At 60.5% G+C, this 52,428-nt stretch carries 47 protein-coding genes, 2 tRNA genes and 1 pseudogene; 26 read left to right on the top strand and 24 right to left on the bottom strand.

Annotation, left to right across the window (positions count from 1 at the left end):
- From ACSSNI_RS18140 to nadA, 4 genes are all read left to right on the top strand, one after another.
- A partial coding sequence (locus ACSSNI_RS18140) for a 7-cyano-7-deazaguanine synthase (protein ID WP_448259878.1) occupies positions 1 to 491 on the top strand: 491 nt, incomplete at its 5' end.
- Between the two features lie 52 nt (positions 492 to 543).
- Positions 544 to 619, top strand: a tRNA-Lys gene (locus ACSSNI_RS18135).
- Positions 620 to 815: 196 nt separating this feature from the next.
- Positions 816 to 2,312, top strand: a complete 1,497-nt coding sequence (locus ACSSNI_RS18130; protein ID WP_102834757.1) for an acetyl-CoA hydrolase/transferase family protein — start codon at positions 816 to 818, stop codon at positions 2,310 to 2,312.
- Positions 2,313 to 2,550: 238 nt separating this feature from the next.
- Positions 2,551 to 3,609 (top strand): quinolinate synthase NadA, encoded by a 1,059-nt coding sequence (nadA, locus tag ACSSNI_RS18125; protein WP_102834756.1) that lies wholly within the window; start codon positions 2,551 to 2,553, stop codon positions 3,607 to 3,609.
- Between the two features lie 61 nt (positions 3,610 to 3,670).
- On the opposite strand, the gene ACSSNI_RS18120 is transcribed toward nadA, so the two are convergent.
- Positions 3,671 to 5,101, bottom strand: a complete 1,431-nt coding sequence (locus tag ACSSNI_RS18120) for a M48 family metalloprotease (RefSeq protein ID WP_102834755.1) — start codon at positions 5,099 to 5,101, stop codon at positions 3,671 to 3,673.
- A 106-nt stretch (positions 5,102 to 5,207) separates the two neighbouring features.
- Between ACSSNI_RS18120 and ACSSNI_RS18115 the strand changes: the two genes are divergently transcribed.
- On the top strand, positions 5,208 to 5,459 hold the full coding sequence (locus tag ACSSNI_RS18115) for a sulfurtransferase TusA family protein (protein ID WP_200637797.1): 252 nt from the start codon (positions 5,208 to 5,210) through the stop codon (positions 5,457 to 5,459).
- 19 nt (positions 5,460 to 5,478) lie between these two features.
- Positions 5,479 to 6,558, top strand: a complete 1,080-nt coding sequence (locus ACSSNI_RS18110; protein WP_200637800.1) for an AI-2E family transporter — start codon at positions 5,479 to 5,481, stop codon at positions 6,556 to 6,558.
- Positions 6,559 to 6,647: 89 nt separating this feature from the next.
- Here ACSSNI_RS18110 and ACSSNI_RS18105 read toward each other — a convergent pair whose 3' ends face one another.
- Both ACSSNI_RS18105 and ACSSNI_RS18100 read right to left on the bottom strand, forming a co-directional pair.
- Positions 6,648 to 7,121 carry a peroxiredoxin gene (locus tag ACSSNI_RS18105; RefSeq protein WP_200637802.1) on the bottom strand — a complete coding sequence of 158 codons (474 nt, stop codon included), beginning with the start codon at positions 7,119 to 7,121 and terminating at the stop codon, positions 6,648 to 6,650.
- Between the two features lie 14 nt (positions 7,122 to 7,135).
- Positions 7,136 to 7,696 (bottom strand): glycine cleavage system transcriptional repressor, encoded by a 561-nt coding sequence (locus ACSSNI_RS18100; RefSeq protein WP_148924725.1) that lies wholly within the window; start codon positions 7,694 to 7,696, stop codon positions 7,136 to 7,138.
- A gap of 217 nt (positions 7,697 to 7,913) precedes the next feature.
- Between ACSSNI_RS18100 and dapA the strand changes: the two genes are divergently transcribed.
- The 4 genes from dapA to ACSSNI_RS18080 all read left to right on the top strand — a co-directional run bounded on the left by dapA (position 7,914) and on the right by ACSSNI_RS18080 (position 11,148).
- On the top strand, positions 7,914 to 8,792 hold the full coding sequence (gene dapA, locus ACSSNI_RS18095; protein WP_102834750.1) for a 4-hydroxy-tetrahydrodipicolinate synthase: 879 nt from the start codon (positions 7,914 to 7,916) through the stop codon (positions 8,790 to 8,792).
- A 38-nt stretch (positions 8,793 to 8,830) separates the two neighbouring features.
- Positions 8,831 to 9,931: an outer membrane protein assembly factor BamC gene (bamC, locus tag ACSSNI_RS18090; RefSeq protein WP_200637807.1), complete on the top strand. Its 1,101-nt coding sequence runs from the start codon at positions 8,831 to 8,833 to the stop codon at positions 9,929 to 9,931.
- A gap of 135 nt (positions 9,932 to 10,066) precedes the next feature.
- On the top strand, positions 10,067 to 10,936 hold the full coding sequence (locus ACSSNI_RS18085) for a phosphoribosylaminoimidazolesuccinocarboxamide synthase (RefSeq protein ID WP_200637809.1): 870 nt from the start codon (positions 10,067 to 10,069) through the stop codon (positions 10,934 to 10,936).
- A gap of 122 nt (positions 10,937 to 11,058) precedes the next feature.
- Positions 11,059 to 11,148 (top strand) — tRNA-Ser (locus ACSSNI_RS18080).
- Positions 11,149 to 11,340: 192 nt separating this feature from the next.
- Here the strand turns inward: ACSSNI_RS18080 and ACSSNI_RS18075 are convergent.
- From ACSSNI_RS18075 to ACSSNI_RS18020, 12 genes are all read right to left on the bottom strand, one after another.
- On the bottom strand, positions 11,341 to 12,069 hold the full coding sequence (locus ACSSNI_RS18075; protein WP_200637811.1) for a phage protease: 729 nt from the start codon (positions 12,067 to 12,069) through the stop codon (positions 11,341 to 11,343).
- A gap of 14 nt (positions 12,070 to 12,083) precedes the next feature.
- A complete protein-coding gene (locus ACSSNI_RS18070; protein WP_200637813.1) occupies positions 12,084 to 12,992 on the bottom strand; it encodes a Mu-like prophage major head subunit gpT family protein in 909 nt (302 codons plus the stop codon).
- Positions 12,993 to 13,032: 40 nt separating this feature from the next.
- The gene (locus ACSSNI_RS18065; protein ID WP_448259874.1) at positions 13,033 to 14,907 is read right to left on the bottom strand and encodes a phage tail tape measure protein; all 1,875 of its coding nucleotides are present in this window, start codon (positions 14,905 to 14,907) and stop codon (positions 13,033 to 13,035) included.
- Positions 14,908 to 15,003: 96 nt separating this feature from the next.
- Positions 15,004 to 15,339 carry a phage tail assembly protein gene (locus ACSSNI_RS18060; protein ID WP_200637817.1) on the bottom strand — a complete coding sequence of 112 codons (336 nt, stop codon included), beginning with the start codon at positions 15,337 to 15,339 and terminating at the stop codon, positions 15,004 to 15,006.
- A gap of 9 nt (positions 15,340 to 15,348) precedes the next feature.
- A complete protein-coding gene (locus ACSSNI_RS18055) occupies positions 15,349 to 15,561 on the bottom strand; it encodes a hypothetical protein (protein ID WP_200637819.1) in 213 nt (70 codons plus the stop codon).
- On the bottom strand, positions 15,548 to 16,078 hold the full coding sequence (locus ACSSNI_RS18050; protein WP_200637821.1) for a Mor transcription activator family protein: 531 nt from the start codon (positions 16,076 to 16,078) through the stop codon (positions 15,548 to 15,550). The genes ACSSNI_RS18055 and ACSSNI_RS18050 overlap by 14 nt, the downstream gene beginning before the upstream one ends.
- 304 nt (positions 16,079 to 16,382) lie before the next feature.
- Positions 16,383 to 17,630: a hypothetical protein gene (locus ACSSNI_RS18045; protein ID WP_200637823.1), complete on the bottom strand. Its 1,248-nt coding sequence runs from the start codon at positions 17,628 to 17,630 to the stop codon at positions 16,383 to 16,385.
- 86 nt (positions 17,631 to 17,716) lie between these two features.
- Positions 17,717 to 18,178, bottom strand: coding sequence for a hypothetical protein (locus ACSSNI_RS18040; protein WP_200637825.1), 462 nt, complete (start codon positions 18,176 to 18,178; stop codon positions 17,717 to 17,719).
- Positions 18,179 to 18,324: 146 nt separating this feature from the next.
- Complete coding sequence (locus tag ACSSNI_RS18035) at positions 18,325 to 19,047, bottom strand: AAA family ATPase (protein WP_200637827.1); 723 nt, start codon at positions 19,045 to 19,047, stop codon at positions 18,325 to 18,327.
- Between the two features lie 49 nt (positions 19,048 to 19,096).
- Positions 19,097 to 21,118: a Mu transposase C-terminal domain-containing protein gene (locus ACSSNI_RS18030; RefSeq protein ID WP_200637829.1), complete on the bottom strand. Its 2,022-nt coding sequence runs from the start codon at positions 21,116 to 21,118 to the stop codon at positions 19,097 to 19,099.
- 74 nt (positions 21,119 to 21,192) lie between these two features.
- A complete protein-coding gene (locus ACSSNI_RS18025; protein ID WP_200637831.1) occupies positions 21,193 to 21,453 on the bottom strand; it encodes a hypothetical protein in 261 nt (86 codons plus the stop codon).
- Positions 21,446 to 21,631 (bottom strand): hypothetical protein, encoded by a 186-nt coding sequence (locus ACSSNI_RS18020; protein ID WP_200638208.1) that lies wholly within the window; start codon positions 21,629 to 21,631, stop codon positions 21,446 to 21,448. Before ACSSNI_RS18020 ends, ACSSNI_RS18025 begins: the two co-directional genes overlap by 8 nt.
- Positions 21,632 to 22,889: 1,258 nt before the next feature.
- Between ACSSNI_RS18020 and ACSSNI_RS18015 the strand changes: the two are divergent.
- Positions 22,890 to 23,319, top strand: a pseudogene (locus ACSSNI_RS18015) (OsmC family protein).
- 244 nt (positions 23,320 to 23,563) lie between these two features.
- Positions 23,564 to 24,109: a Tll0287-like domain-containing protein gene (locus ACSSNI_RS18010; protein ID WP_200637833.1), complete on the top strand. Its 546-nt coding sequence runs from the start codon at positions 23,564 to 23,566 to the stop codon at positions 24,107 to 24,109.
- A gap of 194 nt (positions 24,110 to 24,303) precedes the next feature.
- On the opposite strand, the gene ACSSNI_RS18005 is transcribed toward ACSSNI_RS18010, so the two are convergent.
- Positions 24,304 to 24,564: a hypothetical protein gene (locus ACSSNI_RS18005; RefSeq protein WP_200637834.1), complete on the bottom strand. Its 261-nt coding sequence runs from the start codon at positions 24,562 to 24,564 to the stop codon at positions 24,304 to 24,306.
- Between the two features lie 170 nt (positions 24,565 to 24,734).
- Here ACSSNI_RS18005 and ACSSNI_RS18000 point away from each other — a divergent pair, with 170 nt between their 5' ends.
- The 4 genes from ACSSNI_RS18000 to ACSSNI_RS17985 all read left to right on the top strand — a co-directional run bounded on the left by ACSSNI_RS18000 (position 24,735) and on the right by ACSSNI_RS17985 (position 28,581).
- Positions 24,735 to 25,382, top strand: coding sequence for a hypothetical protein (locus ACSSNI_RS18000; protein WP_159968650.1), 648 nt, complete (start codon positions 24,735 to 24,737; stop codon positions 25,380 to 25,382).
- A 197-nt stretch (positions 25,383 to 25,579) separates the two neighbouring features.
- Positions 25,580 to 27,031, top strand: coding sequence for a GMC oxidoreductase (locus ACSSNI_RS17995; protein ID WP_200637835.1), 1,452 nt, complete (start codon positions 25,580 to 25,582; stop codon positions 27,029 to 27,031).
- 9 nt (positions 27,032 to 27,040) lie between these two features.
- A complete protein-coding gene (locus tag ACSSNI_RS17990; protein WP_159968648.1) occupies positions 27,041 to 27,460 on the top strand; it encodes a hypothetical protein in 420 nt (139 codons plus the stop codon).
- Positions 27,461 to 27,579: 119 nt separating this feature from the next.
- On the top strand, positions 27,580 to 28,581 hold the full coding sequence (locus ACSSNI_RS17985) for a 2-hydroxyacid dehydrogenase (RefSeq protein ID WP_200637836.1): 1,002 nt from the start codon (positions 27,580 to 27,582) through the stop codon (positions 28,579 to 28,581).
- A gap of 53 nt (positions 28,582 to 28,634) precedes the next feature.
- Here ACSSNI_RS17985 and ACSSNI_RS17980 read toward each other — a convergent pair whose 3' ends face one another.
- Positions 28,635 to 28,802, bottom strand: a complete 168-nt coding sequence (locus ACSSNI_RS17980) for a hypothetical protein (RefSeq protein WP_200637837.1) — start codon at positions 28,800 to 28,802, stop codon at positions 28,635 to 28,637.
- A gap of 207 nt (positions 28,803 to 29,009) precedes the next feature.
- Here ACSSNI_RS17980 and ACSSNI_RS17975 point away from each other — a divergent pair, with 207 nt between their 5' ends.
- Positions 29,010 to 29,177, top strand: coding sequence for a DUF2973 domain-containing protein (locus ACSSNI_RS17975; RefSeq protein ID WP_146030685.1), 168 nt, complete (start codon positions 29,010 to 29,012; stop codon positions 29,175 to 29,177).
- Between the two features lie 39 nt (positions 29,178 to 29,216).
- Here ACSSNI_RS17975 and ACSSNI_RS17970 read toward each other — a convergent pair whose 3' ends face one another.
- Positions 29,217 to 30,242, bottom strand: a complete 1,026-nt coding sequence (locus ACSSNI_RS17970) for an AraC family transcriptional regulator (protein WP_200637838.1) — start codon at positions 30,240 to 30,242, stop codon at positions 29,217 to 29,219.
- A 9-nt stretch (positions 30,243 to 30,251) separates the two neighbouring features.
- Positions 30,252 to 31,166, bottom strand: a complete 915-nt coding sequence (locus tag ACSSNI_RS17965; protein WP_200637843.1) for a GGDEF domain-containing protein — start codon at positions 31,164 to 31,166, stop codon at positions 30,252 to 30,254.
- A gap of 934 nt (positions 31,167 to 32,100) precedes the next feature.
- On the opposite strand from ACSSNI_RS17965, the gene ACSSNI_RS17960 reads away from it, so the two are divergent.
- The 7 genes from ACSSNI_RS17960 to ACSSNI_RS17930 all read left to right on the top strand — a co-directional run bounded on the left by ACSSNI_RS17960 (position 32,101) and on the right by ACSSNI_RS17930 (position 41,825).
- Positions 32,101 to 34,581, top strand: a complete 2,481-nt coding sequence (locus ACSSNI_RS17960; protein ID WP_200637844.1) for a TonB-dependent receptor — start codon at positions 32,101 to 32,103, stop codon at positions 34,579 to 34,581.
- Between the two features lie 95 nt (positions 34,582 to 34,676).
- On the top strand, positions 34,677 to 36,605 hold the full coding sequence (locus ACSSNI_RS17955; protein ID WP_200637845.1) for a phytase: 1,929 nt from the start codon (positions 34,677 to 34,679) through the stop codon (positions 36,603 to 36,605).
- 99 nt (positions 36,606 to 36,704) lie between these two features.
- A complete protein-coding gene (gene tolQ / locus ACSSNI_RS17950; protein ID WP_200637846.1) occupies positions 36,705 to 37,412 on the top strand; it encodes a protein TolQ in 708 nt (235 codons plus the stop codon).
- 13 nt (positions 37,413 to 37,425) lie between these two features.
- Positions 37,426 to 37,887: a protein TolR gene (gene tolR, locus ACSSNI_RS17945; RefSeq protein ID WP_200637847.1), complete on the top strand. Its 462-nt coding sequence runs from the start codon at positions 37,426 to 37,428 to the stop codon at positions 37,885 to 37,887.
- Complete coding sequence (locus ACSSNI_RS17940) at positions 37,884 to 38,711, top strand: energy transducer TonB (protein WP_448259868.1); 828 nt, start codon at positions 37,884 to 37,886, stop codon at positions 38,709 to 38,711. The genes tolR and ACSSNI_RS17940 overlap by 4 nt, the downstream gene beginning before the upstream one ends.
- A gap of 35 nt (positions 38,712 to 38,746) precedes the next feature.
- Positions 38,747 to 40,708 (top strand): PhoX family protein, encoded by a 1,962-nt coding sequence (locus ACSSNI_RS17935; protein WP_448259866.1) that lies wholly within the window; start codon positions 38,747 to 38,749, stop codon positions 40,706 to 40,708.
- 133 nt (positions 40,709 to 40,841) lie between these two features.
- A complete protein-coding gene (locus ACSSNI_RS17930) occupies positions 40,842 to 41,825 on the top strand; it encodes a lipid A deacylase LpxR family protein (RefSeq protein ID WP_448259864.1) in 984 nt (327 codons plus the stop codon).
- A gap of 45 nt (positions 41,826 to 41,870) precedes the next feature.
- Here ACSSNI_RS17930 and ACSSNI_RS17925 read toward each other — a convergent pair whose 3' ends face one another.
- The 3 genes from ACSSNI_RS17925 to ACSSNI_RS17915 are packed head-to-tail and all read right to left on the bottom strand — an operon-like array spanning position 41,871 to position 45,014.
- The gene (locus ACSSNI_RS17925) at positions 41,871 to 42,215 is read right to left on the bottom strand and encodes a YdbL family probable chaperone protein (RefSeq protein WP_102834726.1); all 345 of its coding nucleotides are present in this window, start codon (positions 42,213 to 42,215) and stop codon (positions 41,871 to 41,873) included.
- 8 nt (positions 42,216 to 42,223) lie between these two features.
- Positions 42,224 to 42,415 carry a YnbE family lipoprotein gene (locus tag ACSSNI_RS17920; protein WP_448259861.1) on the bottom strand — a complete coding sequence of 64 codons (192 nt, stop codon included), beginning with the start codon at positions 42,413 to 42,415 and terminating at the stop codon, positions 42,224 to 42,226.
- Positions 42,416 to 42,452: 37 nt separating this feature from the next.
- Positions 42,453 to 45,014 carry an intermembrane phospholipid transport YdbH family protein gene (locus tag ACSSNI_RS17915; RefSeq protein WP_448259859.1) on the bottom strand — a complete coding sequence of 854 codons (2,562 nt, stop codon included), beginning with the start codon at positions 45,012 to 45,014 and terminating at the stop codon, positions 42,453 to 42,455.
- Positions 45,015 to 45,572: 558 nt separating this feature from the next.
- Between ACSSNI_RS17915 and ACSSNI_RS17910 the strand changes: the two genes are divergently transcribed.
- Both ACSSNI_RS17910 and ACSSNI_RS17905 read left to right on the top strand, forming a co-directional pair.
- Positions 45,573 to 45,926 carry a tetratricopeptide repeat protein gene (locus ACSSNI_RS17910; protein ID WP_234484500.1) on the top strand — a complete coding sequence of 118 codons (354 nt, stop codon included), beginning with the start codon at positions 45,573 to 45,575 and terminating at the stop codon, positions 45,924 to 45,926.
- Positions 45,927 to 46,005: 79 nt separating this feature from the next.
- The gene (locus ACSSNI_RS17905; RefSeq protein ID WP_448259857.1) at positions 46,006 to 47,478 is read left to right on the top strand and encodes a DNA recombination protein RmuC; all 1,473 of its coding nucleotides are present in this window, start codon (positions 46,006 to 46,008) and stop codon (positions 47,476 to 47,478) included.
- Positions 47,479 to 47,490: 12 nt separating this feature from the next.
- On the opposite strand, the gene ACSSNI_RS17900 is transcribed toward ACSSNI_RS17905, so the two are convergent.
- Positions 47,491 to 48,735, bottom strand: coding sequence for an MgtC/SapB family protein (locus tag ACSSNI_RS17900; protein ID WP_159968634.1), 1,245 nt, complete (start codon positions 48,733 to 48,735; stop codon positions 47,491 to 47,493).
- Between the two features lie 82 nt (positions 48,736 to 48,817).
- Entirely contained in the window at positions 48,818 to 52,288 is a 3,471-nt protein-coding gene (locus tag ACSSNI_RS17895; protein ID WP_448259855.1) for a hybrid sensor histidine kinase/response regulator, read from the bottom strand.
- Between the last annotated feature and the right edge of the window lie 140 nt (positions 52,289 to 52,428).

Raw genomic sequence — 52,428 nt, 5'->3', positions numbered from 1 at the left:
AGCGGCTCATACAGTCAGGTTCCAGGAGCGATGCGCAATTCTACCGGCGAGGGGAAAAGTCCGACAGGCTGCTAGGAGAAGGAATACCAGTCACCTACGTACCGGCACGCAACACCCTGTTTCTTTCGCTGGCCTTGGGTTGGGCTGAAGTGCTGGGTGCCCGGGATATTTTCATTGGTGTGAATGCAGTCGACTATTCAGGCTATCCGGATTGTCGTCCGGAGTTTGTCGAGGCCTTTGAGCGGCTCGCAAATCTGGCCACCAAGGCGGGCGTAGAAGGGCGCGGGTTTTCCATTAATGCCCCGCTGCAGGACCTGAGCAAAAGCGAGATTATCCAAGCTGGTGAGCGTTTAGGCGTCGACTACAGTATGACCGTTTCCTGCTATCAGGCTGACGAAGATGGGCGCGCATGCGGCAAGTGCGACAGCTGCCGATTACGTGCAGCCGGCTTCGACGAAGCTGGTGTCGCTGACCCTACGCGCTACAAGTGATTCAAAAAAAACTTGATTTACTCAATCAAATCAGTATCATGCGCTCCGCATCGGGTCGTTAGCTCAGTTGGTAGAGCAGTTGGCTTTTAACCAATTGGTCGTAGGTTCGAATCCCACACGACCCACCAAATTCCCTTAGGGAACGAAAAAGCCGGAGGCCGAAAGGTCATCCGGCTTTTTTATATCCGCAGTTTATAAATTTATAAGAACGAGCGTGCGACACGGTTATTAAGGTCAATTCCTCTACGACCTTGGTATGTGACCCGGCCGTCTTTAAACGTACTAGACTGCGACCTTCCGATTTCACAGTGGTTCGAGGCTCAAATGTATTCTGATCGCATCCGCTTGTCCTCCCTGCATAGCAAGGTCATGAGCGCCGACGAGGCCGCTACCCATGTTCTCGACGGCATGACTGTCGGCATGAGCGGTTTTACCCGTGCCGGTGAGGCTAAGGCCGTTCCCATGGCGCTGATCAAGCGCGCCAAGGAAAACCCGCTGAAAATCAGCCTGATCACAGGCGCCAGCCTTGGCAACGATCTGGACGGGCTGATGGCTGAGGCTGGCCTGCTGGCCCGCCGTATGCCGTTCCAGGCAGACGCAGCGCTGCGCAAGGCGATAAACGCGGGTGAGGTCATGTTCATCGACCAGCATCTGTCGCATACCGTCGAACAGATGCGTAACCATCAGATCAAGAAACCTGATCTCGCCATTATCGAGGCTGTTGCGATCACAGAAGATGGTCACATCGTGCCGACCACGTCGGTGGGTAACTCCGCCAACCTGGCTCTGTTTGCCGACAAGGTGATCATCGAGCTGAACATGGCGCACAACCCCAATCTGGAAGGTCTGCACGACATCTACATCCCGGGTGAGCGGCCGAATCGCCAGCCGATTCCACTGCTGAAAGTCGATGACCGCATCGGCACAGGCGCCATCCCGATCGATCCAGCCAAGATCGCTGCTATCGTCGTTACTGACCAGCCTGACTCCTATTCCACAGTCACGCCGCCGGACGATGAGACCCAGGCTATCGCCAACCACCTGATCCACTTCTTCAAGAAGGAAGTCGATGCAGGTCGTCTGAGCAACAGTCTCGGCCCGCTGCAGGCTGGTATCGGCAACATTGCCAACGCGGTGATGTGCGGTCTGATCGATTCGCCATTTGAAAATCTGGTGATGTACTCCGAGGTGCTGCAGGACTCCACCTTCGATCTGATCGATGCGGGCAAGATGGTTTTTGCTTCCGGCTGCTCCATCACCCTGTCCGAGCGCTGCAACAACCGCGTGTTCGGCAACCTGGAAAAGTACAAGGACAAGCTGGTACTGCGTCCGCAGGAAATTTCCAACCATCCGGAGCTGGTGCGCCGTATCGGTATCATCGGCATCAACACCGCACTCGAATTCGACATCTACGGCAACGTCAACTCGACCCACGTTGGCGGCACCAAGATGATGAATGGCATCGGCGGTTCGGGTGACTTTGCTCGTAACGCGCATATGGCCATTTTTGTCACCAAGTCGATCGCCAAGGGTGGCAACATCTCCAGCGTCGTCCCGATGGTCGCTCATGTCGACCACACCGAGCACGACGTCAGCATCCTGGTGACCGAGCAGGGGCTGGCTGACCTTCGTGGTCTGGCGCCGCGTGAGCGTGCGCGTGCGATCATCGATAATTGCGTGCACCCGTCCTACCGTGATGCGTTGAACGCCTACTTCGACGCGGCTTGCAAGAAGGGTGGGCAGACGCCACACCTGCTGCACGAGGCAATGGATTGGCACACCAATCTCGAAGAGCGCGGACACATGCTCAAAGGTAAGTGATGCAGAGCCCGCCGACGTAAGTCGGCGGGCTTTTCAGTTCAGGCCAGTATTTGTTGTTCCCCCATCCGCTTTCACTTTTCTGAAAGCTTCGGCTAGTATTCCGCCCCCTTGGTAACGGCAGGGGTGAAATGCTCGGTCTTTCCTCGCTTCACCTTTCCTTTCGCTACGTCCGTATTCTCGGCCTCGATGGCTATAATCGGCGGCTCGTACACCGCCGTGCTTGCAGGAACCAGCGAACATGACGCAAATACCCGAACGTATTCTTGTGCAGGCTCATCTGGCGGCCAAGCAGCCCAAGCCGCTGACGTCCGAGCAGGAGGCGCAGTTGCGCAGCGATATCGCCGCCGAGTTGAAGCGGCAGAATGCGGTGCTGGTTGCCCACTATTACACCGACCCGGTGATCCAGGCGTTAGCCGAAGAAACCGGCGGCTGCGTTTCGGATTCGCTGGAGATGGCAAGATTCGGCAATGAACATAGCGCGCAGACCGTGGTTGTCGCCGGCGTCAAGTTCATGGGCGAAACTGCAAAAATTCTGAATCCCGAGAAGCGCGTCCTGATGCCGACGCTGGAGGCCACCTGTTCTTTGGATCTGGGTTGCCCGGTTGAGGAGTTCTCGGCATTTTGCGACCAGCATCCAGAGCGTACCGTAGTTGTTTACGCCAACACGTCGGCCGCGGTGAAGGCGCGTGCCGATTGGGTCGTCACCTCCAGTTGCGCCCTTGAAATCGTCGAGAGCCTGATGGATAACGGTGAAAAGATCATTTGGGCCCCCGACAAGCACCTCGGAAACTATGTGCAGCGTGAAACTGGCGCCGACATGCTGTTATGGGACGGTGCGTGCATTGTCCACGAGGAGTTCAAGTCGAAGCAGCTGGAGGACATGAAAGCGCTGTACCCCGATGCGGCTGTACTGGTTCATCCCGAGTCGCCCGAATCGGTGATTGCGCTTGCTGACGCTGTAGGCTCGACGAGTCAGCTGATTAAGGCTGCGCAGACCCTGTCCAATCCGATGTTCATCGTCGCTACGGACCGGGGGATCTTTTACAAGATGCAGCAGCTTTGCCCTGACAAGCAGTTCATCGAGGCGCCGACGGCTGGCAGTGGGGCGACCTGCCGGAGTTGCGCTCATTGCCCGTGGATGGCAATGAATACCCTTGAGCGCACGCTGGATTGCCTGCGCACTGGCCGTGACGAGATAACGGTTGATCCGGCATTGATTCCGCGAGCGATCAAGCCGCTCAAACGCATGCTGGAATTCACTCAGGCTGCGCGCATCCGGCAGGCTGGCAACGCCTGACGCAGCTCGCGGGGTCGGCTGTCGGTCTGAGTCGTGCCGCAGCGTTCAGCCGCTGCACGACTCAGCGCAACATGTCCTCCACCATTCGCTTTTCTTCGATCAGCTGCTTTTGCCGGGCATCGATTCGTGCCGCGCTCTGGAAGTTGTCCGAACGACGTTTGGCGAAGTCCAACTGTTCAATCGCCTGATCGTAGTCTCCGACGAGCGCAAAGTATTCCGCGCGAGCTTGATGCAGGCCGATTATGTTGCCGGTGAGCCCGCGGATTTCTGCAACCTGATACCAGATATCCGGGTCCTGCGGCCGGGCGTCCACAAGTGCGTTGAGTTGTTGCTCAGCATCCTGCAGTTTGGTTTCCTTGATCAGCAGATCGATGTTCGCCTGTCGTACCGGGTAATTTCCCGGGTAAAGGCCAAGCAAGGTCTGCATGCGCGCACGCGCAGCGGCAAGTCGGTTAGCGGTGATGTCCAGCTCGATCTGAGCCAGGTTGTAAGTGGCGTCGTCTGGCTCCTTTGCCAGCAGTGGCTCGAGATTCGTCGCGGCTTCCTGCAGCTGGCCACTTTTCATTTGCGCCAGCGCCAAGCCATAGCGCGCCGCGTCGAGGGTCGGGTCGTCGGCCAGCATCGCCCGGAAGCGCTTGGCGCTGACTCCTGGTGTGCTTTCGAACTTCAGCTCCACGCGCGCGCGCAGAAGCTGATAGCGCAGGCTGTCTTCAACTCCGGTGTCGGGGTATTGCTCAGCCCGGTTTTTGGTGTCGGCAATACGTGATTCGGTGACCGGGTGAGTAAGCAGGAACTCAGGCGGCTTCTGGTCGTAACGATACTGGCGCATCAGACGACCAAACATCTCAGGCATGGCGCGGGGGTCGTAACCAGCTCTTTCGAGGTTGATGATGCCTATCCGGTCGGCTTCCTGCTCGTTCTGTCTGGAGAAACGACGCTGAGACTGAATTGCTGCCGCTTGGGTCGAGATGATGGCGGCGATGCCAGCATCGCCCGCGCCAGCTGCAGCAGCAACGACACCAGCAAGCATGGCGGCCATTAGCGGCAGCTGCATACGTTTCTGCGCTTCCAATCCGCGAGCGAAGTGGCGTTGGGACAGGTGGGCCAGTTCGTGCGCGAGTACCGAGGCGTATTCGGCTTCAGTCTGGGCGTGGAGAAACAGTCCGCCATTGACGCCTATGATCCCACCCGGTGCGGCAAAGGCGTTTAGTTGCGGGCTGTCGAGCAGCACGAATTCCAGGCGACGGTCCTGTAGCTGACTGGTCTCGGCCAGGCGGTAGACGCTGCGTTCCAGATAATCCTTGAGCAGTGGATCGGAAAGCTGTGGGACCTGCCCGCGTAACAGGCTGAGCCAGGCTCTGCCCAGCTGGTGCTCCTGCTCTGGCGAGACAATGCCGGAGCTGGAGTCACCGAGCGAGGGTAGGTCATTTGCTATCACCGGCTGGCCGATCAGGCAGGCGAGTGTGAGCAGGGTGGGGCGCAGCAATTTCATCCAGACTGGCTCTTCAAGGCGGGAGCGCTACTGTAGCCTTGTGCTCGGGTCGCTGGCCAGAGCCGGGCGCAGCTCGGTATCCTGCAGCCCTTTCGAGGAGATGAACATGACTCAACAGGGTGCCCCCGGCATGGCCTGTGATGCCGAGGTGGATGCGGTCGGGCTGGACTGCCCGATGCCGTTGCTCAAGGCGAAACTGGAGCTCAATCGGTTGTCCAGCGGGCAAGTATTGAAAGTCACGGCAACAGACCCCGGGTCGCAACGCGATTTTCGTAGTTTCGCCAAGTTGGCTGGTCACACGCTGCTTCACGAAGAGGCGCAACAAGGGCTCTATCGCTACTGGCTGCGTAAGGCCTGACGGTCGCTAAGGAAGGTATATGCTAAACGTGTTGCGGAGCTGGATTCATCGCTATTTCTCGGACGAGGAAGCGGTGGTCCTTGGGGTGTTGCTGGTGGTTGCGTTTGCGACAGTGCTGACCCTTGGCCACATGCTGGCCCCGGTGATCGCTGGGCTGGTGCTGGCGTACCTGATGCAAGGGTTGGTCGGCGCGCTGGAGCGAATCAAGCTGCCGCATCTGGTAGCGGTATGGCTGGTTTTTCTGATGTTCATCGGCCTGCTGACCGTCTGCATTCTATTCCTGGCGCCGCTGATGTGGCAGCAGGTGTTGACGCTGTTCAACGAGTTGCCGCGGATGCTGGTCGAGTGGCAATCGCTGCTGCTTCTTTTGCCCGAGCGCTACCCTCAGTTGCTCACCGAAGTGCAGGTGCTGCGCGCTATCGATTTCATTCGAGGCGAGGTCGGTCGCTACGGCCAGATCATGCTCACCTCTTCGTTGTCGAGCCTGCCTCTGCTGTTGAGCCTGATGATCTACCTGATCCTGGTGCCCATTCTGGTGTTCTTTTTTCTCAAGGATCGCCAGCAGATCAACGATTGGCTCGGTGGTTACCTGCCACACGAGCGTGGGCTGATCACCCAGGTGGCGCAGGAAATGAACGTACAGATTGCCAACTACATCCGCGGCAAGGCGATCGAGATCCTGATTTGCGGGGTAGTGTCGTACGCGGTTTTTGCCGCTCTGGAGCTAAATTACGCGGCGTTACTGGCGATGCTCGTCGGAATCTCGGTCGTCGTGCCTTATATCGGTGCGACGGTCGTGACCATTCCCATCGCCTTGATCGGCTTGTTCCAGTGGGGGCTGGGCGACCAGTTCATCTATTTGATGGTGGCCTACGCCATCATCCAGGCACTGGATGGCAACGTTCTGGTACCGCTGTTGTTTTCCGAGGCGGTGAACCTACACCCTGTAGCGATCATTTGCGCTGTGTTGCTGTTCGGCGGCCTGTGGGGCTTCTGGGGCGTGTTTTTCGCGATCCCGCTAGCAACCCTGTTCAAGGCAGTGCTGTACGCGTGGCCGCGTCGGTCGGCTACGGTGCCTGTGGTGGATCACGTCGGGTAGCTGCTGGGCCGTCCGCGCCGGCGGCATTAAGCTGGCAAGTGAAGGCGGGCTCGCGTGTTGTCTAGCGTTGCTGCCCGCTACGCAGTTTTTTAGCGCTGCTGCAATGCCTGTGCGGCCTGCAGCACAGCTTCGACATGCCCTGGCACCTTCACCCCGCGCCATTCCTGCCGCAGCACGCCGTCAGCGTCGATGAGGAAGGTGCTCCGGTCTATGCCCAGATACTCCTTGCCGTAAAGCTTTTTCAGTTTGATCACGTCGAATAGCTGACAAAGCTGCTCGTCTTTGTCGCAGATCAGCTCGAAGGGAAAGCCCTGCTTGGCCTTGAAGTTTTCGTGGGTTTTGAGACTGTCCCGCGATACGCCGAATACGACCGTGTTGGCGGCGACGAAGGCGTCGTGCTGGTCGCGAAAGCCCTGGCCCTGGGTGGTGCAGCCCGGAGTATTGTCCTTCGGGTAGAAGTACAGGACCACCTGCTTGCCCTTCAACGCCTCGAGTCTGACCTGTGTATCGCTGGTGGCTTGTGCCTGGAAGGTTGGCACCGGTTGGTCAATGGCAACAGACATAGTGGTTTTCCTTCTCAAGGATTCTGAGGGCGCCAGGGCTCTATCAATGCGTCCAGGTTCAAGGCATCGGCGAAATCGAGAAACTGGTCCCTCAGCCAACTGATCTGCGTGCCGGCCGGCAGCGTCACGGTCATTGTCGCGTTGAGCATGGTGCCGCCCGTTTGCGGCGCCTCATAGGTGTCGCATGTGAGGGCTTCGAGCTCGACACGGTGATCAATGAAGAACTGGCACAACTCGTTGAGGATGTCAGGTCTATAGGCCGAGCTGACATACGCCACATAAGGCAGTGCTTGCGGTCGGGTTTCCAGCGCTTCACTGCGCACTACATTGGTGGTGAACTCGTGCTTTTTGGCCAGGCCGGGCAGCGCCGTCTCCATTCGAGCAAGCGCGTCCCAGGTTCCGGTGATTTCCAGGACCAGGGCACAGCATTCGCCGTGTCGGGTCAGGCGCGTGCTGACCACGGCGCAGCGATTCTCGTTGCTGGCTCGGCAAAGCACGTTGGTGAGCGCCATCGGGCTACGGCCCATGGCGCTGATGACGAGAAATTGTTCTCGGGGTACTGGGGGGGTGGACATGCAGATTCCTGGCGGTGATGAATCGGTCGGCCAGCCAAGCCGAAAACAGCTAAGGGTAGCGAAAAGCGTCGTCAGTGGGAATGCGTGAACTGGGGGCGACAATCGCCTGCCACTTCGGCGCTCAGTCGTTCCGGCGGGCGATACCTCAAGCGTGCTCGCAAAGCGCTCGGGAGCCTTGTACCATTACGCCTCTCTTTTTCCGGCAGGAGTGGGTTGCATGATTGCGGGCAGTATGGTGGCGTTGGTCACTCCCATGGACGCGCAAGGTGGCCTTGATTGGGATAGCCTGAGCAAGCTTGTCGACTTCCATCTTCAGGAAGGCACCAATGCAATCGTTGCAGTCGGTACCACTGGTGAGGCGTCTACGCTCGAAGTATCCGAGCACATTGAAGTCATCCGTCGCGTTGTTGATCAGGTCAACGGCCGCATTCCGGTAATCGCAGGCACAGGGGCCAACTCCACCCGCGAGGCCGTCGAACTCACTGAAAACGCCAAGCAGGCCGGCGCCGACGCCTGTCTTCTGGTGACGCCGTATTACAACAAGCCGACGCAGGAAGGGATGTATCTTCACTTCCGTCACATCGCCGAAGCTGTAGCGATTCCGCAGATCCTCTACAACGTCCCTGGACGTACCGCCTGTGACATGCTCCCTGAAACCATCGAGCGCTTGGCGAAAGTGCCAAACATCGTAGGCGTCAAGGAAGCGACCGGTGACCTCAAGCGCGGTCAGGAGGTGCTTGATCGTGTGGCTAATGACTTCCTTGTCTACTCCGGCGACGACGCTACTGCCGTTGAGCTGATGTTGATGGGCGGCAAGGGCAACATCTCCGTTACCGCGAACGTTGCTCCGCGTGCGATGAGCGAGCTGTGTGCCGCTGCCATTGCTGGCGATGCAGAAAAGGCGCGCGCCATTAATGCGCTGTTGATGCCGCTGCACCAGACGCTGTTCCTCGAGGCCAATCCGATTCCGGTGAAGTGGGCACTGCATGAGATGGGCCTGATACCGGAGGGCATTCGCCTGCCGCTTACCTGGCTGAGCCAGCGTTGCCACGAGCCGCTTCGCGCTGCGATGCGTCAGTCAGGTGTGCTGGCCTGATAGTTCAGGTGTACTGGTTTATTAATGAAGGAACATGCATGAAGCGATTGGCCGGCCTCTCGACCCTAGCCTTGATTATCTCTGGAACCAGCGGTTGTGGCTGGTTATGGGGTGAAGACGGATATTTCCGCGACCGTGGCAGCGACTACCTGCAGGCACAGCAGGTGCCGCCAATGCAGGTGCCTAGCGATGTCGAGCTGCGCCCGATCGAGCCGCTGCTGCCGATCCCCCAGCAGGTAGCCGACAGCCGCGCGACAGGCGAGTACGAAGTGCCCCGTCCGCAACGTCTGGTCGCCGCCGAAGAGGTGAGCGAGTACAGCCTGCAGACTTCCGAAGATGCGCGTTGGCTTGTTGCAATGCGAGCGCCTTCGCAGGTATGGGCATCAGCCCGTCAGTTCTTTACCGACAATGGCTTTCAGATTGCCGAAGAGCGACCGCAGACTGGTGAGTTCGTCACAGCCTGGCAGACCCGTGATCAGCTCGCGCCGGCGCTGGTACGCAATCTTGGACTGGGTGAAGGCGAGACCCGCGTCCGGGTTCGCGTCGAGCCAGGTGTGCAGCGTGATACCAGTGAGATCTTCCTGGTCAGCGTTCAACGTCCTGCAGGCAGCAGTGCCGATGTTGCCTGGCCGGACGCGCCGGTGAATGCTGAGCGCGATCGAGTACTGCTCGATGAGCTGCAGGCAGGGCTGAACAGCAGCACTGTCGAAGGTGGCTCAGCCTCGCTGCTGGCTGAGCGCGAGTATGACGCGCCAAGCCGTGTGACGCTGAGTGAGGCCGGTAGCGGCGAGCCGGTGCTGCAGCTCGATACGGACTTCAACCGTGGTTGGTCGAGTGTCGGTCGCGCGCTGGCGGCGAGCGATATTCTCGTCGAGGACCTTGATCGAAGCCTCGGCGTCTACTACATCAACCTGTCGGAAGGTGCGGCGAATCCTGATGAGAAACCTGGTTTCTTCTCCCTGATCTTCGGCGGAGCGCCTGACCGCGAAGAGATCGAGGCCCGCGCCGAACGCTATCAGTTACGCGTAACTGATGTGGGCGGCAAGGTTCAGGTCACCCTCGACAAGGACCTCGATACCGTTGCTCCGGCTGATGTGTCCCGACGCGTGCTGAGCATGCTCAAGGACAGCCTGGACTGATTCTACGAGACAGTCCGCCCCAATCCATTCAGGCGAAACCTCTCGGTTTCGCCTGTTTCGTTTGATGATTGATCCAGTCGTTGTGTCTGCGCTGTTGCGCAAGCCAGCACAGGTTCGGCAACCGCGAGAAAAGCCATGACCGCTCCCAGCTCCCTGAGCCTGAAAAAAATCTATTCTGGCAAGGTGCGTGATCTGTACGAAATCGACGACAAGCGCATGCTTATGGTCGCTACCGACCGGCTCTCCGCGTTTGACGTGATCCTTGCCGAGCCGATCCCCGAGAAGGGCAAGATCCTTACCGCAATTTCCAACTTCTGGTTCGACAAGCTCGCGCAGCTCGTCCCTAACCATTTCACTGGTGACAAGGTAGAGGACGTTGTGCCAGCCGAGGAGCTGCCCCTGGTTGAGGGGCGGGCGGTGGTGGCCAAGCGACTGAAGCCGGTTGCAGTGGAGGCCATCGTGCGTGGCTATATCGTTGGCTCAGGCTGGAAGGAGTATCAGCGGAGTGGAACCGTGTGCGGGATCCAGCTGCCAGCTGGCCTGAAAGAAGCGGCCAAGCTGCCGCAACCGATCTTCACGCCGTCTACCAAAGCGGCCGTGGGTGATCACGACGAGAACATCTCCTTCGAGCAGTGCGAAGCCATCATCGGTAAAGAGCTGGCGGCGAAGGTGCGCGACACCTCGATCGCGCTGTACAGCGCAGCTGTGGCATACGCTGCGACGCGAGGCATCATCATCGCTGATACCAAGTTCGAGTTCGGCCTCAATGAAAACGGCGAGTTGACGCTGATGGATGAAGTGCTCACGCCTGACTCCAGCCGTTTCTGGCCCGCAGACAGTTACGCTGAAGGCAGCAACCCGCCAAGCTTCGACAAGCAATTTGTCCGCGACTGGCTCGAGTCCACCGGCTGGAACAAGGAGCCGCCAGCCCCGCCAGTGCCGGCTGATGTCGCTCAGAAGACCGCCGATAAATACCGTGAAGCGCTGACGCGCTTGACCAGCTGATCGGCTGGCGACCGGCGGGGAGTTTGATGCGCTCAGCATCGCTGTTCTGCTACGGCATCGCTAAAAAATCTGCGCAGTTGGGGTTAGACAAAACACACTGAACTGCTATGATGCGCGCCGCTGGAGAGATGCCGGAGTGGCCGAACGGGACGGATTCGAAATCCGTTGAACTGGCAACAGTTCCTAGGGTTCAAATCCCTATCTCTCCGCCACTATACCTAAAGCCCTTGTAAATCAAGTATTTACAGGGGCTTTTTCTTTTGCGTTGTTGTAAGCGAGCGGCGGATTTGGCATAACCTTGCGCGGTCTTTGGCATAGCTAAGGACCGGCCGAATTGCAATATTTCGCGCGGTCTTTGGCACCACTAATAGCGGAACAGCGGGACTCTGTAACGTCGCATAGCTTTAGTGCAATTCACTCATTGCCGCCAGGTAATCCTCAGGCGAGACGTTCATCGCATGACAGACCGCCAGAGCAGTTTCATCCAGCAATTCAACTGCCGGAATCTTGCGTTGGGCTTGCCTGCTTTTCAAGGCTGCGATGTCTCTCCTAATGTCATCGACTAACTGGGTCGCATTGCGCTGTGCCTTCGGAGTAGGCGACAGACTGAAGCGAGCCGCAGCCAAGGCCGGCAAAGAGCTCATGCCGTCTAGGGCTGGGAAATTGGTTAGCCCAACATGGTGCAGTTCAAGCACCTCGCCCGTTTGCTTTTCATAGCTGAAAACCGGGCTGAGGTAGCGGTACTCCTTGCCCGCAATCATGGCTACGGCATTCTTTGTCCAGTCGACCTGCGTGGCGAACAGGCCAAGGCCTTCGCGCCACTCCAGGGCCTTGCCCTTGAACCACGCAGCGGCCGGGGCGGGCCGGCCATTCTCGGCACTGTTGAGGGTCTGGTGTTCGTAGTCAATCACCAGATCGGTGGCGAGGGCGGCAGCCTTGGCAATTAGTCTAGTGGCCACTTGGCCGTCGATATACCAGTGGCCGGCGTGGACATCCTTGGGACGACCATCACGGGCCTTGAAGGCGCCAGCCGGGAACAGCTGAATGGCGGTATCCTTTGCCCTGATCTCGAAGGTGCAGGCGGCAACGGCAGACTGACTGCCTGCCACCGCCTTGCCGCTCGTGCCTGCCATGGATACCTCCCGCATTAAGCACCAGTACCGGTGGAACCGTAGGCCAGCTGCCAGAAGCCATAACCCGATGCAACACGAGCTTCGGAGCCGAACTTGTACTTCTTCAGGTTGAACACCGAGTCAGACTCAGGGCTGACCTGCGCCACGAACTCTGGCGCCTTGCGCTCCTGGTAATTGAAGGGGCGGATCGGCTTGGAGGTGTCCAGCAGGAACCATGCGGTGTCCGATTCAATGCGCCCGTCCACTACTAGCTCAGCGGCGCCACGGTAAGGGTTCGGGGCGCCATCGGCCAGTTCTTCGTTGGTCAGAAGCATGCGAGCGGTATCTTCGAGCGCACCACCGACCAGGAGCACAGTGGGCACCACGTTGAGTGAGCGACCTTCCTCGTCCTTCATTGCACGCAACCCTGCCTTGGCCGCGCCGAAGCTGGCCTGGGCCGCAGCCAGGGTGGCGTTGGAAAGCGGCGCAGTGCTCTTGTTGCTGACGGAGTTTCCACCGACCGGGTGATCGGTATCGAAGAAGTACTGACCATCGTAACAGGGCGCTGTGAAGCTCTTGTTCACTGCCTCGAACACGATCTCGTCAGCCAGCTGAGCGGCGGAATGGCCGGCCATTTGAGCAGGCGGCATGTAGATTCCAATCTGATTATCTTCGATGTGCTTGCGCTCAACCTCGATGGTGGCCTCGAAGGAGGTGTTGGGTATCTCATAATGCGAGGCGGCAAGGTTCTTGATTTGCTTGGCGCCAACCCAGCGCTGCATGCGAGGGAATGCGCTGAGCCAGTGATAAACATTACTGGCACCCGTAGACGGGACCTTCATGGCGATCTTGTCCCAACTGGTTGGGGCCGCCCCGAACCCTCGGGTGAATTCGGCGCGAAGATCGGTGTAGAGCGTTTGAAGCGTGTCTTTGTTTATAACCATCGTGGTGTAACTCCTTTTGCTGTTTTGTAGGTGCGGGTCTTCATCTACCTGCAGTCATGTGGCCGGTATAAACTCCAAGCTCGATGTCGCTTTTGGTTTCCATCCGGGTGACCTTCGGTTTGCCTTCGCTGCTGATGTGAATCTCGATCTTGCCGCTCACATCGGCGGGCTGGCTTGGGCCCTTCGTGGGCGAACTGGTGACGGCCTCGGCAATCATTTCGCCGAGCGAGCCGCCGCCCCAGTACCCCAAGGCACCGCCGATCAACCCACCGATGGCGGTGCCTAGGACGGGCACCACGGAGCCCAGCGCAGCGCCAGCAGCAGCGCCCGCCAGACCGCCTGCAGCGCCTCCAGCTGCCCCCGAGTACCCCACTGTCTTTTCCTGTGAGCTCAGCCGGTCGTCAGTGGCGATGTTGTAGGCATCCAGGCCGCTCGCGGCCAGCATGAGCGGAATGCCGGCACGCCCCAACCACTTGCCGGCGCCCTTGAACTTGCCACCGGGCACTCGGTCACTTACGACGTCGGTTAGCCTCTCAGCAGTGCTGCCTGGGCCGAAGGAACTCGGCATGTTGACGACATAGACGGAGGGCACGCCGGCCGCCTCTTCCAGCGCCTTGCCGGTGGCCACGCCTGCAGCGGTGCCGCCGAGCTTGCCGGCGAGCCCGGAGATGGCCTTGCCGCCGTAGCGACCGGCACCGAACAGCCCGGCCGCCCCGAGGGCGCCGCCGATCAGCATGTCTTTACCGTCCAGACCCAGGCCGCCGTTCTTCTTGCTGTCCATGCCCCACTTAATGAGGCCGCTCAGGGTATCGTTGACCGGCTTTGCGAAGTCGTCAGCAGCTTCGCGTAGTGCGCCTTTGAGGCGATTGGTCTGGTCGACGGCGTTGCTGATCGCGTCCGGCAGGTCGCGGGCAATGGTGCCGCTGGCCTCCTCGACGCCCTTGAACTTCGCTGCCAGCTCGGTCATGGCGCCGTCGCTGAGGAGGTTACGAACGCCCTTGATGGTGTCCTGGTCAGCGGTGCCAAAGGCGGCCGCCAAGAAATTGTTCTTCTGTAGGTCTGTGGTCAGCTTGTCGTACTTGGACTTGATGTCCTCAATCACCTTGAATGGATCGCGCTGGGACTGGTCAGCGTTGAAGAACTTAACGCCGGCCGCTTTCTCAGCGGCCTTGCGGTAGTTGTCGTTAGTGAATACCCGCAGCGTGCTTTCGGTCAGGGTGCCCAGCCGATCAGCATTGGGCTCAAAAGCAGATAGCGTTTCGGTCAGTGCCAAGGACTGGCTCAGGTCCAAGCCAGCGGCCTTAGCGCTAGCACCAATTTTAGGAAAGATGCTTGACAGGTTATTCAGTTCGGCACTGCCCAAACGTCCAGCCACGACGAACCGGTCCAGCAGAAGGGCAGCTTCATGCTGGCTGCTCAGGTCGATATCGAACTGCTTGGCGGCTACGCCCATAGCATTCGCCAGGTCGGTCGCACTGGCTTCTGCAACCGCCAGGGTTGCCGCCATCGGCAACACCGCCGCTCGCGCGTCTTGGATGCTCAGGCCTGCGGCTATTAGCGCATCAGAGCCGGCCCTCAATTCGTCCACGCCTTGGCCGGTTGCAATCTGTGCCTCGAACCAGCTCTGGCGCAGCAGGTCTGCCTCGCGTGCAGTGGCTCCGGCAGTGAGCTGCAGCTGCTTGAGGTCCTTGTCCAGCTGGGCCGACTGCATGCCAACCGCGATGGCGGAGACGCCCAAGCCCAACTGGGCGAGCTTGCCTTCGACCGACCCGGCGAAGCGCCCGAGAGCGGCCAGCTCGCCCTTGGCGGCGGAGCCGAACTTGCGCAGGCCGGCCTCGCCTTTGCTCAGCCCACCCTGCAGGCGGGAGACATCGGCAGTCAGTCGTAATGCGAGTTCAAGGTCGTTGCTTGCCATCGTTGCTCAACCGGGTGAAGTAATGCTGAAGCTCTGCGGGCGGTAGACGCAGAATCTCCGCACGAGACCAGCCCGTGCGAAGGGCTAGGAGAAGGATCAGGTCCCAGGTGTCTCGTTGCTGGACTGTTCGCCGTTTCCCATCTGATCCAGGAGCAGCTGTGCATCACGCAAGGCGAGAAAGTCGGCTCGTGTCTTGATCATCTTGCGTACGAATGGGCCGGCGAAACGCTGGCCATCGGCGCTGGTCGCCTCGGTGAGTTGGCGCACGGCCTGTTCGGCATAGAAGGCCAGACCGTTCTCGGTACCGCCTGCATCGGCTGCGGCGTCGATCAGGTCCTCCAGGAACGCCTCGCGCATGGTGAACTGGGTGTAAGTGGTGCCAGCGATCTCGATACCGCGTGGGAATGTGCCGGTGGTAGTGAAAGTCTGCATGTAAGCTCCTTATTGCGCGTCGGCTGCATAGCCGTGAAGTAGGTTGGAAAGCTCTCTCTCGGAGCGGGTCTGCTTCGAGAGCTGTTGTTCAAAGGGCGAACTGGACTCGCTCGCGTGCAGGCGTGTCTCCACGCCATTGCATCCTTCGATGGCCAGCCGTTCGGCTGCGCCCAAGGCTGTAAGTGCGATATCGCTCGTCTTGGATGTCTCAGTGGATTGCATGGCTTACCTCGATTGATTGGCCGGGGATACTGGGCTGGAGCAACTCAGCGGGATTAAGCGTCTTCAGGATTTCCCAGATGCGGCGGTCGCTCAGTCCGAACTTGATTGCAAGCTCCGAAACCATGCTGTTCATGGATCGGCCTTGATCCAGGCCAGTCTCAGTGAACTTATGAATCGCGATATCGCGAAGCGTCCGCATGGCGGTAGCGCAACTCGGTATGTAAAGCATCGACCCGCCGTAATACTTACGAAGGAGTGCGCCAAGGGTTTCGCTGCCGAGCGCTTCGTCCAACTTACGTCGGGCTTCCACGCTTAAGTCCCCGTGATTGGCGGCGGGCATCGGCACCAGGAAGGATGTTCCGCCAACTTTCGAAACAACCTGCATGGCGCTCTGGTAGCCCATCCTCGACACCATGTCCTTTACTGCCTTGGGGAGTAGCGGCTCGACCATGGAGATATCGGCGCCGATGCGCGCCAACTCGCTGGCCAGGTACCTGGATACAATGACACTCGACACTTCTAACCCCTTTCCGCTGCTTGCCGGCTATGGGGTGAATTAGATTCAGTAGGAAGCGTCGGTAATAGCTGGAAGGGGTTCAGTAGTTTGAAGAGCTTCGGTGAGGCGCTGGTTCGACTGAATTAATAGGCATCGTGCAGATTAGGACTGCGGAGCGGTAGCGCGTGCCCACCAAGCACGTTAGACCCACGTTAGAAATCGATATCGATGCCAGTGCCAGCCATGGGTGGCGGTTTGCCTTGAAAATCCAACACAAAGCCTCTCCGACGGTTTGAGTGCTCGGTGGCTTCAAATTCAGATCTGCTTAGCCAGTGAGTTGACTGAGAGCAGCGACATACTGCGAGAACGGCATCGCCAGACGTTTCGGGGCTGGGTAGTAGTGGCTCTTGTTGTGCCAAGCCTTCCAGAGATCTTGCTCGGGGTGGTCATTGGTGATGTCCATGCACCACTTGTACCCCACCAGCGCATCGCACCAGCCGGCAAGATAGATTGCCAGGAAGATGTGCATCAGATGCTTGGGCACGTCATTAACCGTTGCGGGACGATCCAGTGATACGGTCAGGCATCGCCTGGCATTCATGCTCTCCCAGTCAGGCCCGATTATGTTCCCTAGATTCTCAACCATAATGGTTGATTGCTCGCTTTTAGCATTGGGCAATTGCAGAACCACGTCTTTCGGCGATAAGCCTAATAGTCCTCGTACCGTTTCGATCCGGCCCTTGATGTGCTTTAGCTGATCGTCTGGTGCGAAAACCACGAACTGGTGGCGAGGCTCCTTTCGCAGCAGGTCTGGCGGCAGTTGAATATAAAGCGGGTAGAGCAGCGGGTTCAGGTAGATAAACGTCTTGCGCTGTCCGAGCGGGTCCGAGTGTGTTGTATCAGTAAGAGCCCGCCGCGCCCACTCAGCTGTAATCTCTTCAAGCGTCAGGTCGGTTATGTCGATGGATATCAATGGATACCCTGAACACTTACCGGCGATTGCCTTGCGACCATCAAACGCATGCCCGTACTCAATTTCGATTCCGGCTAGGATCGTCGGATTCTTGAGTACCGCTTTTCCAAGGACGGCTACGTCAAGTCGGTAATAACTGGACAAGGGTGGAGGCGTAGTGATTTTGTGCTCAGTGACGATGGACTCGGCACCAAGCAGCAGATTTCCGGCCAAGTGGAAGTCCGTAACTGACTTGTCTTTGTAAGTCCAGTGAAGAGACAGTCCGGCATCGAGCCGACGCCGTAGTTCTGCCGCGATTAGCTCTTTAGCACGCTTGTGCTCAGGGCTCTCGCTAAATTGTTGATGTCGCTCTTTTTCATCGGTATCAAAGATTGCTTTAGCGTTCACGCCTCGCCGGCCTGCGTAGTGCCGGAAGTGTGAATGGCGCGTACATTTATCGCCTGCAAATACAGGACTGACCCAGCTCACGAGCCTAGGAGGGTCATCTGGCGTAACCAGCGGCCAAAGACTGCGATAGTGCTCTCGGCTAGTAATGTCGAAGCAGCTGATAGCTTCCTGCATTTGGCCTTTTCGACTGAAGAATATGCGCGCCTTATCCATTTAGATGCTCTGTAGCCTCTTTGTCGACTGGGCAACGGTATCAAGCCTTCGACTGACTACAAAGCCGAAGTGGCACTGAGCCACAACTACTCGATTCGATCTGGCCCGAGAACGAATACCACTTTGCCCAGGTTGGGATCGTACATCCGGCCTCCGCGCTGGATCATCGGGGCCCGTGGCCCGGTATGACCATGAGCCAACAGTCGATATCGGGCGTTGCGGTCGCCGTTGCCCTGGCTCAGCAGCTCGACATAGCCGGCGCGAGCCAGCCACTTCAGATAGCTGCGGGCGGTCCACAGCGACACATTGGAGCCGGCCGAGGCGTGCTCGGCTAATTGTCGGGCTGTCAGCTCACCGAGGATGCGAAGGGTTCGCCACATCGCCTCGTTACCTTGGCCCGCGCTGCTGGCACCACCTGAACGGGTAACGGCAGGGGCCTCAGCGCCCAGATCTTTGACTAAACGCAGGGTTTGTTCCAGGAAGTGATCGGCGCCGGCAACACGCTCTATATAGCCGGCTTTTTCCAGCGACTGAATATAGCTGCGCACGGCAGTGTCGTGAACTACAGCGCGACGGGCGATTTGGTAGCCCGTAAACGACTCGGAGGCGGAACGCATAGCTTCCCATATACGTTGCCGATTACTTTTCCCATCAATCATTTCAACGTGTACAGGCTTGCGTCCTTTCGTCGCCATCAGCGACCCCGCCCTGTAGGTGCTTCTCCGGTAAACCAGCCCCGCTTACCCCATCTGGCTAGGTCGATTGCGTCTACACACATCGCTTGGGCTTCAGAGTGGACTCTGTAGAGATTCACCGAGATCCGACGAAGGCAGCCATGAACTGAGCGTCGTAGATCTTCTAACAGATCGTCTTCTATTTGGAGGGAGGGGTAGCTGGCCGTAACCAGAGTTCGCAGATCCTCCAATGTTGCGGCCTGTGCTGGCACCCATTCCAACACTCGGTTATGCAAGCGCTCTAGTTTCGCCAGGCTTGCTGGTACACGCTCCTCCCCGATGAGCACAATCGTGCCGTGGCTGGCGTTGTATAGATCCGTAAGGATGTTTGCGACGGCCTTATCCAGGAGATATTGCACATCATCAATGATCAACGGTCGGGCGCTTCGTGATAGCTGGTCCGCTGCGGCGTCTACCATTTCGGACAATGTCCGTCCAGGCGCTATGCCCATCTCTTTTAGAATGGCGAGGAGGAACGTTTTCTTCGTCCAGGTGTAGCGACATTCGACGTAATAGCCACGGTACATGTTCGCCGCAAACGTGGCGCCTATGGTCTTGCCCAACCCACTCGCACCGTACATGACGACGAGTCCCGGCAAGTTAGAAGGTCTGGTCTGGGCTCGCTCCATTGCACTTGCCAGAAGACCGACGTTGGTTAATGGGACGACTTTTACTCCGTTCATGGTGTTCACACCTCTCGGGCATCTTGCCCTTGGCTTGTGGTAGGAAGGGCTACGCGGTGTAGTCGAATACTCGCTGCACTGCTGAAAAATCGGGGTGATGCTGGTATCTGGAGTGCCATCGTGCTTCTGGCTCGCTCAACTGGTCACCAGCGGCAATGCGGCGTTCTAACTGCTTCCACAGGCGATATCGGGCCATTGCGTCTGCTGGCACATCGAACTCTGCAACTGGCTTAAGCAGGTCGCTGGCAAACTGGCGAGCAACGTTCATCTCTTCGGATGTGAGTTGGGCGGATGGCGCCGAGGTCGGCGCAATCATTTCCACCCGCTTGCCGGTCAGCGTTTCGAGCTTGTCCAGGGCGCGTTTCATCTGGCCCTGCTCACGCTTCTCATAGGCCTGCTCGATCAGCGGCTTGGGCATGTAGTCGCTCGCGTTGCCGTCAAGCAGCGCTTCGCCGAGCAGTTCGCCTTCCAACGTCCGCACCCAGACCCGAGAGGCGTCGCGTACGTCGTAGGCGACGCGGATCTCTTCGCCGTGCAGATCGCGCAGGGCATCCAGGAAGTAGCGCTGGTTAGCCCAGGTCACTTCACCGCGACGAGTCGGACGGATAACTTGCGGGCGCATCAGGTCGTGGACCAGCTCGGCCGGGGCCAGCATCGGCTCCCAGCCCTCGGCGCGGGCCTCTTCCCAGGCTTCGTTCGGGCTCATGTGTCGCAACTTGCCAGTCTCGGGGTCACGGATCTTTTCCAGGCCCCGATGAGGGCGGTCGTTGTAGGCCTCGATCTCGAACTCAACGCCCGACATGAACTCGCTGAACGTGGGCAGCAAACGGGTGGTACCGGTCTCGCGCAGCTGCTTACGGCTGACGCGGTGCACCCTGGTACCGGCGTGCTTGTCCATGTCGGCGCCGATGTAGCTGGTTAGCTTCTTGGCTGCGTTGACCCATATGGTCTGGTGAACGCGCTCGATCAGCCCTCGCGCCTGGCTGTTGTATGGCAGGGCATGGGTCATTGTGCCGCCGAGGCGATCGACCACTTCACGCACCGCGCTGTTGGCGAAGCCGGATCCGTTGTCGACGTAAAAGATGGCGAACATGCCGCCGCGTGTGATGGCGTCGCGCAGGGCGTCCATCACGCCGATGGTTGACTCCGCCTCGCCGATTGAGATGCCGAGGATCCGCCGCGTGGCCACGTCGATGACGGTGGTGGTTTCCGGGCGGTATGGCTTGCCGGTGCGTGGGTTGAGGACCTCGGCGTCGAACTTGTGGCCGTCGGCCGTAAAGACGTCGCACGGGAACATGTTCTTAGTGGTGCGGCGGCGGAATGGCTGTAGCGCCTTAAGTTCCTGCGGCGTTCGACGACCGGCTTCGCGTGCCTCCGGGCTCAGCTTGTTGAGGAAGCGACGCACCTGGTAGATGCTCGGCCGCTCGCCCTGGCACTTGGCCACAAACTCGGCGTAGCTGGCTTCGACGCTGGGCTTTGTTGGCCGCTGAAAGCAGCGCAGGAAGTCTTTTGCCCAGTCGGGCACACCCATGTCCTTGCCGCCACGTGCGGGTGCCAGACCGGTCTCGCCCTGCTTGCGGTAGTCACCCAGCCAACGCTTGAGCGTCCGCTCGGAAAGGCTGCGGTCTTCTGTCTTGCGGTCATTGGCACGGACAAGCAGCTCTGTCAGGTACGGGCTGAGCTGGTCGTTTTTGGCTAATTCAACCAGCGCCAGGATCGCCCGCTGCTGGCTGATGGTCTGGCTCATGCGCTCTATTTCACGCACGAAGGCGAGGCGAGCCGTCATGACTGAGCGTTGCTTTTCGCTCAAGCGTGACGCGTTTTTCGCGTCACGCTGTGTCGATTCCGACTGTTCGGAAACGGCTGTAGGTGCCTCGCTAGCAACCGAGGCGGCGATCAGTGCGGCCTGGGTTTCGGATGGAAGCACGGCGAACGCGTATTCAATGGCCTTACTGCCGAGGCGGCGCTGGCCTGCCCAACGCTCACGCTGGGCTCTAGCTTTCACACTGCGGGCAGTGCCCGGCATGCCGAGCAGCCCTGCAAGCTCTTGGGCTGTATACCAGTTGCGCATCGGTGCCTCTCTCGTGCCGGCCAGTTGTTTTGCCGAATGAAGCTCCGGCCCGGTAGGGGGTCGGAGGTGACCGTTTAGGATGCTTGGCGAGCGGCACCGAGAAGCGCTTCGGCGTCCTGGACGAGCAGCAGCAAAGCGCGCGATACGTTGGCCACATCACGTGTGCCAGCGTCATCGGATACGCATGTGGAAAGGGCTGTCAGAAGATCCTGGACAGCCCCAAGTCGCCATTCAGCTGCATCGAATAACGAGGCCTGAGAAGCGCTGCGATCAAGGAAGAGAACGGGTTTGCCGCAGCCCTGTGAGCCAGACTCAAGCGCAATGAAATTAGCCATGAGTCACCGCCTTCGGCAGCATGGCCTCAAGGGAGCGTGCTTTTGCCATGGCTGTGTTATAGCGAGAAAGACGGACGGACAAAGAGGAGTCGGCGTGCAGCGCGGCTATCGCGATAGCACGGTGATAGGCTGCGCGAGCTTTAGCCGGATTGAGGCTGAGAATGTGACGTTTGGTCATGATGTGGAGCGCCTATGTTGCGGTCTGTTCTCCGCGCCCACGACGCCAATCATGGGTGGGCGGAACCGTGCAGGTTGGCGTACCGGACATAGGAACCGGCGCTCCCGAAGGAGCCCCACACGGCCCGCCCATAAAGGCCTTGCCATGCGCTGGACACAAAAAAACCGCTCTAATGGCGGTGTGTCCGCCTATGTGTCAGGACGCCAATCCTGATCGCTGAATTTGCAGCGACGGAGGAACATTAGCGAGTTGCGATGGACATGGCAATAGCTAACGTTCCCAAGGGAACGAAACCGAGAGGGGGAATCGGTCGTTCGGACAGTTCCGTTTCTTTTCGTTATCTCTTTTCGTTTTCGGCGTCACTGTCTTGGTTGCGAGCCTTCAAAACCGGGGCTTGCAGGAGATTCGGACGAATCGGCCCTCTGTTTCGCTTTCTCGTCCGATTGTCCCCTTAGGAAAAGGGCGTTGAGGTTGCCAAAACTTGGGCACGGTGAGGATAGGTCTAGCGGTATCTGTCCTACGTACAAAATTTAAATTCCTTTCAACATCGGTCGATGCTGGAAAGGATCGAAAGTTTGACCATTTCTCCGCAATCCCTGTGGCTGCGAGCGTTGGCGAGTTTGAGAGAAACCGTGGTCGCGGACGGTTGCCGCTTTCAAGTTGGCCAAGGTAAGTTGAAAGGGCTTTGGGTGGCACCGCTGCTGTCCGGTGTTTTACCGGCTTTTTGGCTATGCCAAACGTTGCGCTAAATTCTCGATTTTCGGCTTGCTAAATGGGTTTTTGGTTTCGCGCGCCTTTGGCATTGATTCCGCTTCGCCTGCTGTCCCGTCCCGCTCGCAACCCCGCGCCACGCTTGGCTTTCCGGTTTTATCCGGCTTCTTCCCGACTCATCCCACCGACAGTTCCCTTTATGCCAAAGATAAAACCTCCTCACACGGTAGCGTCGCTCTGCATCCTCTGCGTCTCTATGTCGCGTCACTCTGTTTCGCCAGATTTCTCCGCGGGCAGTGCTGGGTTCCGACCACCGCGCTAAGCCTCGCTTCTTGAGTGAATTCCTAATCTGACCAGGTGGGCTTGTTTGGCAGGCCTGACGGGAAGTAGATTTGCCTGGAAACAAAATATTAAAATAGATATTATATTTTTGCTAAGTGATGAGCGAGAGCTGAAAGGCGCTGCCAGGAAAGCAGTCGATGCTTTCGCTTCGTCACCAGTCACTCGCTCAATACTTAAGGCTAATTTCTTAGGGACAAGACCGCACATGAAGACCATCAGTGTTCAAGGCAGTATGGGTGACGGCTTCGCAATCGAAGTGGACTGCGGCAATCACCGGGTGCATCGACCAGCCGCGTGGCGCGTTCGGTACTGATACCGGGCCGAGCCCGCTGGAGCTGGTCTTGGCGGCGCTTGCAGGTTGCTTTGGAACGATCGGTCGTCTTCTCGCCCACCAGCGCAAGGTAGAGCTGCGCGGCATGCGCTTCGAAGTCGAGGCGGACTACGATCCGGCCGGGTTGCTAGGGCGTGACACCAGTGTGCGGCCCGGCTTCGAGGAAGTGCGCCTGCGGGTAGAGATCGATGCTGACATGACGCTTGAGCAGAAACAGGAATTCCTCGCCGAGGTGGAGCGCCGTTGCCCGCTGGCAGACAACCTGGTGCATGGCACGCGGCTGCACAGTGCGTTGGCAGGTTGAGAGCTGAGGCCGAACACCCGCTAAAGCAAAAGGCCGCTGGGCGCTGAAGCGCTTCGGCGTAAGGGGTTGAACGGGTAAGTACATCTGCTTTTCGGCGCTGGCGTGCGCATCCCGCGCGGCGGCCCCTAGAAAGTCCGTCGCAGCGCCGCAGCTGCCTGGTCGCAGGACGGTTCGATGGACGCCGGCCCTGTTGAATTTGGATTCCATTCATCGCATTCGGCCGCGAGGCCAGCAAGGAGTTTTTATGCGCTATCTGTTGCCCTTGAGCTGTTTGGCGTTGAGCTTGTCCGCCCAGGCAGAGCCCCTGGATCCGTTGATCAAGGAGGGGATGTCGCTCATTCCTCCGTTCCAGCAGCAGCTGATGGCCACCGTGAAGTCGGCGGTGGAAAGTGGCGGGCCGCAACAGGCGGTGCAAGCCTGTCAGCAATTGGCGCCGCAGATTACTGCCGAGCATAGCGAGGCGCCGTGGCGGGTGGGTCGCACGGCATTGAAACTGCGCAACCAGAGTAATGCGCCCGATCCATGGGAGCGCGCCGTGCTCGAACAGTTTCAACAGCGCGCTGCGCAAGGTGAGCCGCTGCAGAGCATGTCGCATGCCGAGGTGGTGGACGGCGAATTTCGACTGATGAAGGCCATTCCCACTGGCGAGGCCTGCCTTGCCTGTCATGGAGAAGCGATCAAGCCCGAACTCGCGGCGTTGATTGACGAGTACTACCCGGAGGACGAGGCTCGTGGCTTCAAGGCCGGGGAGCTGCGGGGCGCTTTCACGCTCAGGCGCGCCGTCGATTAGCCGTGTGCTTTACTGACCTGCCGCAGCCGCCCGGCTGCGGCTCAAGGCTAATGTAGCCATGCACTCAGGCGGCGCCTCTGCGCCTGGCTGCAGCATCCTGCTGCTTGGCTCGAACGCCGAGACGGCCCGCGCAGAGGGCCGTGATGGCAAGCTGATGGTGATCAACGACTGCCAATGGCGGCGCGTATCGCCGATCAGCGCTCCTGAGGCTCCTCTCCGTTGCTCATGTCCTCGTCGTTTCCATGAGCATTTTCGATCGTGTCTTCGGTCAGACGCGGTTGCGGGTCTTCGCCGGTAGGGTTCTGGTAGCCGTGCGCGCTTGCCTCGTTATCGAGGTCTTGCTGGGCCTGGCTGTTGCTGTCGGCCGGCTCATGCTCAGTCGGTTCCTGACTGGCCGACGCGGTCGTTGCTAGCAGGGCTAGTAACACTGACGAAGCGATGTTCAAGCTCTTCATTTGATTTCCCTCGACTGTTGGCGGGCTCCATGTTTCGGACCAGCAGCAGCTGGCGTTCGTTCGAGCCTGCTGCTGGACGGGCCCCGCATTGAGCGGCGCTCACCGAATGGGGTGGGGCACCCAGTCGGGTTTGGACTGTCTCAGCTGGGAATTACTTACCGAGGCCCTACATGATCGATTGGTTAATGAAGAACCAGCAGCTCGTTTCCTTAGTGATCTCCTTGAGCACGCTTTTGGTGTGGATGTTTTACGCGCACTTGCTCTTGCGAAACTTCAGACGACAGCGTCAGCCGAGCCTGCTGATCAATCGAGGCGCTGGCAAGGGTCTCGGCTCGCTTTGCATCATTTCCAACATGAGTGCCGAGCCGATGTTCATCAATCAGCTCGTGGTCTCGATAGTGACGTCACGTGGGCCGTTGGAAGTGGATATCACCGACATTCGCCAGAGCATGGAAGACGACGTGCCGCCGGATCTCGCCATCCACCAGACCACCCATCAGGGGCCGTTAAGCAGTGGTGATTTCATTCACGTAGGCACTTTTCAAGGCATGTTGCGGCGAGTTGCCGAGCTCAACGGCATCGAGCTTCAGGGCCACCAGCCAGTGGGTGACTGGCAGTTCCACTGCTTGGAAATCCGCGCAGTGGCGTTTTACGGGCCAGAGCGTCACCCGCTGGGTGTGTTGCGCCGCTTCAAGCTGGGCGACCTCAGCAATCCGGAATGCCGGCTGGTGCCGGAGAGCCCGTTCACCCATCAGCTGACCTCCTGGCGTGACCGGCGCCGGGTACGAGGATGGCTATCGGAAGGCCTGAATGACTAGCCCATCGCGCGCAAGGACTTAAGCAGGCTGGAACTCCGCTTCGTTTCAAAGGTCACGTAGAACTGGCTTCCCAGAGCGTGTCTTAGCGATACGCCGGGTTTAAGCAGGTGACATGCGCTGCGCAGCGGGACATTGCTGACGTGTAAATGATTGGACAGCCTGTTTTCGATGAGGCTGCAGCAGTAAGGGAATCGGTCGTGGAGATCAACCGGGTAAGCGCAAAGGACATCAACAAAGAACACTATGAGCTCGTTGTAATCGGGTCTGGTTTTGGTTCGAGCTTCTTCCTCACCGAAGCCTTGAAGCACCTCAGCGGTCGTGCGCTGATCATTGAGTGGGGCGACTTCCATCCCTGGGATTGGCAGATCAAAACCCAGAGCAGTTCGACTATCAAGCCCGAGTCCACCTACGACAATCGCGGCGAGAAGCCCTGGAACACCACCATCGCTCTCGGCGGCGGAATGAACTGCTGGTACTCGCAAACCCCCCGTCTGCACCCCAGCGATTTTGCCATCCGAACTCGATACGGCGTCGGTAACGATTGGCCGCTGAGCTATGCCGAGCTTGAGCCTTACTACTGCCAGGCCGAGCAGATCATGTCGATCGCCGGCGACCCCGACATGACTCGCGTGCTACCTCGCAGTCAGCCATTCCCTCAACCGCCGCACAAAGGCTCCTCAATCGACATGCTGATGAAGGAGGCCATGCCCGACCATCATTTCATCATGCCGACCGGGCGCGCTCGGGTTGCGACCGGCACCCGTGGTGTCTGCTGTGCCAACGCCACCTGCAACCTCTGCCCGATGAATGCCAAGTTCACCGCGCAGAATGGCCTGGCCGAGTTGTATAGCCACCCCAAGGTGGACGTGTGCTTGAAGACCGAAGTGCGCACGCTCGAGTACCAGGGCAATACCATCAAGGGCGTGACGATCCGCTCGGATGGGCAGGAATTCAAAGTGTTCGGGGACCTTTTCGTACTGGGCGCTAATGCTATTCAGAGCCCGGCGATTCTGTTGCGTTCGGATATCAACTTCGGCGAAACCGGCATGGGCCTGCACGAGCAGGTTGGCGCCAACGTCGAGGTCTATCTCGATGGCCTGGGCAATTTCGATGGAAGCACTATCACCACTGGCCTTAATTACGCCCTGTACGACGGTGACTTCCGCAAGGATCACTCGGCGTGTCTGGTCTACTTCGAAAACCGCTGGCCGTATGGGCTGCGTCCGGAAATCGGACGCTGGAACCAGACGCTGCCGTTGATGCTGGTCAGCGAAGACCTGCCCAACGTGGAGAACCGGGTCGTCATCGACCCGCAGACCGGGCAGGCGATCATCGATTACCGGGGCGAGTCGGATTACGGCATGAAGGGGGTTCAGCACGGTCTGGACAGCCTGGAAAAACTGCTCGCGCCACTGCCGGTGGAGTCGATCAACTTCAGGGAGTGGCGTCTAACCGAGTCGCATGTACAGGGCACGCTGCGCATGGGGCAGGCCGATGACGGTTCGGTGGTAGACAGCCTTATGCTGCATCACAAGATGCGCAACCTTGTGGTCGTGGGTACCGCGACCTACCCGAGCTGCTCGCCGGCAAATCCCAGCCTGACGGCCGCCGCCTTGTCCATTCGTGCTGCCGACCTGCTTTATAGCTAAGGAATGCCGATGAAACGTCGTACGTTGTTGTTTTCATCCGCCGCCGCGCTTGGTCTGGTGGCGGTCGGGTCGGGGGCCTGGGTCTACGAGGACCGCCAGGTCTTCATTCCGCAGCTGCTGCAGCGTCTGGTGGGCAATTTCCAGATGGGTCCGGAGGACCAGCGCAAGTTTGTCGATGCAATGGCTAACCACTACGGCTCGGAGAAGCTGACTGCATTGATGGGACTCTACAAAATTCGTCAGGAAACCGGTGTAGGGACGCCCTACACTGATCTGCGAGTCGATAATTTCGAACGCCGGTTGTTAACGGACTTCATGGTTTCGACTGATTACCTGCGGCAGCAGAACAAGACCAATCCGAAGGTCAGCTTTCTTGGCTACCGGTTGCCCTGCAGCAATCCTTATGCCCGATTCGACGGGCTGGCGTGAGGTCATACAGGCCTGGCCTGTCTCGTTGAAACGGTAGGGCGGTTGCCTTTAGCTTCGTTCGTTAGATCAAGTGACGGGTACCGTCGCCCGCTTATCCCGTTTCGCGAGGAGGCCAGTCCATGCGCATCGCCGTCTTCAGTACCAAACCCTACGACCGCACTTTTCTCGATCAGGCCAACCAGGTGCACCAGCACCAACTGGTCTACCTGGACGCTCGGTTGACTGTTGAAACGGCAGCGTTGGCTTCAGGGTTCAGCGGTGTCTGTGTGTTCGTCAATGACAAGCTCGACCGCGAAGTACTGCAGCTCCTGCACGCCAACGGCACCAGGCTGATCGCCCTGCGCTCGGCCGGCTTCAACAACGTGGATCTTCCAGAGGCAGAGCGGCTAGAGATGACCGTGGTGCGCGTGCCGGCGTACTCGCCGCAAGCGGTAGCCGAGCATGCGGTGGCGCTCATCCTGAGCCTCAACCGAATGACCTTTCGGGCCTATAACCGCGTCCGTGAGGGAAACTTTTCTCTCGATGGCCTGCTGGGCTTCGACCTGTACGGCAAGACAGTCGGCGTCATCGGCACCGGCAAGATCGGTCTTATCTTCGCTGGCATCATGCGTGGTTTCGGCTGCAGGGTACTGGCCCATGACCCCTTCCCCAGCGTTGATGCAAAGGCGTTCGTCACTTACGTGCCGCTGGAGCAGCTGTTTGAGGAGGCGGACATCATTTCGCTGCACTGCCCACTGACACCCGAAACCCACCATCTGATTGATGACGCTGCAATCGCTCAGATGAAGCAGGGTGTGATGCTGGTCAACACTGGCAGGGGTCGCGTGGTCGATACGCGCGCGGTAATCGATGGCCTGAAGAGCGGAAAGATCGGTCGCCTGGGCCTGGATGTTTACGAGGAAGAGGAAAATCTGTTCTTTCAGGACTTGTCACAGCGGGTCATCAGTGACGACCAATTCATGCGCCTGACGACCTTTCCCAATGTGTTGATCACGGGACATCAGGCGTTCTTCACCGCTGAAGCGCTGACCAATATTGCCGAGACCACACTGGCCAATATCAGCGCCTTCGAGCAGGGGAGCGGAACCCTGCACCGGGTGACCGTCGACAAGGTTGTGTGACCCACGGTTCGCTTTGGCAGCCGGGGTCGATGGCGATTACGGGTGTGGTTGTATCAGCGAGCGCTCTGCTCGCTGATCAGCATGCCGTAAGCGACTTGATAAACCTGATTCCCTCGTCTGATCGTCAGCGGCGCTCGTTCGGCAATCACTGCGCCGTTGTCGAGCATCCGTTCGATGTGGGTACGCAGTTGATGGTATTGCCTGGTGTATTCCCGATGCATCTGGATCGGCTCCCTCAGGTACGAGTTATTAAGCGTAACGATGCAGATACGACTCGCCAGATACCGGTTGGGTCCTACCGTTTGTCCGAGAATGCACCTGTGCCTTAATCATCAAGGGCCGCTGCGGCAATGGCATTAGCGCAAAATCACCGGTAGTATCAAAACGCTATCGCGACCGCGACCCTTTACCAAGGATGAGCCAGACGCATGAACCAACAAGCCATACCGGTGCTAATCACTTTTCTCGCAGTTGCCGGCATCGCAGCGCTGTTGCTGCGTCGAGCGCTGACCACCTTGAGTCATCGGCGCGATGCGAATGAAGCACAGGCAACTCAAGCAAAGGTCGCACATCCCGAACTTCGAGCCGACCGATAGCGAGGCAACAGGCGAGGCGCGGCGACACGCCTGGCCGGCTCAGCTCTGGAAAAGCTGGCGCAGGCTGCTAGGCGCCAGACCGGTCCAGCGTTTGAATGAGCGGCGAAAATTGGTGGTGTCGTTGAAGCGTAGGTAACTGGCAACCTCATCGTTGCTGTAGCCCTTCATCTGGTACAGGTACAGCGCTACATGTTTGCGCACCTGATCCAGCTGCTCCTGAAAGCCCGTGCCGTGCTTGTGCAGCTTGCGCTTTAGCGAGGCGGGGCTCATCTCGAAAGCATGGGCGACGCGCTCCAGATTCAACGGCTCGCGGATGTTTCCATACATATAGTCATACAGCTGATCGATAAAGCTGCCAGGGCAGCCAAGACTTTCCAGCTGCGCGCAACTCGCCTGATACGCGACCTGTCCGGCGGTGGCTGAGGCGCCAGGCCACGGCTTGTGCAGATATTCCAGCGGCAGGCTCATCATGGTCATCTGACTGGCGAACGTCAGCTGCTCGCCCAGGTGCACCCAATACTGTTCGACATGCCGCGGTTGCGGGTAGGGGAGGTGGAAGCGCCACGGCAGGCGCTCGCCGGATAGGCGTCTGCTCATCGCGACCACGGCGGTCAGGCTGGCCTCGGTGAGAAATCGCTGCTGATCACCGGAACCACAGCTGTCGGTCCAGTACAGGTATGCCTGCTGCTCGTCGAGCAGCAGGCGCGGCGTGAGCAGGGGATTGAGCAGGGCGCGAAATCGTTGCAGTTGTTCCAGCGCCTGTTGCAACGTGCAGGCATGGGTCAGCGCGTGGCTCGCCTCGCCGTAGTGGCCGGGCAGCAAACGCTGGCCCAACAGAAAGCTGCTGTCGTCCGCCCCAAGCAAGCGCTTCGCGTTTCCAATCAGGGCCAGAAACTGTAGAGGACTGATCCGCGCCTGGCCGCCCACAACGTCTTCATAGAACAGCCCACTGCCGCGCAGTAATTGGTGGCTGTCGATTCCTCGTGACAACGCCAGATCAATCAATACGGCCGGCTGGTGATGTGCCGCGATGAAACGTGTATCGCAATCGTAACCGGGAGTCATGGCCCTTCCTCAGGCGCAGCGCGAAAGTTGCTGCTTGGTTTTGGCCAGGTTCAGATTGAGGCGCTTGAGGAGCTGTTCGGCATCCTCGTTGAAGGCCATCACCGTGCCGGTGCTGGCATGCAGGTGTACCCGTTCGCCGTGCTGCGCGGTTTTGTGCGCCAGGCTGGCAACGGTCTGTTGTAGTTCTCCTGCAATCATCCGAGCCTGCGTTTCACCCGTGTTCGGCAGCACCGCGACGAAGCGATCCCCGGCCAAGCGGCAGAGCAGGTCCTGGCGACGTAGGTTGAGTAACAGCAGCTGCGCCATGGCCTGCAGGACGGCATCGCCTTCGGCCTGGCCATAACGCTGGTTGATGGCGTTGAAATCGTCCAGGTCCACGATCACCAGCGAGAGCGGCTGCTGTTCCGCCTGGGCGTGAGAGAGTGCCAGCTGGACCTGCTGGCGCAGGTATTGCGCGGCGCCTAATGGGGTGAGCTTGTCGAACAGGCGGTGCTCGCGGAAGCCTTTCTCGCGTTTGCTCATCTGCTGACTGATGGCGCGTTGTTCCTGATTGAGGTGGTAGATGCCTAGGGTCAGCAGCAGCAGGCCGACGGGCATCGGCGCGGTCTCCAGCCAGTTGTCCCAGATCGCCAGTTCCGGCAGCTGGATGAATTCGTCCAGAGTGTCCATCCACCAGGAGAAGAACACGCACGCCAGGCCCAGCGCCAGCAATCGGGTCACACGGCCGGCCGGGCGACTGTGAAGCAGCATGATCAGCCAGGCCAGCGCGAGCACGGCCGAGCCGCCTTCGCCGGCGACGTCCATCCAGTTGATGTCGGCCCAGGGCTTGATCTGGCCGGTCGCCAGGTAGACCTGCAGGCCGAAGTTGGCGGCGAAGGCGAGGCCGAACAGTGTGAGGGTATGGAGCTTGAGCAGGGATTTCATTGGGTCTCCATGGCGAGGCGCGCCAGTGCGTGAGGGCACGGAAACAGATGAATGTGACGGTTGGATGAATGGGGTGGGGGTTGAATTGGCTCAAGGTTTTTAAGGATAGATTCAAAGGCGGCGCTGCTTAGGTTCAGCGTTAGGCTTATTGGTGAGTGGGCTGAGAGCTTGGTTTCGCCCTGCTGGGCGAGTCCCTTTTGGCAGTCGCCCGGATGGCCGGCCCCGCCAAAAGGAACCAAAAGGTCTTGCCCCTGCATCCGGACTAGGCGTCCCCGGTTCGCTTCGCTCGACTTCCCTCATTTCATCCGCGCTCCGGGGGGCCGGCGTACAAGGGCCATCCATGGCCCTTTACGCCTCTCGCGGCATCCATGCCGCTCGCTCCCCTCCGCGCGGATTCCATTCGGCCTCCTGAAAGGGGCGTTCGGCGGCGTCTGATGGCTCGCTTTGTCAGTAAAGAAGCAAAGCGTGGTTCTTTGGCTGTTTAAAAACTTTCAGACAACTCGGATCCGATTCCCCTTCAGGAGGCCGAGCGTAGGTGCTGCGCAGGGGGACGCGAGGCATGGATGCCTTCGCGACGCCCCCCGGAGCAGCGCCGGAGGGAGGGAGTTTTGCGTAGCAAAACCCGGATGTAGGGGTGGCCTTCTTTTTGGTTACTTTTTCTTGGCCACACAAGAAAAAGTGACTCGCCCAGCAGGGCGAAACCAGCGTCCAGAACCGCGCGAAAACGAGCAGCGGCACGAACCGCTACCTCACACACGCCTCACCCGACCCACCAAACCAGGTCATATCAGCTCAACTCCTCCCCAAAACCACCCCAATCAGCGCTCGCTGGCGCCCCAGCACCGCCCTGTGTCACAGAACCGCCATATCCCACCCCTACCGTCCGCTGCAGTTCCGGGATGGACCCGGTAATCAGCGTTCGGGGGATTTGTTCATGAGCACATACCGCAGCGGCATCCGCCATGCAGGGTTCCGCATCAGCCTGCTGGCCCTGGCCATCAGCGCCGGTTCGGCCTGGGCCGAGGAGCCGCTTGTCATGGAACACGTCGAAGTGATCGGCCAAGCCGTCAGCGTCGACGAGGCATTGAAGGAACAACGCAACTCCGACAGCGTGAAGAGCGTGGTCCACGCCGACGGCATCGGCCAACTGCCGGACGACAACGCCGCCGAAGCCTTGCAGCGCATCCCTGGGCTTTCGGTCGAGCGCGACCAGGGCGAAGGCCGCTTCGTCAGCGTGCGCGGCATCGCGCCGGATCTGAACAGCGTCACCATCAATGGAACCTTGGTGCCCTCACCGGAAAGCGGTCGTCGCGCCGTGGCGCTGGACGTGCTGCCCTCCGAACTCGTGCAGTCGCTCTCGGTGGTCAAGACGCTGACCCCGGACATGGACGCCAACTCCCTCGGCGGCACCATCGAGGTTGAAAGCCTGTCGGCGTTCGACCACGACGGTTTGTTCTACAGCCTCAGCACCGAAGGCAGCTACGACGAGAACGTCGGCAAGACCAGCCCCAAGTTCTCCGGTGCGTTCAGCAACCGCTTCAGCCTCGGTGATGGCGTGGACAACTTCGGTGTCGCCGCCGCCCTGAGCTGGCAGGAGCGTGACTTCGGCTCCGACAACGTCGAAACCGGCGGCAACTGGGATTTTGAGGACGGCGCCCGGTTGGAGGAGTTCGAGCAGCGCGACTACGAGATCACCCGCGAACGCGCCGGAGTCGGCCTGAACTTCGACTACCAGCCCGACGATTTCAGCAGCTACTACCTGCGCACCCTCTATAGCCGCTTCAAGGATACCGAAACCCGCAATGCCGCCGGGGTCGAGTTCGAGGACGCGCAACTGGCCGGCGAGCTGGGCGATGCCGAGGGCTGGCGCGAGATCAAGTCCCGCGAGGAAACCCAGACCATCCAGTCCTACGTGTTCGGCGGCGAACGGATGATGGGCCTCTGGACCCTTAGCGGACAGGCCGGCTACAGCGAGGCACGTGAGCGCAACCCGGGCGGCATTTCCAGCGCTACCTTCGAAGGCGACTTCGCTGACGTTGGTTTTTCCAGTACCACTAAGCCGCGTCTGACTGTCGATCCGTCCTTCTACGATCCCGCCAGCTTCGAGCTGGATGAGGTGGAGTGGGAAGAGAGCGATGCCCGCGACAAGGAAAAGAACATCCGCCTGGACCTGGCCCGCGAATACGACATCCAGGGCTACGCCTCGCAATTTAAGCTTGGCGGCAAGCTGAGCCGGCGCGACAAGACCAACGACGTCGATGTCTGGGCCTACGATGACTTTGATGACCTGACTCTGGCCGACTACCAGCACGGGACCGTGGACTACAGCCTCGACCGCTTCGGCCCGGGCATCAGCGCCGGTGCCCTTGAAGGTCTCATCGGTGGTCTGGACGCGAGCGCGTTCCGGGACGAAGAAGAATCGCGCATCGGCGACTTCGACATGAGCGAAGACATCAACGCCGCCTACTTCATGAACACCCTGGACCTGGACAAGTGGCGCATCATCGCCGGCTTGCGTTACGAGGGCACGGAGTTCAGCGCCAAGGGCACCGGTATACGCGAGGGCGAGTTTGAATCCATCTCCAGCGATAGCCGCTACGACCACTGGCTACCCGGCCTGCACGCGCGCTATCAACTGACGGACGACACCCTTCTGCGCGCCGCCTGGACCAACACCGTGGTGCGTCCCACCTTCGAGCAGCTGGCGCCCGGTTTCATCATTGATGGCGACGAAGCGGAGTTCGGCAACCCCGACCTCAAACCGCTGGAGTCGATGAATTATGACTTCGGCATTGAGCATTACATGGGCCGCGTGGGCGCCGTCTCGGCGTATCTGTTCTACAAGGACATCGATAACTTCATCTACAACACCGACGTGGCCGGTACCGGCCAGTGGGCCGGCTTCGATGAGGCGCTGAGCTACGAGAATGGCAGCAGCGCCAAGCTCTACGGTGTCGAGTTGTCCTACTCGCAGAAGCTCGATTGGCTGCCAGCGCCCTGGAACGGCGTGTTGCTCGGCGCCAACGCCACCCTCAGCAAGTCCGACGCGGATATCGAAGGCCAGGACAGCAGTCGCAGCATCGACCTGCCGAACCACTCCGATACGGTCGGCAACCTGATAGTTGGCTGGGAAAACGACGTCTTCAACATGCGTCTGGCGGCCAACTACAAGTCCAAATACCTGGCCGAGGTGTCCGGCGTTGACGATGAAGCGCATGACCTCTACGCCGACGAGCAGCTGTTTCTCGACTTCAAAGCCGGCTACTTCATCACGCCGAACCTGCAGGTGACGTTCGAGGCGCTGAACCTCACCGACGAGTCCTACTTCGTCTACACCGGGCGCAGCGATTACAACGCCCAGTACGAAGAGTACGGCCCGACCTACAAGCTCGGCCTGACCCTGACGCATTTCTGATCGCGACCCTTACCGACTTCACTTTTACGCCGCCCCGGCACCGCTCCGTTCCCCTTCGGACCCGTGCCGGTCAGCGGCTGCTAAATGGAAAAACCATGGACGTAACTTCGTTTAAACCCTTGTGGCTGAGCCTTTGCGTTGCACTGGCCGCCTGTCAGTCCGGCGCCGGTCAGCCAGCTGCCAACCAGGCCGCACTGCACCTGAGCACAGCGAGCGCCGCACCCTTGGATGCTGAAAGTGCCCAGCTGATCGGCACCGATAAGTTCTGGCCGGGCGCTTCGCAGCTGCTGCTTCGGCCGGATTCGCGCGGCGTGGAGCTGCTGGACGCCCAGGGTGCGCCACTCAGTGCGTTCAAAGGCCGCTTCGAGGGGCTGGATCATCGTGCCAGCGAGGAGGGCCTGCTGATCGCCACGCTCGACCGCAAGCGTCAGCAGGCCGTGCTGCTCGGGCTCGATCGCCAGCATCAGTGGAACCAGCCCCTATACGTGCCGAAGACAAACTTCGCCATCGAGGGGCTGTGCCTGTATCGCGACGCCGGGCGCAATGGCTACCTGTTTCTGATCGGTGAAGATGGTATCGGCGAGCAATGGCTGGTGTCGGCAGGGCAGAAGTTGCTGGCGGCGCCGCAGCGCGTACGGGGCCTGAGCCTGCCACCGGAAAGCAGCTACTGCCAGGTCGACGACCAGGCCGGCGAACTGGTGGTGAACGAGGAAAACGTCGGCCTCTGGCGTTACCCCGCCGACGCCGAAGCGCCGTTACGGCGCCATCCCATAGACATGGTGAAGCCGTTCGGCGGCATCGCCGAAGCCGCTGCCGGCATGGCGCTGGTGCCGGGCGGCATGCTGGCGCTGGATCCGGAGGCGGGTGCATTGCACCTGTATCGGCGCGATGGCGATGCCTGGCGCAATCATGCCGTGATTCCGCTGGACGGATTCGACGAGCCGGAGCAGGTCAGTGCACGGCTGGGCGAGCAGGGCCTGGACCTGCTGCTGACCGACGAAGGCGGGGCGCACACGGCACGGTTGGACTGGCAACCGGATGCGCCGGCCGTGACGCCGGTGATCCCGATGCTGCCTGCAATGGTGCAGACCGATCCGGTGCCGCATCTCGGCGATGCGGCGGACGATCCGGCGATTTGGGTCAATCCGGCGGACCCGTCAAGCAGCCGCGTACTCGGTACGGACAAGAAGGGCGGGCTGGCTGTTTACGATCTATCCGGCAAGCAGTTGCAGTACTTGCCGGTGGGGCGCTTGAACAACGTTGATGTGCGCTCCGGCTTTGCGCTCGGAAGTAAGCGGGTCGATCTGGCTGTGGCGAGCAATCGTGATCACAACAGCCTGCACCTGTTCGCCATTGAGCCGCACAGCGGCGAGGTCAGCGGCATTGGTGAGATCGAAACGCCGTTCAATGAAATCTACGGCCTGTGCCTGTTCAAGGACCGCCGGGGCGCGATCCATGCCATCGCCAATGACAAAGACGGCACGTTCCTGCAGTACCGCCTGGATGGCAGCAGCGGTTCGCCGCGTGGCGAGCAGGTGCGCGAGTTCAAGGTGGACAGCCAGCCTGAAGGCTGCGTCGCCGATGACCGCAACCAGCGACTGTTTGTGGGCGAGGAAGACGCGGCGGTATGGACGCTGGACCTGCGCAGCGATGCGGCTGCGCTGGAAAAGGTTATCGACGTCGGCGGCCCGCTGCATGCAGATGTTGAGGGGCTGGCGATCTACAGCGGTGCGGCCGGCGATTACCTGGTGGTCTCCAGCCAGGGTAACGACAGCTATCTGGTGCTCGATGCACAAGCACCCTATGCCGTTCGTGGCGCCTTCCGCGTGGGCCTGAATGCCGAGCGCGGCATCGACGGTGCCTCGGAGACCGATGGCCTGGAGGTTACTTCGGCCAATCTCGGCGGCGCCTGGAGTCGCGGCATGCTGGTGGTACAGGACGGCCGCAAGCGCATGCCTGAAGGCGCCCAGAACTACAAATACGTGCCGTGGACGGCGGTCGTCGAGGCGTTGGGGCTGGACTGACGCGGCACGAACCTGTCGGGTTACGCCGCGCTGTCATCGAAGCGTAACCCCAATGCAATCCAATTAGCGCCGTTGCATGGGACGGCCGGAGGAGCAGAAATGCAAAACGAACATATGTCGGTCTGGGGGCTGGTCAGCGAAGCCAGCCTGGTGGTGCAACTGGTGATGACGACGCTGGTGTTGGCGTCCGTCGCCAGCTGGTACCTGATCATCCAACGCGGCGCCGCGCTGCGCCGCAGCGAACGGCTGCTGAAAAGCTTCCTGCAGCGCTTTCGCAGTGGCGGCGAACTCAGCCAGCTCTATCGCGAGGGCAACGAACAGTCGCTTCCCCGCGAAGCTGCTCTGCAGCACATCTTTCTCGCCGGTTATCAGGAGTTCAGTCAGTTGCAGCGTCAGCCCGGCATTGCTCCGGATGCGGTGATCGATGGCGTTGAACGCAGCCTCTATGTGGCCATCGCCGAGCAGGAGGAGAGGCTGGATAACGGCCTGCAGTTCCTCGCTACCGTCGGTTCGGTCAGCCCCTACATCGGCCTTTTCGGCACTGTGTGGGGGATCATGAATTCCTTCCTCGGGCTGTCCATGGTGCAGCAGGCGACCCTTTCCACTGTTGCGCCGGGCATCGCCGAAGCGCTGATCGCCACAGCCATCGGCCTGTTTGCGGCGATCCCGGCAGTGATGGCCTACAACCGTTTCTCCGCTCGCGGCCAAACGCTCAGCGCTCGCTACTACAGCTTCGCCAACGAACTGCAGGCGCGGCTGCATCGCCGGCTGCATGCCGGGTCGCCCAGCATCGCCGCAGCCGCCTGAAAGGAGCCTCGCCATGCTGGTTAAACCGCAGCGCAAACACGGCCCGAACGCTGAAATGAACGTGGTGCCCTATATCGACGTGATGCTGGTATTGCTGGTGATCTTCATGGTCACCGCGCCGATGCTGGTGCAGGGCGTGAAGATCGAGCTGCCCAATGTCGCCGCCGAGGCGATGCCTACCGAGAACGAGCGGCAGATCCTCACGCTGTCGGTCAAGGCCGACGGCGGCTTCTACTGGAACCTGGGCAGCGAGTTGAACGCCGAGGACCAGACCGACAGCGCCATCGACCTTGAGGAAATGCGCGAGAAGGTCGCAGCGATCATCGCCGAGCGCGGCGACACCCAGGTCTACGTGCGCGCCGATGATGCCGCGGACTATGGCCGCGTGGTGGCTGGCATCGCCGAGCTGCAGCGCGGCGGGGTGGTCAGTCTCGGCCTGATCACCGAGGCGCCACCCGGGCAGCCCGCACCATGAGCAGCTTGAGCATGCCGCTGCCCAGCAGCTTTCCGGTGGCTCGACCGCAATGGCGCAGCCATGCCAGCGCGGCGGCAGTAACGGTCGCGCTGCATGCCGCGGTGTTCGGTCTGTTGCTGCACGGCTGGACGCCCGAACTGACACCGCCCGGCTCCACGCAGGTGCTCAAAACCCAGCTGGTCAGCCTGCCCACGCCGCAGCCGAAACTCGAGGTGCCAGTCGAACCTGAACCTGCGCCCGAGCCGGTCGAAGCGGCCATCGAGCCGGTCTTCGAGGAACCGCAGGTCGATCCGCGAATCGAACAGCATCGGCTCGAACAGGCCGAGCTGGCATTCAAGCGGGCCGAGCAGAAGAAACAGGAAAAGGCGGCGCTGGAGCTACAACGTCTACGGGAAGAACAGCGCGAACAGAAACGCCAGCGTGAGCGGCAGGAACGGCTCGAAGCCGAGCGTCGCGAGCAGCTGGCGCGTGAGGCGCAACAGCGCGAACAGGCTGCGCAGCAGGCCCAGGCGGCAGCGGAACGGGCGCGACAGGCTGAGGCCGCTGCGGCTGCCAGCCGCCAGTACCTGCCCATCGCCAAGGACGCGCCGGACTATCCCTCGCGTGCGCTGGACAAGGGCATTGAAGGCACCTGCACCGTGAGCTACTCGGTCAACCCGCAGGGGCGGATCGAGAACCCGAAGGCCCAGGAGGATTGCCATCCGCTGTTTATCCGGCCATCGCTGACGGCGGCGAAAAGCTTTCGCTATCAGCCACGTATCGTGGCGGGTCGCGCGGTGACCGTGCCTGAAGTGAAAAACACCTTTCATTACCGCATCCAGTGATGCGCAGCAGATCCATTTGCCAGACGAGCCAGTGAATGAAACAGGATTTTCAGAGTTTCCACGCCAACCTTTCCGCCCTGGACGATCAGGCCATCAACCCCAGCGCTAATCCCTCGCTCGGGCAGCTGGTCGATCAGGGTCGGCGCAAGCTGCTCAGGGGCGGCATGGGCCTCGCCGCGCTGGGCTTTCTCGGCGGCGCGCTGAGCGCCTGTCGTGGCGCCGTACAGTCGGATTCGCTGATCGGCTTCAGCGGGATTCCTACCCAGCTCGACCCTAAATTCGACAGCGTGCAGGTCGCGCCGGGCTATAGTGCGCGCACCTTCTTTTCGTGGGGCGACGCCGTGCTGGCCGACGCGCCAGCGTGGAACCCGGATGCCAGCGATGACTGGCAGGCTCAGCTCAAGCAGGCCGGCGACAACCACGACGGCATGCACTTTTTCCCGTTCCCCGACGCCCCTGATAGCCACGGCTTGCTGGTGATGAACCACGAATACGTCAACCCGCCGCTGCACCCCAACGGCATGACCTTCACCGATGGTAAGCGCCCGCTGGACGAGGTGCGCAAGGAACAGGCGGCTCATGGCCTGAGCATCATCGAGGTGAAGAAGGACGCCCAGGGTCAGTGGCAGCGAGTCATGCCGTCGCGCTACAACCGCCGCATATCAGCGATGACGCCGATGGCAGTTGGCGGCCTATTGGCCGGCCACGAGGCGCTGAAGACCGTTGCCGACCCGAGCGGGCGCGAGATCATCGGTACGGTCAACAACTGCTCCAGCGGGTTCACGCCCTGGGGCACCTACCTGATATGTGAAGAAAACTGGCACAACTACTTCGTCAATCACGATGCGGCCGATCTGGCCAAGCGTACGTCGCACAAGCGCTACGGCATCGCCGGCGAAGGCTTGAGCAAACTCTACGGCTGGGAAACCGCCGACGCGCGCTTCAACGCCACCCCGGACCCGACGCAACCCCATAGCGGCTACGTGAACGAACCGAACCGCTTTGGTTGGGTGGTCGAGGTCGACCCGTTCGACCCGCAGAGCAAACCGGTCAAGCGCACCGCTTTTGGCCGCTACTGCCGCGAATGCTCGGTGCTCTCGCTGGGTGAAGAGGGCCGCATGGCGTTCTACTCAGGCGACGACACCAAGGGCGAGTACGTCTACAAGTTCGTCCCCGCCGGCCGCTACGTGCCGGGCGCCGATCAGGCCAACCGCCAGTTGCTCGATAGCGGCACGCTCTACGTGGCGCGATTCAATGCCGATGGCAGCGGTGAATGGCTGGCGCTGGTCCACGGCCAGAACGGGCTCACCGTCGAGAATGGATTCACCGATCAGGCCGAGGTGCTGCTCAATGCGCGTGCCGCTGCTGACCAGGCGGGCGCGACGCCCATGGACCGACCCGAGTGGGTTGCAGTGCACCCGCGCAGCCGTGAGGTCTACGTAACACTCACCAACAACGACAACCGTGGAGTCAAGTGGCCAACCGACAAGGCCAACCCGAGGCCAGTCAACCTGCACGGGCAGATTCTGCGTTGGAACGAGAAAGACGCCGACCCGACCGCCACCGCCTTTACCTGGGAAGTCTTTCTACTGGCCGGCGAACAACCAGGCGCCAAGGATGCCAGCGGCCAGCCGGTGCCACCCAACCTCACCGGCACCATCAATGGCGACATCTTTTCCTCGCCGGATGGCCTGGCGTTCGACGAAGCAGGGCGGCTGTGGATCGAAACCGACTACGGCGACGAAGAGGCCGCGATGCAGGCCATGGGCACCAATCAGCTGCTCTGCGCTGACCCTCGGACTCGCGAGGTCAGGCGCTTCCTGGTTGGCCCCCGCGGTTGTGAAATCACGGGTATTACCTGGAGTCCGGGCTATCGCGCCATGTGGATCAATATCCAACATCCTGAGCTGAGCTTCCCAGCCAGCGATGGCAAGACGCGTCCTCGTTCTTCCACAGTGCTTATCACCAAAAATGACGGGGGCGTCATCGGAACCTGATGCGCTCCTTTACAGGCGGGCATCCATGCCGTTGAGCGGCTTCGTGCACCGCGCTCACGCTGAACGTTTGACCTGCGGCCCGGCTCTAACAGGCTGATACATACCTGTTTGCATGTAACCAAGGAGCCGGGTCATGGCTATTTCGCAGCTGCGCACACGCGTGTCCCTAGCTGTCATTGTTTCTTGTACGCCGCTGGTGAGCCAGGCGGGCCTGTACTCGCTGAAAATCGAAAACGACATTTTTGCTTCTGACGATGGCCACTACACCAACGGCTTCGAACTGATGCGTTCGTTCAAGCCCGACGCCGATCACTGGTCGCGACGGTTCGCAGAGGCGATGCCAGGTTGGGAGGCAGAGGAGGTCGACAACATCGCCTATCGGATTGGTCATCAACTCTATACGCCGGACAACATCAGGCGTGCGGAGCTGATCGAGGATGACCGTCCCTATGCTGCGCTGCTGTTTGCCGGCATGTCGATCTTCTCGGATGACCAACACGAGGGTTGGCGCGGCGCCAGTGGGTTGCATCTGGACATCGGTATCGTCGGCCCGGCGGCCGGTGGCGAGAAAATTCAGCGCCGGGTCCATGAAATCACCAATAGCGACGACCCGCGCGGCTGGGACAACCAGCTGCGCAACGAACCCTTCGTCAACCTCGCTTACCAGTACCGCTGGTGGCAGCAGCAACGCCTTGGCGGGCTGGAGTTCGAATACGGCCCGAGTGCCGGTTTTGCGCTGGGCAATCTCTATACCTACGGTTCTGCCGGGTTCGGCTTGCGCATCGGGCAGCGGCTGGAGCGCAGCTTCAGTATTCCGGCAGTGGCGCCCGCCCAAAGTGGCAGTATGTTTTTCAATCAGGGCGGCGGCTTCGCCTGGAGCCTGTTCGCGGACGTCGAAGGGCGCTACATGGCGCAAAACATGTTGCTCGAAGGCAATACGTTCAAGGACAGCCACTCGGTAGACCCAAACGAGTGGGTTGGCGATGCCAAAGCAGGCGTCGCGCTGACCTGGAACAGTTGGCAATTGGCTTTCGCCAGGGTCTGGCGCACCCGTGAATTCAACGGGCAAGACCAGCACGATCAGTTCGGCTCGCTGACGGTTTCGACCTGGTTCTAAGGTCGAAAAGAAACGGGGTGCGGATGCACCCCGCGGAGGCTTCGCTTACTTTTTGATCCAGTTGCCGTTCAGCTGAATGATCTGTCCAGCTGGGGTTTTCTCGATGGCTTTTTTGCCGGCAATCGCCTCGACGTCAGCGACACCGATGCCGTTCTTCTGCGCCAGACGATAGTACTCGGCGCGCCGCGCCTGGTTGATCTGGCTGGCGATTTCTTCAGCCTGGCCACCACTCTGCACCACACCCAGATAGCCGTCGGGCTTTTCGCCGAGCTGGCCGCTGGCCTTGGCTTGGCCGAGCGCAGACATGGCTTCGTTGAGTGTCATGGCCGCGGCCGGCAGGGCGAGGCACAGCGCCAGCAGCAGGGTTCCGAATTTCAGATAGGTCTTCATAACGCTCCTCAGAACAGGCCGCTGTCTTCATTGATGATCGAGTCGAGCTGTTTGTCGACCTTGATGTAGATCTCGTGCTCGATTTTCACGTTGAGGTTGATGTTGATTGGCTCGTTGGGCACGGCGAGCTCTACGCGTGGCGTACAGGCGCTGGCGAGGAGGGCGAGCAGTATAATGCTGATCGGGTGGGGCAACCGCATGACGGCATCTCCAGGTCGAGGACGGCGTTACAGTGCCTTATCTGAGGCGTTCCTGCACGCGCCGTTGAATGGTTTCGCTGACCCGGTCGGATAACTGAAGGCTGGTCAGCAGCGCTGGAATGTCTTCCTCCAGATTGATCGAGAAGTTGATCGGGCGGCCGCTTTCCAGTGCTGGGTTTCTTCCGTGCAGTTTCAGTCCCAGATCCAGCTTTCCGTCAGCGGCGTAATGTACGTCGCTGGCCAGAAGATCGTAGTGGAAGTCATCCAGTGCCTCGGTCACCAGGCGCATCGCCGGGTTGGCCTGCCCCAGGGCCTGGATCTTCGGCGAGCGGAATTGCAGCGCGCCTCCAGGCTCGCGCGCCTGCAGCGAGCCTTGCTCGATACTGATACCGGCTTCGCTGCGCTGCAGCTGCAGTTCTCCATCGATCACGCCGGTGCCGGTAAGTCCTTCGGCAGGATAGGCTTCGAGCAACAAAGGCAATTGCAGGCCGCGCAGATGGGCATGCAATTGTTGGGTACCTGCCGCGAGGTCGGCCGCGCCTGGTTCCAGCCATAGGCGACCACCGAGCAGCCGCACCTCAGCGGTACTCCAGGCCAGGCGCCCCTGAGCGAGTGTGTCGAGCTGAGCCGCATACTCGCCGGCAAAGCGCAGAGGGCCAAAGGTAAAGCCAGGATTGGCTTCGCGCAGCGTCAGTTCTGACACGTCCAGCCGCAGTTGATTGCGCCGCAGGACGGCTGACAGCTCAGCATCGAGCCCACTGAGTTCGGTGCGGTCGTAAATACCCCCCAGCCCCTTTGCGCTGAGCTTGGCCGTTGCCGCAAGTGCGCCGCTGCCGGGCAGGTTGAGTTGCGCCTGGGCCTGCATGCGGCCGTTGTTCAGTTCCAGCAGTGGCGGCCAATCGGCGAGGGTCGCGGCCAGCGGGTTGCCAGCACGCAGGAACAGCTCCGGCAGGCTGACATTGAGTCGAGTCGCGCTGTCGACCCGGTTGTGGGACAGCTTCAACGGCAGGCTGATTCCGGCGTCGTTGCTCAGCGGGCCGTCGAGCGAGATTTGTGACTGGTCCGCATTGAGCGTGCCGCTCCAGCGCCAGCCCTGAGGACGCAAGGCGGGCTGCTTCACTTCACCGGCGGTTACGGCTGTTTTTCCAGTGACCCCCAAACTCTGAATCTGACCATCGCTGAAGCTTACCTCAGCGCCGAGCCCCGCCAGCTCCATCATCAGCGTGCTGGCTGCTAGGTCTGAGGCGGCTGTCAGGCTGTTCAGCCGTAGCTTCGAGCCTTTTTCCAGGCGAACGGTCGCGTCCTGTTGTGAAACCCGTCCGCTTAATCGCAGATCCGCTTCGAGGCCTTTCAAGCTGAAGTCCGCCCCTTTGATCGCCGGGCTGCGCAGCTTGACCTGGGTGCGGTCAAAGGCCGCTGTATAGGGCGCAGCGGTTTGTAGTACCAGGTGCGTATCGAGCGTCATAGGCGAGGGACCGCTGGCAGCCAGTTGCACATTCAAGGGCAGTGTCTGAGGTGCCTGGTCATTCTGTGCCGGAACGATCTTGAGGCTGACGGCCCGTGGGCGCAGTTGGTCCGGCAATCCGGCGAACAGATCGGCGACCGGCTGCAGGGTGAGATCGCCGTTCAGTTCGGTTGGTATCCAGAGGCCGTCATCGGCACGAACGCTGAGGTCCAACTGACCCTGTACCTGGCCCAGGCCGACCACTGGCCATGGCGCCGGCAAATTGGCCGACAACCGCAGTTCGCCGTTCAGCGCTTTCCAATCCTGCGGCAGAGCCTGCGTGTCGATCTGCAATGCCCAGCCTGCGCCGATCCGCATCTGCTCCGGCAGTGCCGGCAGCGCTGGCGCCGAATAAGCCAGCCATTCACTCAGCCAATCCAGCAGCCAGGGCGCTTCCGGCAATTCGTTCATGGCCAATGTGCCGCGCCAGAGTGTCGAGTCGCTGTTCGCCGTCAGCTGGTTTTGCATGCTCAAGCGCTGCTGACCGTCGAGCTGGAGATCGAGATCCAGATGGGTGTCGCTGTCTTGCTCGTTGGCTTGCAGCTCCAGCGCCAGGCGGTGCGTCTGATGGTCCAGCTGCAGATCGAGCGTGGCGGGCAGGGGGGCGTGCTCGCCAAGCCTCCACGTCAGTTGCCCTTGAGCTTGGCAGGTTCCGCTTGCGCAGGGCACGGTCAGGTCCAGCAAGTCGATCTGTGCTTGTCGCGGCAACCAGGCTGACCAGTCGACCAGTTGATTAAAGTCGGGCAAAGAGAAGGGCGGGTTGTCATCGTTGCTCGACGGGGGCTGCCACTGCGCGTCGAGGCGCTTGATGCGCAGTGACTGCAGCGGCAGCAATTGCCAACCGTCTGCAAAGTCGAGCCGTAGGTCATCGAGAAATACTGCGAGCCGTTCGTCGGCTGATGGCTGTCTGACAAGGACAATCTGTCGCACGGCAAGGTGGCTGAGTGTCAGGCGCGGTCCGCTCACTTCAAGCGTGACGATCCCCAGGTCACGCTTCAGCTGCTGCCAGCGAAAGCCTGCGTAAAACCCGAACCCAAGGATGAGTAGAGTCAGGCCGGCAACCGCCCAGACGAGGATTGTCCGCCGCTTTGTCATGACCCGTTCCGCTGAAAATCGATGCTCTAGCATAGGCCGGTCATGGCGCGCTTGCGACCGGCGCCGATGCGTGTCGCGCGAGACTGATCTTCACTTGGAAAGTTCCCAGGAAACCAGCGGCAAGGCCAGGAATAGCGCTCTGGCGGGCGTTTGGAGAGGGCTGCGCCAAACTTGTGCACATCTGCCAGCATGCCTTGTCAAGCGCTTATGACAATCTGTCGCAAACCAAGCGGAAGCTTATATCTGCAATAACTAATTGAAAAATAAGCATATTTTGCGTTGGCGAAAAAAACGCCAGTTTAACTCGAGCCCACTAACCATAGGCGCTAGGGGAATTTGTAACCTGTTTGCCCACAGACTTATCCACAGGTTCTGTGGATTAAAAAATTGTGTGAACCAGATCCTGTATTTCCGATTTTTTCAAGACTTTAACTCTGTGAAAAAAGGAGTAGAGTGCGCGCCCTTGTTCCCCCGAACCATTCGGTGACCATGAGAACGCGTCCACTCGCCTCGAGCCCGCTCGAGAGCACATCATCTTCTCCACGCCTGCCGATGCGCATGGCGTTGTGGCTGCTGGACAGCCAGCGTCTAGGACAGACCAAGAGTGTTAAACGTATCGCGGGTCGGATGCTCAAGCAGCCGGCACTCGAAGGTGTAGTTGAAGCACAGAGCCGACTGGGACGCTTGCTCTGTCATGACTGCGACAGCCAGCGTGATCGCCGCATCGGTTTCGAACTGCTGCGCCAGGCAGCAAGAGCCGGCGACCGTCAGGCCCAGCTCGAGCTCGGTCAGCTTTACTGTCAGGGGCAGCACCGCGAGCTGTCCAAAGCGCGCCACTGGCTGGAACAGGCTGCGGCCCAGGGCTCGGCCGAAGCCTCGCGCATCCTTTTGCGGCTGCCGGCCAAGCGCTAGATTCGGCGTCGCAGACGGGCCGGCCTGACCTGTACGGGCTGGCTGGCTATACTGCCGGGCAGTTCAGCCGGAGCCGTACATGCCTCTCGATCCCCTCTATCTAGCAGCCGGTCTCGGTGCCCTCTGTTTATTACTCGCCGTCGTCACGTTGTCACTGCAACGGCGCCTGTCCCTGCAGCGGGCTGAGCTTTCGTTGCTGGACGAGCGGCTGAGTCAGGCTGTCATGGCGCAGGAAGGTCTCGGCGCACAGCTGGAAACCAGTCGTCAGGAGCAGGCCGACCTGCATGAAGCCCGGGCGGCGCTGCAGGCGGAAGCCGCTGTGCTGCGGCGGGAAACCGAATGGCTGCAGGCTCAGCGCCTGGAAACCCGCGAAACCCTTGATGACCTGCAGGCCGAGCGCGATGCTCAGCAAGCCGAGCTGCGCGCGCTGAGCGCCGCTCACGCCGGGGTTACAGCCGAATTGAACGAACAGCAGAAAACCCACGAGCAGCGCCTGGAAGATCTTCAGGGTGCGCGCGATGAGTTGCGGGCGCAGTTTGCCGAGCTGGCGGGCAAGATCTTCGAGGAGCGCGAGCAGCGTTTTGCCGAGACCAGCCATGAGCGACTTGGGCAGCTGCTCGATCCGCTTAGAGAACGAATTCAGTCATTCGAGAAGCGCGTCGAGGAGAGCTACCAGAACGAGGCGCGTGAGCGCTTTTCCCTGGCCAAGGAGCTGGAGCGGTTGCAGCAGCTCAATCAGCGCCTCGGTGATGAAGCGACCAACCTGACTCGCGCGCTGCAGGGGCAGAAGACTCAGGGCAACTGGGGCGAGTTGATCCTTGAGCGGGTGCTTGAGCATGCCGGCCTCGAAAAAGGCCGCGAATACCATACTCAGGTCAGTCTCAGGAGCGCCGATGGCGAACGCTTTCAGCCCGACGTCCTGATTCAGCTGCCCGGCGACAAGCAGGTCGTGGTGGACGCCAAGGTCAGCCTGACCGCCTACCAGGCGATGATCAGTGCCGAGGATGAAGGCAGCCGTGTGCTGGCACTCAAGCAGCACGTGCTGTCCTTGCGCAACCATCTGAAGGGCTTGTCGCTCAAGGACTATCAGCGACTCGAGGGGCTGCAGAGTCTGGATTTCGTTCTGCTTTTCGTGCCGATCGAAGGTGCGTTCGCGGCGGCGTTGCAAAGCGACCCGGAGCTGTTTCAGGAGGCCTACAGCAAGCACATTGTGATCGTCAGCCCGACGACGTTGTTGGCGACGCTACGGGTGATCGACAGCCTCTGGCGCCAGGAGCGACAGAGCCAGAACGCCCGCGAAATCGCCGAGCGTGCCGGGGCGCTGTACGACAAGTTCGCGGCGTTCATTCAGGATCTGGACGAAATCGGCAGCCGCCTGCAGCAACTGGACAAGGCTTACCTCGGTGCGCGCAACAAGCTCACCGATGGGCGCGGCAATCTAGTGAGCCGTGCCGAACAGCTCAAGTTGTTGGGTGCACGGGCGAGCAAGCGCCTGCCGACCGACTGGCTCGAGCGCGCCGGGGCCGAGGCGCCGCTTGAGGCCGAGGAATAGCGCGCGTCTCTGTCACAGCAGCCACAACACCCCCAGGCCGGCCAGCAGACCGCTGAGCATGAACGGCAAGGTCAGCAACGCCAGGGTACGCCCGCCGATAAAGACGATCAGGCCACCCTTGACCAGGCTGTTGCTCAGCGCGGCGAGAAAGATTCCCTGCACCGCGACCTGCTCCGCCAGGTCGGTCCGGGCGCTGTTGGCCAGTGACAGGGTGATGGCATCCACATCAGTCAGCCCGGACAACAGGGAAACCAGATAGACCCCCGCATCGCCAAGCCCACGTTGCGCGGCTTCGACGAGGAACAGGATGAGTACTAACAGGCCAGCAAAACGCAGCGCGGGGCCCAGTTCGAAGGGGTTCTTCAAGGGCGGCTCGGCGGTGTTGTCGTGCTGCTGACCGGCGCGCAAGTAGTAAAACAACGCACCGGCGGCATAGATCAGACCGGCCGTCAGCATCGGCGCAAGCAATGCCGGTAGCAACGCCCGATTGACCACCCCGACTTCCAGCAGCACCCGCGGGAACATCAGCGCCGAGGTTGCCAGAAGACCGGCGGCCAAGGCATGGCGCATTTTCCCTGAGTCCAGCCGGGCGAGGGTGATGGTCATCGCCGTGGATGAAACAATGCCGCCCAGCAGCGCCGTGACCATCAATCCGTGTCGGGTGCCCAGCAGACGGATGGCGACATAGGCGGCAAAGCCAATGCCGGCGATCAGCACCACCATCCACCAGGTGGTGTAGGGGTTGAAAGCCTGCCAGGGTCCATAGCCCTGATTCGGTAGCGCTGGCAGCAGCACCACGGAAATGAACAGCAGTTTCAGCACACCGCTCAGCTCGGCCTCGTTGAGCTTGTGCAGCGCGCCGTGCAGTCGCGCCTTCAGGCTCAACAGCAGCGCTACGACGATCGCCACGGAGGCGGCCAGCAAGCGACTCTCCGCGACCGCGAGGCTGCCCAGCAGGAAGGTCAGCAGCAGCGCCATCTCGGTGGTCATGCCGTGGTCGCTATTGGTGCGGGATTCGATTACATAGCCGGCAATCGTCAACAGGGCCAGCACGACGAACATTGCAATCCAGGCGGGCATACCGAAGTGACTGGCGCTCAGTGCAGCCAGACCGCCAAACAGTCCCGCCAGGCCGAAGGTGCGAATGCCGGCCATCTCCTGGCCTTCCTGGTCACCGCCGCTCCAGCTTCGTTCCGTGCCGATCAGCAGGCCCACGCCGAGAGCGGTCGCCAGGTTCAACAGTAATTCGAGCGTCATGGGCAAAGGCCGTCAGCAACTTCTGATGACATCAGTCTAGCCGTCTCGCTGCCATGGCGGCTTGCGCTGGCGCAACGCGGCATCAATGCAGTGGAACGTGACGGCTCATCAGTGCGCGCAGCGCGGCAGGCTTGACCGGCTTGGGGAGAAAATCCAGCCCCGCCGCGTGGATCGCGGCAATCAACTCCGGACGCCCGTCAGCGCTGATCACCACCCCGGGAACCGGCTCGCCGAGGCGGGTACGCAGCCAGGCCATCAGCTCCGAACCTGTCTCACCATGGTCCAGGTGGTAGTCGACCAGCACCAGTTGCGGACGCACATCCTCGCGCAGTAATGCCTCGCATTCGGCCCGGTTACTGGCCGTCCAGACCTGGCAGCCCCAGCGTGACAACAGGCTGTTCATCCCCACCAGAATACTGTCTTCGTTGTCGATGCAGAGCACCTGAATGCCGGTCAGGGCGGTTTGCTGCGCTTCGCCTTTGCCGTTGCTGGTGGCCTGTCGCAGCACCTGGCTGGCGATTGGCACGGTCACGCTGAACACGCTGCCTTTGCCGGGCCAGGAGCGAACCGCCAGTGGATGATTGAGCACCTGGCAGAAGCCATCTGCGATGGCCAGACCCAACCCAAGACCCTTCTCGGCGCGCGTCTGATGGCTGTCCAGCCGTTTGAATTCTTCGAAGATCACGCGCAGTTTGTCCTCGGCGATGCCCGGGCCGTGGTCCCACACCTCAAGACGTAACGAGGAGCCCTGGCGACGCACTCCCAGCACCACGCGGCCCTTGGCGTAACGGAAGGCGTTGGTGAGGAAGTTCTGCAGCACTCGGCGCAGCAGGCGGATATCGCTGTCGACCCGCAAACGACTGCCATGCACCCTGAAGTCGACGCCCTGTTCGGCGGCAAGCATGGTGAACTCCGTGGACAGGGTGTCGAACAGGGTCGCCAGCGGGAAGGGGTTGCGGTCGGGTGTGATGCGACCGTTTTCCAGCCGCGAGATATCGAGCAGATCGGAGATCAGGTCCTCGGCGGAGCGCAGAGAGCTGTCCAGATGACGCACCAGGTCCCGCGCTTCTACCGGCAGGGCGTCGTGCTGGTGCGACAGCGCGGCGGAAAACAGCCGCGCCGCGTTCAGGGGCTGCATCAGGTCATGACTGACTGCGGCAAGGAAGCGTGTCTTCGACTGGCTGGCCGCTTCGGCCGCACTCTTCGCGGCCGTCAGCGCCTTGTTCAGTTTGGACAGTTCCTGCGTGCGTTCGCTGACGCGCTGTTCGAGGCCTTCATTGGCTTCTTTCAGGGCACGTTCGGCGTCACGGTAGGCGGTGATGTCGCTGAAACTCATGACGAAGCCGCCACCGGGCATGGGGTTGCCGATCAGCTCGACCACCCGGCCGTTGGGGAAGGTGCGCTCCGAGGTGTGCGCACGGCCCTGACGCATCCAGTAAAGCCGCTTGGCTACGTGCGTATCGGCATCACCGGGACCGCAAAGGCCCCGTTCGGCGTTGTAGCGGATGATGTCGGCGATCGGGCGGCCGATGTAGACCAGCCCGTCCGGGTACTCGAACATTTCCAGATAGCGGTGGTTCCAGGCCACCAGCCGCAGCGACTGGTCGACCACGCTGATGCCCTGGGTAATGTTCTCGATTGCTCCTTGCAGCAGTGCACGGTTGAACTGCAGCACCTCGGAGGCTTCGCCGACGATGCGCACCACGTCATCGACCTGCATGTCCCGGCCTTCCAGCGCAGCCTTGACCACGGCACGGGTGGACGAGGCGCCCAGTACCCCGGCCAGCAGTCGCTCTGTATGGGCGATCCATTGACCGTCGGCCTGCTGCCGGGGCGAATAGTCGTGACCGTGACGCCGGGCGAAGCGCTGGAAGCTGAGTTCGGCGCGCTCGGCACCAACGAAACGCGAGGCCAGCAAGAGCAGGTCCTCCACCTGCACGGCAAGCAGCCGGCGGGTGCTCGCGGTGGAGTGGATTTCCTGACCGATGAAACGGCTGGCCTGCCAGTGTTCGGCAACGCGCGTCTGCGACAGGATGGACACCCAGAAGAACAGCGTCGCGTTGCCCACCAGCGACAGGGTGACGCCAAGCGTCAACGCGCTGGTGTTGAATGGCAGATCGGCTGTGTACATCCACTGCAGGCCGGGGAACATTTCCAGCGGCCAGCCGAGCAGCGGCAGGATCAGGGTGTAAATCCAGATCAATCCGCCGGCGGTAAGTCCGGCAAACACGCCGCGGCGGTTAGCCTGCTTCCAGTACAGGGCGCCGACCATGGCTGGTGCCAACTGAGTGAGCGCGGCAAAGGCGATCTGGCCGATGGTCGCCAGGCTCGCGTTGGAGCCCAGCAGGCGATAGCTGACATAAGCCAGCAGCAGGATCGCGACGATGCTGATCCGGCGCACCGAGAGCATCCAGTGGCGGAACACTTCAAACGGCTGTTCTGCTTCCTTGCGACGCAGCAACCAGGGCAGCAGCATGTCGTTGGAGACCATGGTCGACAGCGCCACGCTGGCCACGATGACCATGCCGGTCGCCGCTGACGCCCCGCCAATGAAGGCGAGCAGGGCCAGGGCTGGATGCGACTCTGCCAGCGGCAGGCTGATCACGAAGGAGTCCGGGCTGACGCCGCTGGGCAACAGCAACTGACCCGCAAGGGCGATCGGGATGACGAACACGGCGGCCAGCACCAGATACAGCGGGAATACCCAGCGGGCCAGGCGGAAGTCGCGCGGTTCTATGTTTTCCACCACCGTTACGTGGAACTGGCGGGGAAGGCAAACGATCGCCATCAGCGCGACGGTGGTCTGCACCATCATGGCTGGCCAGTTCACCGTCTCCTGCCAGAACGCCGAGAGTTCGGGCGCGTCGTGGGCGCGGTTGAACAAGTCGCCGAAACCATCGAACAGGCCAAAGGTGACAAAGGCGCCGATCGCAAGAAAGGCAAACAGCTTGACCAATGCCTCGAAAGCAATAGCCAGGACCATGCCGCGGTGGTGCTCGGTCACGTCCAGGTTGCGAGTGCCGAACAGAATGGTGAACAACGCCAGCACCATCGACACGATCAGCGCGGTGTCCTGCGCGCCGGAGCCGGCTGCAGCCTCGCCTTCATTGCCCACCAGTAGGTTCACGCCAAGGACGATGCCCTTGAGCTGCAGTGCGATGTAGGGCAGCACGCCGACCAGGCAGATAAGCGTCACCACCACCGCCAGCGGCTGCGACTTGCCGTATCGCGCCGCAATAAAGTCGGCAATCGAAGTGATGTTTTCCTGCTTGCTGATCATGATCATCTTCTGAATGACCTGAGGCGCCAGCAGCATCAGCAGAATCGGGCCAAGGTAGATCGGCAAGAAGGCCCAGAGTTGTTCAGCCGCCTGGCCGACCGCGCCGAAAAAGGTCCAGCTGGTGCAATAGACCGCCAGCGACAGGCTATAAACCCAGGCACGAACCCGCGGCGACAACTGGCTGCGGTTGCGATCGCCGTAGAAGGCAATGGCAAACAGCACGGCCATATAAGTGAGGGCGACCAGCGCAATCAGCCCACCGGACAACGACATGCGAACTCCAGATACACATAAATCAAGCGGGCTTCAGCCTGGCCATTTCTGCCGGGTGGTCGAGTCATACCGGGTTGGGCAGCACTCACGTTTGCCCGGTAGGCGGCCTGATCACTCGAGCTGCGTTCAGGCGCAGCCGA

It is taken from the genome of Stutzerimonas tianxiuensis (assembly GCF_053470365.1).
This window is presented reverse-complemented; position numbering and strand designations above follow the sequence as displayed.

Coding starts and splice junctions, on each gene's coding strand:
- ACSSNI_RS17900 (WP_159968634.1), bottom strand. CDS start 48,735: ATGACGCTCGAATTACTGTTGAACCTGGCGACCGCTCTCGGCGTGGGC.
- ACSSNI_RS17935 (WP_448259866.1), top strand. CDS start 38,747: ATGAAACAGGATTTTCAGAGTTTCCACGCCAACCTTTCCGCCCTGGAC.
- ACSSNI_RS18060 (WP_200637817.1), bottom strand. CDS start 15,339: ATGCAGACTTTCACTACCACCGGCACATTCCCACGCGGTATCGAGATC.
- ACSSNI_RS18000 (WP_159968650.1), top strand. CDS start 24,735: ATGATCGATTGGTTAATGAAGAACCAGCAGCTCGTTTCCTTAGTGATC.
- ACSSNI_RS17915 (WP_448259859.1), bottom strand. CDS start 45,014: ATGACAAAGCGGCGGACAATCCTCGTCTGGGCGGTTGCCGGCCTGACT.
- ACSSNI_RS17895 (WP_448259855.1), bottom strand. CDS start 52,288: ATGTCGTTGTCCGGTGGGCTGATTGCGCTGGTCGCCCTCACTTATATG.
- ACSSNI_RS18115 (WP_200637797.1), top strand. CDS start 5,208: ATGACTCAACAGGGTGCCCCCGGCATGGCCTGTGATGCCGAGGTGGAT.
- ACSSNI_RS18005 (WP_200637834.1), bottom strand. CDS start 24,564: ATGAAGAGCTTGAACATCGCTTCGTCAGTGTTACTAGCCCTGCTAGCA.
- ACSSNI_RS18075 (WP_200637811.1), bottom strand. CDS start 12,069: ATGGCAGGCACGAGCGGCAAGGCGGTGGCAGGCAGTCAGTCTGCCGTT.
- ACSSNI_RS18055 (WP_200637819.1), bottom strand. CDS start 15,561: ATGCAATCCACTGAGACATCCAAGACGAGCGATATCGCACTTACAGCC.
- ACSSNI_RS18110 (WP_200637800.1), top strand. CDS start 5,479: ATGCTAAACGTGTTGCGGAGCTGGATTCATCGCTATTTCTCGGACGAG.
- nadA (WP_102834756.1), top strand. CDS start 2,551: ATGACGCAAATACCCGAACGTATTCTTGTGCAGGCTCATCTGGCGGCC.
- ACSSNI_RS17975 (WP_146030685.1), top strand. CDS start 29,010: ATGAACCAACAAGCCATACCGGTGCTAATCACTTTTCTCGCAGTTGCC.
- ACSSNI_RS18065 (WP_448259874.1), bottom strand. CDS start 14,907: ATGGCAAGCAACGACCTTGAACTCGCATTACGACTGACTGCCGATGTC.
- ACSSNI_RS18025 (WP_200637831.1), bottom strand. CDS start 21,453: ATGGCTAATTTCATTGCGCTTGAGTCTGGCTCACAGGGCTGCGGCAAA.
- ACSSNI_RS18070 (WP_200637813.1), bottom strand. CDS start 12,992: ATGGTTATAAACAAAGACACGCTTCAAACGCTCTACACCGATCTTCGC.
- dapA (WP_102834750.1), top strand. CDS start 7,914: ATGATTGCGGGCAGTATGGTGGCGTTGGTCACTCCCATGGACGCGCAA.
- ACSSNI_RS17925 (WP_102834726.1), bottom strand. CDS start 42,215: ATGAAGACCTATCTGAAATTCGGAACCCTGCTGCTGGCGCTGTGCCTC.
- ACSSNI_RS18045 (WP_200637823.1), bottom strand. CDS start 17,630: ATGGATAAGGCGCGCATATTCTTCAGTCGAAAAGGCCAAATGCAGGAA.
- tolQ (WP_200637846.1), top strand. CDS start 36,705: ATGCAAAACGAACATATGTCGGTCTGGGGGCTGGTCAGCGAAGCCAGC.
- ACSSNI_RS17910 (WP_234484500.1), top strand. CDS start 45,573: ATGGCGTTGTGGCTGCTGGACAGCCAGCGTCTAGGACAGACCAAGAGT.
- ACSSNI_RS17920 (WP_448259861.1), bottom strand. CDS start 42,415: ATGCGGTTGCCCCACCCGATCAGCATTATACTGCTCGCCCTCCTCGCC.
- ACSSNI_RS17990 (WP_159968648.1), top strand. CDS start 27,041: ATGAAACGTCGTACGTTGTTGTTTTCATCCGCCGCCGCGCTTGGTCTG.
- ACSSNI_RS17940 (WP_448259868.1), top strand. CDS start 37,884: ATGAGCAGCTTGAGCATGCCGCTGCCCAGCAGCTTTCCGGTGGCTCGA.
- ACSSNI_RS17905 (WP_448259857.1), top strand. CDS start 46,006: ATGCCTCTCGATCCCCTCTATCTAGCAGCCGGTCTCGGTGCCCTCTGT.
- ACSSNI_RS18010 (WP_200637833.1), top strand. CDS start 23,564: ATGCGCTATCTGTTGCCCTTGAGCTGTTTGGCGTTGAGCTTGTCCGCC.
- ACSSNI_RS17985 (WP_200637836.1), top strand. CDS start 27,580: ATGCGCATCGCCGTCTTCAGTACCAAACCCTACGACCGCACTTTTCTC.
- ACSSNI_RS18085 (WP_200637809.1), top strand. CDS start 10,067: ATGACCGCTCCCAGCTCCCTGAGCCTGAAAAAAATCTATTCTGGCAAG.
- ACSSNI_RS18130 (WP_102834757.1), top strand. CDS start 816: ATGTATTCTGATCGCATCCGCTTGTCCTCCCTGCATAGCAAGGTCATG.
- ACSSNI_RS17980 (WP_200637837.1), bottom strand. CDS start 28,802: ATGCATCGGGAATACACCAGGCAATACCATCAACTGCGTACCCACATC.
- ACSSNI_RS17960 (WP_200637844.1), top strand. CDS start 32,101: ATGAGCACATACCGCAGCGGCATCCGCCATGCAGGGTTCCGCATCAGC.
- tolR (WP_200637847.1), top strand. CDS start 37,426: ATGCTGGTTAAACCGCAGCGCAAACACGGCCCGAACGCTGAAATGAAC.
- ACSSNI_RS18030 (WP_200637829.1), bottom strand. CDS start 21,118: ATGCGCAACTGGTATACAGCCCAAGAGCTTGCAGGGCTGCTCGGCATG.
- ACSSNI_RS17955 (WP_200637845.1), top strand. CDS start 34,677: ATGGACGTAACTTCGTTTAAACCCTTGTGGCTGAGCCTTTGCGTTGCA.
- ACSSNI_RS17970 (WP_200637838.1), bottom strand. CDS start 30,242: ATGACTCCCGGTTACGATTGCGATACACGTTTCATCGCGGCACATCAC.
- bamC (WP_200637807.1), top strand. CDS start 8,831: ATGAAGCGATTGGCCGGCCTCTCGACCCTAGCCTTGATTATCTCTGGA.
- ACSSNI_RS17965 (WP_200637843.1), bottom strand. CDS start 31,166: ATGAAATCCCTGCTCAAGCTCCATACCCTCACACTGTTCGGCCTCGCC.
- ACSSNI_RS18105 (WP_200637802.1), bottom strand. CDS start 7,121: ATGTCTGTTGCCATTGACCAACCGGTGCCAACCTTCCAGGCACAAGCC.
- ACSSNI_RS17930 (WP_448259864.1), top strand. CDS start 40,842: ATGGCTATTTCGCAGCTGCGCACACGCGTGTCCCTAGCTGTCATTGTT.
- ACSSNI_RS18020 (WP_200638208.1), bottom strand. CDS start 21,631: ATGACCAAACGTCACATTCTCAGCCTCAATCCGGCTAAAGCTCGCGCA.
- ACSSNI_RS18100 (WP_148924725.1), bottom strand. CDS start 7,696: ATGTCCACCCCCCCAGTACCCCGAGAACAATTTCTCGTCATCAGCGCC.
- ACSSNI_RS18035 (WP_200637827.1), bottom strand. CDS start 19,047: ATGAACGGAGTAAAAGTCGTCCCATTAACCAACGTCGGTCTTCTGGCA.
- ACSSNI_RS18120 (WP_102834755.1), bottom strand. CDS start 5,101: ATGAAATTGCTGCGCCCCACCCTGCTCACACTCGCCTGCCTGATCGGC.